The following is a 56857-nucleotide window of genomic DNA, read 5'->3' as shown; positions in this document are numbered from 1 at the left end:
CCCCGGCCGATCTCGCGTGGCTGCGCGGCATCGACGCGTACACCATGGGCGCCTACGTCCAGGCCGAGGAGGAGTTCAAGACCGCGGTCCGCATCGACCCCGGCATGGCCGACGCCTGGCTCGGGCTGCACGCGCTGCGGGCCGACACCGCGACCGCGCTGCTGCAGATGTACCGGCACCGCGACCGCTTCGGGGAGCAGCGCGCGGCGCACCGCCGCACCCTGAACTCCTGGTACTGGCTCGGCTGGTGGGTGCAGCCGGTGCTGGAGACCAGCAGGGACCTGCTGCTCGCGCACGCCTCGCACTGGCTGGACGGCCGCCATGTCGCCGAGCTGGACCGCGCGCTCGCCGACTGCCCGCCCGTCGACACCGACCCGCAGGTGCGCTTCCTGCACGCCTGCCGGGCGTATCTGGTCAAGGACTGGGAGCACCTGGTCCGGCATACGGAACCGCTGCTCGGCGACCCCCTGCTCGGCATCGAGGCGGGCCTGTTCGGCGGTATGGCCCGGGTGCGGCTCGAAATGTGCGGGCAGGCCGAGCCGTTGCTCGCCGCCGCCCTGATGCGGTGCCGCAGCGAGCAGCCGCAGCGCAAGGAGCTGCGCTACTGGCTGGCCCGGGCGTACGAGGGCACCGGGCGGACCGCCGCGGCCGTACCTCTGTACCGGGCGGTGCACCGGGTGGACCCGGCGTTCATGGACACCGCCGCGCGGCTGGCCGCGATCCACGAGACCGACGACGGCCTGGACGAGAGCGCGGGCCTGGCCACCGCCGTGTCGTTGGCGGGCGGCGGCGGGCAGGCGGTGCCCGAGGGCGCGGCCGACCTTGACCCGGGGATGTACCCGGACCCCGGCGACGGCCGCCCGCCGGGGAACCCCGACCTGGACGACGCGCTGCTGGCGTCGGCGGGCGCGCTGGACGACGACATACGCGACCGGGCCGTCGCCCCGCTGACCGGCTCGCTGCCCGCCCAGCTGCCGCTCGGCGGCTCCGATCCGGTGCTGCTCGCCCAGGCGCTCGCGGAGCTCGACGGCATGGTCGGCCTCGAACCGGTCAAGCGGCAGGTCAGGGCGCTGTCGGCACAGCTGCGGATGGCCAGGCTGCGGGCCGGCCAGGGGCTGCCGGTGCAGCCGCCGAAACGGCACTTCGTCTTCTCCGGTCCGTCCGGCACCGGCAAGACCACGGTGGCCCGCATATTGGGCCGGGTCTTCTACGCGCTCGGCCTGCTGGGCGGCGACCACCTGGTGGAGGCCCAGCGCTCCGACCTGGTCGGCGAGTTCCTCGGGCAGACCGCGGTGAAGGCCAACGAGCTGATCGACTCCGCGCTGGGCGGTGTGCTGTTCGTGGACGAGGCCTACGCACTGTCCAACTCCGGCTACAGCAAGGGCGACGCGTACGGCGACGAGGCCCTGCAGGTGCTGCTCAAGCGCGCCGAGGACAACCGTGACCGGCTGGTCGTCATCCTGGCCGGCTACCCCGAGGGCATGGACCGGCTGCTCGCCGCCAACCCGGGTCTCAGCTCGCGCTTCACCACCCGGGTGGACTTCCCCAGCTACCGCCCGCTCGAACTGACCAGGATCGGCCAGGTGCTGGCCGCGGAGAACGGCGACCAGTGGGACGACGAGGCGCTGGAGGAGCTGGGGGCGATCAGCGGCCACGTCGTCGACCAGGGCTGGATCGACGAGCTGGGCAACGGGCGGCTGCTGCGCACGCTGTACGAGAAGAGCTGCGCCTACCGCGACCTGCGGCTGTCGGAGTACCGGACGACGCCGAGCCGCGAGGAGCTGTCCACCCTGCGGCTGCCCGACCTGATGCAGGCCTACGGCGAGGTGCTGTCGGGCCGCGGCCCCGGCGTCCCGCCGCCCGACCCGGCCGAGTAGCCGGGGCGGGCGCGGGAGCCGCGGTCAGCCGACCAGTTCGCCGGGCGCCGAGCGGTGCGAGGGGTCGCGGACCTCGCCGACGAGCATTTCGAGCACGTCCTCCAGCGCGACCAGGCCCAGCACCCGCCCCGCGGGGTCCGCGACCGCCGCGAGGTGGGACGCGGCCCGCCGCATCGAGGTCAGCGCGTCGTCCAGCGGGAGGTCGGCGCGCAGCGTGGTGATCGGCCGCCACAGCCGCTGCGGCACCGGCCGGTCCTGGTCCTCCAGGTCCAGCACGTCCTTGACGTGCAGGTAGCCCAGGTAGCGGGCGCCGGCCTCCTCGGCGACCGGGAAGCGGGAGTAGCCGGTGCGTACGGTCAGCTCCTCGACCTCGCGGGCGGTCGCCGTGGGCGCCAGGGTGATCAGCTGGTCCGGGGTGAGCAGCACCTCGGTGACCGGGCGGGTGCCCAGCTCCAGCGCGTCCTCCAGGCGCTCCTGCTCGTCGGAGTCCAGCAGCCCGGCCCGCCGGGCGTCCTCCACCAGCACGGTCAGCTCGGCGCTGGTGAAGACCGCGTCGACCTCGTCCTTGGGCTCGACGCCACAGGCCCGCAGGATCACCCGGGCGCAGGCGCCGAGCACCACGATCACCGGCCGGAAGACCCGGGCGAAGCCGACGAGGCCCGGGCTGAGCCACAGCGCGGTCTTCTCCGGGTCGGCCATGGCCAGGTTCTTCGGCACCAGTTCGCCGATGACCAGGTGCAGGAAGACCACCAGGGCCAGCGCCAGCACGTAGCCGATCGCGTGCACCAGGTCGTCCGGCACGTGGGCGGCGACGAAGACCGGCTCCAGCAGGTGCGCCACGGTGGGTTCGGCGACCGCGCCGAGGGTCAGCGAGCAGACGGTGACGCCGAACTGCGCGGCGGCCATCATCTGCGGCAGGTGTTCGAGGCCGTAGAGCACGGTGCGCGCCCTGCGGTGGACGGCGGCCAGCGGTTCGATCTGGCTGCGGCGGACCGACACCAGGGCGAACTCGGCGCCGACGAAGAAGCCGTTGCCCAGCACCAGGAGCAGGGCGAAGAGCAGTTGCAGTGCGCTCATCGGTCGCTCTCCTCCCCCGCGGCCGGCGCCGTACGCACGATCCTGACCCGTTCGGCCCGGTGGTGGCCGACCTCGGCGACCCGCAGCTGCCAGCCGGGCAGTTCCGCGGTGTCGCCGATCTCGGGAATGCGGGCCAGCAGGTCGGCGACCAGTCCCGCGACCGTCTCGTACGGGCCTTCCGGCGCCTCCAGGCCGATACGGGCCAGGGTGTCGATGCGGCAGCTGCCGTCGGCGTCCCAGGCCGGCCTGCCGTTCTCCGGCGGGGCCTGCGCCAGGTCGGGCAGGTCGACGGCGTCGTGCTCGTCGCGCACCTCGCCGACCAGTTCCTCGACGATGTCCTCCAGGGTGACCACCCCCGCGGTGCCGCCGTACTCGTCCACGACGACCGCGATGGGCTGCTGGCTGCGGAGCAGTTCGAGCAGCGGCTGGGCGGCCAGCGTCTCGGGGACCAGCAGCGGGACGACCGCGATCCGGCCGACCGCGGTGCGGTCGCGCAGTTCCGCGGGGACGGCGAGGGCGTCCTTGAGGTGGACCATGCCGACGATGTCGTCGAGGCGGGCGCGGTAGACCGGGAAGCGGGACAGTCCTGTGGCGCGGGTGAGGTTGAGGACGTCGGCCGCGGTGGCGGTGTCCTCCAGGGCGCTGACCCTGACCCGGGGCGTCATCACGTTCTCCGCGGTGAGGTCGGCGAGCGAGAGGGTGCGGACGAACAGGTCGGCGGTGTCCTGCTCCAGCGTGCCGGCCAGTGCCGAGTGCCGGGCGAGCGAGACCAGCTCGGTGGGGGTGCGGGCTGAGGCCAGCTCGTCGGCGGGCTCCACGCCGAGCATCCGCACCAGGCGGTTGGCCGCGGTGTTGAGCACCTCGATGACCGGCCGGAAGGCGCGGGAGAAGGCCCGCTGCGGCCCCGCGACCACCCGGGCGACGGCCAGCGGCCTGGACACCGCCCAGTTCTTCGGGACCAGCTCGCCGATCACCATCTGGACGGCGGAGGCGGCCATCATGCCGACCACGACCGCGACGCCGGGGGCGGCGCCGTGCGGGATGCCGACGGCTCTGATCGGGCCGGTGAGCAGGTCGGCCAGCGCGGGTTCCGCGAGCATGCCGACGACCAGCGAGGTGATGGTGATGCCGAGCTGGGTGCCGGACAGCTGGAAGGACAGCCGGCGCAGGGCCGCGACGACGCCGGCCGCTCTGCGGTCGCCGGCGGCGGCGGCACGTTCGGCCGCCGGGCGTTCCACCGTCACCAGGCCGAATTCGGCGGCGACGAAGAAACCGTTGGCGAGGATCAGGACAAGGGCTGCCGCGAGCAGCAGCAGTGACGTGCTCATGAGGCCGCCGCTCCATGGGACTGGGCGGGAGGGGCGGCGCAGGTACTACCGGACGGTGCGTCCATCGGGGTGTGAGTGTCACTCCTCGGTCGGTCGGGCGGTTCAGCGGGCGGCGCCGTCACGGCACCGCCCGGAACAAGACTAGTCATTGCGGTCGCAGCAGCGAAGGACGGCGGGCGCCCCTTTCAGCGGGAGCCGCCCCGCTCGCCCGGGCCGTCGCCGCGGGCCTCGCCGAGCGCTTCGACCAGAGCTCGCAGCCGCCGGGCGTCGCCGATGGCCTGCCGCCTGGCGATGCCGGGCTGGATGCCCATCACGGCCAGCGTGGTGCCGTCCGCGAGGTCCAGATGGACCCAGGCGTCACCCTGCCGCAGCCGTACGGCCAGCACTTCCGCCCAGGCCAGCCGCCTTTTGACGGTCAGGTTCACCACGGTGAGGCCGTCGGCGTCGGCGACCGCCTTGGGGCGGCTGAGCAGCGCCAGCAGGGCCAGCGCCAGCACCCCGACGACGACCAGGGTGACCCGGTCGCCGGTGCTCCACGGGGACGCGCCCTCGTAGGGCATCACCACGGCCAGGGTGCTGAGCACGCCGAGCAGCAGGGTGCCCATGGTGAGCAGCACCACACGGGTGAGCAGCGGCCGGAAGGTGACGGGCAGCTGCGCGACGGCGGCCTCGGCGCGGTCGTCGTCGGCGGCGGTCACAGCCGGGCGGCGTGGATGCCGGTGGTCAGGATGGCCCGGGCGCCCAGGTCGTACAGCTCGTCCATGATGCGCTGGGCGTCGCTGGTGGGGACCATGGCGCGGACCGCGACCCAGCCCTCGTGGTGCAGCGGGGAGACCGTCGGCGACTCCAGGCCCGGGGTCAGGGCGACGGCCTTGTCGACGTGCTCGGCGCGGATGTCGTAGTCCATCATCACGTAGCGCCTGGCGACCAGGACGCCCTGCAGGCGGCGCAGGAACTTCTGCACCTCGGGCTCGTCGGCGGGGGCGCCGGTGGGGCGCACCACGACCGCCTCGGAGGCCATGATCGGCTCGCCGAAGGTGTCCAGGCCCGCGTTGCGCAGCGAGGTGCCCGTCTCCACGACGTCGGCGATGACCTGGGCGACGCCGAGCTGGATGGCGGTCTCGACGGCGCCGTCGAGGTGGACGACGGTGGCGGCCACGCCGTTGTCGGCGAGGTGCTTCTCGACGACGCCCTCGTACGAGGTCGCGACCGTCATGCCGCCGAGGTCGGCGACGCTCGCGGCAGTGCCGGGCCTGGCGGCGTAGTGGAAGGTCGAGCGGGCGAAGCCGAGCTGCAGGATCTCCTCGGCGCTCGCCCCGGAGTCCAGCAGCAGGTCGCGCCCGGTGATGCCGATGTCGAGCCGGCCCGAGCTGACGTAGATGGCGATGTCGCGCGGGCGCAGGTAGAAGAACTCCACGTCGTTGGCGCGGTCGAACAGCACCAGCTCCTTGGACTCCTTGCGCTGGCGGTAGCCGGCCTCATGGAGCATGGCCGCCGCGGGTCCGGACAGTGAGCCCTTGTTCGGGACGGCGATGCGCAGCATGGGGTCGGGTTCCTTCGCTGTGGGTGCGGTGCGGTGGACTGGGGTGGTGCGGGACCGGCGGACGTGCGGACGCGACTGTACGGCCCGTGCGGTGTGTCGCGCGGGCCGTACGGCTCACAGATGGGCGTAGACGTCGGCCAGGGAGATGCCCCGGGCCACCATCATCACCTGAACGTGGTACAGCAGTTGGGAGATCTCCTCGGCGGTGGCGTCGGCGCCCTCGTACTCGGCGGCCATCCACACCTCGGCGGCCTCCTCGACCACCTTCTTGCCGATCGCATGCACGCCCTTGCCGACCAGCTCGGCGGTGCGTGACGTGCTGGGGTCGCCGGTGGCGGCCTTGTGCTGCAGCTCGGTGAAGAGCTGCTCGAATGTCTTGTTGGCCATGGTGGTCCTAGCCTACGGGGAACAGCCCGCCCTTCAGCGCCACGGTTCGGATAGTGAGCGGATGACGGCCGCGGTCGCCACCGCCGCGGTGACCGCCTCGTGCCCCTTGTCCTCGTTCGACCCGGGAAGTCCGGCCCGGTCGAGGGCCTGCTCCTCGGTGTCGCAGGTGAGCACGCCGAAGCCGACCGGGACACCGCTGTCCACGGTGACCTGCGTCAGGCCCGCGGTGACCCCTTGCGAGACGTACTCGAAGTGCGGCGTGCCGCCGCGGATGATCACACCGAGCGCGACGACCGCGTCGTAGCCGCGACCGGCCACTGCCCGGGCGACGACCGGCAGTTCGAAGCTGCCCGGCACCCGCAGCAGGGTCGGCTCCTCGATCCCCAGGTCGTGCAGGGCGCGCATCGCGCCGTCGACGAGGCCGTCCATCACCTGCTGGTGCCACTGGGCCGCGATCACCGCGACCCGCAGGTCTCCGCAGTTCTTGACGGTCAGCTCGGGGGCGCCCTTACCGCTCACTTCTCTCCTCGTTGCTCGGTGACTGTGCTGCCGCCTGCGGTGCCGACGGCGGCGTGGCTGCGGCCGGCGCTCTCCAGCCAGGGCAGGTCGTGCCCCATCCGGTCGCGCTTGGTCTGCAGATACCGCAGATTGTGCTCCCCCGCCCCGACCGGCATCGGCTCGCGGCCCAGCACTTCGAGGCCGTGGCCGACCAGCGCACCGGTCTTGGCGGGGTTGTTCGTGATCAGCCGCAGCGAGCGCACGCCGAGGTCGGCGAGGATGCGCGCGGCGGCGCCGTAGTCGCGGGCGTCGGCGGGCAGGCCGAGTTCGAGGTTGGCGTCCAGGGTGTCCCGGCCGCGCTCCTGCAGCTCGTACGCCCGCAGCTTGGGCAGCAGGCCGATGCCGCGCCCCTCGTGGCCGCGCAGGTAGAGGACCACCCCGCGGCCCTCCTCCGCGACCCGGCGCAGCGCTCCTTGCAGCTGCGGGCCGCAGTCGCAGCGCTGCGAGCCGAAGACGTCGCCGGTCAGGCACTCGGAGTGCACCCGCACCAGCACGTCGGTGCCGTCGCCGAGGTCGCCCGCGACCAGCGCGATGTGCTCGACGCCGTCGGCGGTGCTGCGGTAGCCGTGGGCGCGGAAGTCGCCGAAGGCGGTCGGCAGCGTGGTCGACGCCTCCCGGCGGACGGTCGGCTCGGCGGAGCGGCGGTAGGCGATCAGGTCCTCGATGGAGATGATGGCCAGGCCGTGCTTGCGCGCGAAGGGCACCAGCTCGGGCAGCCGGGCCATCGTGCCGTCCTCGCGGGCGATCTCCACGATGGCCGCTGCGGGCCGCAGCCCGGCGAGCCTGGCCAGGTCCACGCCCGCCTCGGTGTGGCCGGCCCGGGTCAGCACCCCGCCGCTCCTGGCCCGCAGCGGGAAGACGTGCCCGGGGCGGACGAAGTCGGCGGCCACCGACGACGGCTGGGCCAGCAGCCGGATGGTCGCGGCGCGGTCGGCCGCGGAGATCCCGGTGGTCACCCCGTGCGCGGCACCGGCGTCCACCGAGACGGTGAAGGCGGTGCGCATCGACTCGGTGTTGGCGTCCACCATCTGCGGCAGTTCGAGGCGGTCGAGCTCCTGCGGCTCCATCGGTACGCAGATCAGCCCGCGGCACTCGGACATCATGAATGCCACGATCTCCGGGGTGATCTTCTCCGCGGCGACGATCAGGTCGCCCTCGTTCTCCCGGTCCTCGTCGTCCACCACCACGACCGGGCGGCCCGCGGCGATGTCGGCGACGGCCCGTTCCACCGGGTCGAGGACGAGGTCGGCCTCGTCGTACCAGTCGTCCTGCAGTGCGGTCACGGCGCTCATGCCGTCACTCCTTCCGCGACGGTGCTGCTCGGCTCGGCCCGGCGCAGGTCCCCGCCCCTGCGGGTCTGCTGCCACCAGGCGTACATCCCGGCGATGACCAGGACGAAGTAGACGATGTAGACCAGGCCGGAGAAGGGCAGGCCGCTGTGGAAGTTCAGCGGCACCCCGACCAGGTCGACGGCCAGCCAGGCGAACCAGAACTCGACCCAGCCGCGGGCCTGCGCGTACATCGCGGCCAGCGTGCCGACGAAGATGTACGCGTCCGGCCACGGGTTCCAGGACAGCTTCGGGTACGCCAGGAAGAGCGAGGCGACCGCGACGGTGCCGACCGCGGTGGCCGCCACCAGCACCGCCCGCTCACGCCAGGTGGCGAACCGGATGGCCAGCCGCCCGCTGCCGGCCCGGCCGCGCCGCCACTGGAACCAGCCCCACACGGCGACGGTGATCACCACGAACTGCTTGCCGACGCCGCCGCCCAGGTGCGCCGACCAGAACGCCGCCACCAGCACGACGCCGGACAGCAGCTGGACCGGCCAGGTCAGCATGGCCCGCCGCCAGCCCAGCGCGAGCGCGCCCAGGCCCAGCAGGTTGCCGATCATGTCCGACCACATGACGTGCTGGTCGAACGCGGTGAAGGCCTCGCTGTTCAGCCAGTGCAGTGCGCTCATCGCGCGTCCCGGGGTGTCGGATCGGACCCGGGTGCGGCCGTCGCGCCGAGCATGCGCTCGACGTACTTGGCGATGACGTCGACTTCGAGGTTCACCGGGTCGCCGGGCTCCTTGAGGCCGAGGGTGGTCAGCGCGAGGGTGGTCGGGATGAGGCTGACGGTGAAGTAGTCGGCGGCGGCCTCCACGACGGTCAGGCTGATGCCGTCGACGGTGATCGAGCCCTTCTCCACCACGTAGCGGGTCAGCTCCGCGGGCAGCGAGATCTTCACGATCTCCCAGTGCTCGGCCGGCGTGCGGTCCAGGACCGTGCCGGTGCCGTCCACGTGGCCCTGCACCAGGTGCCCGCCGAGCCGCCCGCCGAGCGCCATCGGGCGCTCCAGGTTGACCCGCGAGCCGGGGCGCAGCGCGCCGAGGCTGGACCGCTTCAGCGTCTCGGCCATCACGTCGGCGGTGAAGGCGCCGTCGCCGAACTCGACCACGGTCAGGCACACACCGTTCACCGCGATCGAGTCGCCGTGCTTGGCGCCCTCGGTCACGACCGGGCCGCGCACGGTGAAGCGCGAGGCCTCGGACTGCTCCTCGACAGCGGTGATCTCACCCAGTTCTTCGACGATTCCGGTGAACACGTCACTTCTCCTGTGCAGCAGTGGGGACGGCGGTGATACGCAGGTCGGGCCCGAGGCGGGCGACATCGGTCACGTCGAGCCGCAACGCCTGCGCGATGGTGCTGATTCCTGCGTCGCCGAGCGCGGTGGCTCCGGCGCCGAGCAGAGCCGGTGCCAGGTAGCCGACGACGGCGTCGACGGCCCCGGCGGCCACGAACGCGCCGGCGAGCGTCGGCCCGCCCTCCAGGAGGACGGAGCGGACCCCGCGGGCGTGCAGCTCCGCGAGGAGCGCGTGCACGTCGAGCCCGGCGCCGCTGCCGACGGCCGCGGGGGCCGGGGCGGGCACGGGGGCGGCGGGCGGCTCGGTGGGGGCGGTGATCTCGGCGATACCCGTCGCCGGGGGCGGTTCCACGGGGGCGGTCTCCTCGGCGATGCCGGCTGCCGGGAGCACTTCCTGGGCGTAAGGGAGGCGGATGACGTCCACCGCCGGGAGGTGGCCGGTGTCCGCGTCCTTGGACACCGCGATCAGGGTCGGGGCCGCGTCGTCCAGCACCCGGGCGGCCGTCGTGATCCGCGCCCGGGAGTCCACCACCACCCGGAGCGGCTGGACCGCGTCCGGGACGCCGCGGACCGCCAGGTGCGGGTCGTCGGCCAGCAGCGTGCCGGAGCCGACCACCACCGCGTCCGCCTCCGCCCGCAGCCGGTGCACGTCCGCGCGGGACTCCGCCGAGGTGATCCAGCGGCTGCTGCCGTCGGCCGCGGCGATCCGGCCGTCCAGCGTGGCCGCGTACTTCCAGCGCACGAAGGGGCGCCCGCGGCGGACCGACGTCAGCCACGCGACGTTGACCGCCGCGGCCTCGTCCGCCAGCAGCCCGCTCTCGACGTCCACGCCCGCCGCCCGCAGCGTCGCCGCCCCGCCGGACGCGGCCGGGCTCGGGTCGGACACCGCGTGCACCACCCGGGCGACCCCCGCCTCGATCAGCGCCTGGGCGCACGGGCCTGTCCTGCCGGTGTGGTTGCACGGCTCCAGCGTCACCACGGCGGTACCGCCGCGGGCCGCCTCGCCCGCGGCGCGCAGCGCGTGCACCTCGGCGTGCGGGCCGCCGGCCTTGCGGTGCCAGCCCTCGCCGACGACGGCGCCGGCCGTGTCGAGGATCACACAGCCGACGACGGGGTTGGGGGCGGTGGCGCCGAGGGCGCGCGCGGACAGCGCGATCGCTCGGCGCATCGCGTCGGTCTCATTGGTGGTGGCCACCGGGTCCTCCTGCCGCATCGGGCACGGACTCCGGGGCAAGCGGACGTCTCCCACGTCCGGCGCACCGCGTTCACGCGGGCCTGAGCGGCCCGTCCCATGGCGGCGCACCGTGGTGAACGTCCGCCGCGCACTGCCTCCCATCCGGACTTTCACCGTCGGTCCAGGAATTTCACCTGGTCAACCGGCCGCTGGATGCGGACGGGTCGCGGACTGTAACCGCCGGTTCGGAATTACACCGACCCCGGAGTGCGCAAACGTCACTGGTACGGGGTCCAGTCTGCCACGAGTTCCGCGCCGCGCTCCAGGGGGTTCTGCCTTCCCCGTCCCCGCCGCCGGGTCCAGGCACCCGGGAAGGAGGTCACCCCGCGGGGGCGAAGAGGGCGTTCTGGGCGGAGTCCATCGCGGTGATCACCGCACCGCGCAGGATCGGGCCGCCGGGTACGGCGGTGGGGCGCACCTCGGTGCGCAGCGGGGAGAGCCGGGAGAGGGTGGCGGCGACGCGCGAGGCGAGGTCGGACCCGCCGGCGGAGCCGACCTCGCCGGCGAGGACGACCTGCCCGGGGTCGAGCACGGCGCACACGGCCGCCGCCCCGACGGCGATCCTGGCGGCGAGCTCGTCGAGGAAGGCGGGGGTGCCGACCCGCACGGCCTCGGCCGCGGCGGCCGCGTCGCACCCGTCGACGGACAGGCCGTGCGCGCGGGCCAGGTCGCAGACGGCCCGGCTCCCGGCGAGCCCGTGGAAGCCGTCGTCGCAGTTGGTGGAGGTCGGCAGCCGCCCGGTCAGGGAGATCGGCAGGAAGCCGACCTCGCCGGCGCCGCCGGAGTTGCCGCGCCGCAGGCGCCCTTCGAGGACGAGGGCGGCGCCGACGCCGCCGCCGATCCAGAGCAGCACGAAGGTGTCGCCCGCGGCGGCGCCGCGGACCCGCTGCTCGGCGACGGCCGCGAGGTTGACCTCGTTCTCCAGCAGGACGGGCACCCCGAGCCGGTTGCGTACCTCGTCCACCAGGTCGCCGTGCCAGGCGGGGAGTTCGCCGGTGGTGCTCAGCCGGCCGGTGACCGGGTTGATCAGGCCGGGGGCGCCGAAGGCGACGGTGTGCAGCGGCCGGTCGCCGACCGCGCCGAGCAGCAGGCCGATGCCGCTCTCGATGGTGCGGGCCGGATCGGCGTCGGTGGAGACCGCCAGGTCGGCCCTGGCCACGGTGCGGCCGAGGAGGTCGGCGATCTCGACACCGATGCTGTCGACGCGTACGTCGAGCCCGGCGACGTGCGCACGGTCGGCGACGATGCCGTAGACCCGGGCGTTGGGACCGCGCCTGGCGGCTCCGGACTCGCCGACGACCTCGATCAGGCCGGAGTCCTGGAGGCGTTCGACGAGGTCGGCGACGCTGGGCCGGGACATGCCGGTGAGTTCCTTCAACTGCGCGGCGGTGAGCGGCCCTTCGTCCTGGAGCAGGCGCAGGGCGAGCCGGTCGTTGATGGCCCTGGCCGTACGCGGTGACGCGTTCCTGCCGGGCTGCGCGCGGGTGACGGTCATGCGGGCGATCCTCCCAGAAAGCCGGTGGCCCCAGATGCCTTAACTTTCAGGCAGGCTTCCTGATAGTTTACCCACCATGACGACGAACGCTCCCGGGGCACGGTGGTCTCCCGCCAGGGTCCGTACCGCCCATATGGCCATTGCCACGATCTTTGCCGTGCATGGTGCGGTGCAGGGCACGTTCGCCACCCGCATCCCCTGGATCAAGGACCATCTCGGGCTCAGCGCGGGCGCGTTGGGCATCGCGCTGGTGTGCCCAGCGATCGGCTCGATGGTGACGATGCCGCTGGCCGGGCGGCTGATGCACAAGCTCGGCTCGCGCACCGCGATGCGGCTGCTGCTCGCGCTGTGGTGCGCGGCGCTCTCGCTGCCCGCGCTCGCGCCGGGCCTGCCGTGGCTGTGCCTGTCGCTGCTGGTCTTCGGCGGCAGCGCCGGCATGGCGGACGTGGTGATGAACGCCATCGGTCTGGAGGTCGAGGAGCACAAGGGCAAGTCGATCATGTCCGGGCTGCACGGGATGTGGAGCGTGGGCACCCTGGTCGGCGCCGCGATCGGCGTGCCGGCCGCGCACGCCGGGCTCGACGGCCGCGTCCACCTCGGTGCGGTGGCCGCCTTCCTGGTGGTGTTCGGCTTCCTGGTGTGCGCCAAGGTGCCCGACCTGCACCCCGCGGCCGACGAGGACGCGCCGCCGCGCTTCGCGCTGCCGCCGCGTGCGGCGCTGGTGATCGGCGCGATCGGCTTCTGCGGGGTCTTCGCCGAGGGCGGCAGCGCCGACTGGTGCGCGGTCTACCTGCGGGACGTCGCCAACGCCTCGCCGGCCGTCGCGGCGCTGGCGTACACCGCCTTCTCCTGCACGATGGCGACCGCCCGGCTGCTGGGCGACCTCGCGGTACGCCGGCTGGGCGCGGTGAACGCGATCAGGACCGGCGGGGTGGTCGCGACCGCCGGCGGGCTGCTGGTGGTGCTCGCGCACGCGCCGGCTCCGGCGATCGCCGGCTTCGCGCTGATCGGCGTGGGTATATCCGTGGTGGTGCCGCTGTGCTTCGCTGCGGCCGGACGCAGCGGGCCCAATCCGAGCCAGGCCATCGCGGGCGTCGCGACCGTCACCTACACCTCGGGACTCGTCGCACCGGCGGCGATCGGCGGGATCGCCGGGGCGACGTCGCTCACGGCGTCCTTCTGCCTGGTCACGGTCCTGACGCTGGGGCTGGTGGTGGGAGCGGGCGTGGTCAGGCCGGCCCCCGTCAAGGTGGCGGGCTCGCCCGCGCCGGCCGGCGTCCCCGCCGAGTAGTCCCCCGAGCCCGCCGGGCGGCGGGTGGCCCCGACCGGAGTGGGAGCCGGTCCGGTGTCACCCGCCGCCCGGCGCCTTTTCGCGCAGGTGGGGCGGCGCCACCAGGTGCAGTGCGTGGTAGCCGGCCAGGACGAGGATCGCGCCGGGCGCGATGCCGCTCAGCGAGACGGGTGTCGGTGATCCGCAGCGTCACGTCGCCGATGCCCGCCACGACGCCGCCGGCGATCGGTTCGGGACGGACCACCGCCCCCGGCAGCGGGCAGCGGACGTCGCCGTGCACCGTCCAGCCCGTACCGCGCACCCTGTACCTGCTCCTCGCCGCCGCGGAATCGTGCGGTTCACGCTCAGGGCTGTCCCGCAATCCCCGGCGGGCGCGCGACGACAGCTACGGCACCTCGCTGCGTTGCCGGGCTCGCCCGAATACGACCCGGTATGAGGGCGACCCTTCGCCTTGCGATGCACCGCATCTGACGCCGCCCGCTGGTCCACCGCGGATTACGGGACAGCCCTGAGGGCCGTCGTGTGCGGGGCGGGCGCGCGCGGCCGGTGGGTCACACGGTCGGCGCAGGGGGTGAAGGTGCCGCGGGAGGTTCGCATCGCGGCAGGTGGGGGGAGTTCGGCGGACGCGCACGGGGGAATCGCGCCCGCCGAACCGAGAACTACGTTACCGGCGCGTCGGCCCTCCCGGGGAGCACGGAACGGGCAATTCATTCCGCGGGATTACGCCATGGCACGCGCGCGCCGTCATCTCTCGTGATCTTGGCAGGAGTTGACCGGTTTCGGCACCTCAACCGACCGTCAGGTCCTGCAGGCCGACCACGCGCAGGAGCTGCAGCCGCTCGTAGGCCTCGGTGCCGGGGCGGGCGGTGTACACGATCAGCCGCTGGTCGTGCCAGGTGCTGAGCAGCACCTCGCAGTCGAGCTCCATGTCTCCCACCACCGGGTGCCTGAAGCGCTTGGTGTCGGAGCGCCGGACGGCCACCTTGTGTTCGGACCACAGCCGTTCGAACGGTTCGCTGCGCGCCCGCAGCTCGGCGACCAGGCTCGCGGCGCGCGGGTCGTCGGGGCGGGCGGCGAGGACCGCGCGCAGGTGGGCGACATGGGTGCGCAGCAGCGTCTCGTGGTCCTCGGGCGGGAAGATGTCCATCGCCGAGGGCTCGGTGAAGGCGCGGCGTACGGAGTTGCGCATCTCGGGCGGGCGGGCCGAGACGTCGCCGAGCAGGGCGGACGCCATGGTGTTCTGCACGAGGATGTCGCCGATGTCGCTGACCACCTGGGCGGGCGTGTCGTGCAGCCGGTCCAGGACCAGCAGCAGCCCAGGACGTACGTGGCCGCTGCCGCCGGTCTCCCGCGGCGGCTCCTCGCCCGCCAGGTGGAAGACGTGGTCGCGCTCGTCGGAGGTCAGCCGCAGCGCGCGGGCGAGCGCGCCGAGCATCTGCCGGGAGGGGCGCGGGCCGCGGGCCTGTTCGAGGCGGGTGTAGTAGTCGACGGACATGCCGGCGAGCTGGGCCACCTCCTCGCGGCGCAGTCCCGGGGTGCGGCGCCGGGCGCCGCCGCCCAGCCCCACGTCTGCGGGGTTGAGCCGGTCGCGGCTGCGGCGGAGGAAGTCGGCGAGTTCTGGTCGGTCCACCCCTCCAGCATGCGGCCGCGGCGGCCGGCTATCCAGGCGGTGCCACTCCCCCGATAGCGCGGCGCGTCGGCGGGGAGGCCGGGGAACCGGTCGCATGGCGGGCGTGCCCGCCGGGTCCGGCGTGCCGCGTGGCGCGCAACCGGCGGGTGGGGACACTGGGGCGCATGGTGATCGATGTGGCCGGTGTCCTGGACCGGATGCGGCGCGTGGACGAGGTGCTGCCGTACGACGACGGCGTCGCGGTCTTCAACCGGGTCTATGCCGCGGTGACCGAGGAGGTGCGGCGGCGGCTGGCCGCCGGGGAGTTCGCGGACCGTGCGGCGGCCGGCGAGCTGGCCGTGCGGTTCGCGGGACGGTATCTGGCCGCGGTGGCGGACGACGCGGCGGGCCGCCGCCCGCCGGCCTGCTGGCGCCCGCTGTTCGTGATGCGCGCCCACCCGGGCATCAGGCCGCTGCAGTTCGCGCTGGCCGGCATCAACGCGCATGTGGGCCACGACCTGGCGCTCGCGGTGGTGGACACCTGCCGGGAGACCGGACGCGCGCTGCAGGACCTCGAAGCGGACTTCGACCGGGTCGGCGAGGCGTTGACCGCGATCGAGGGGGAGGTGCGGGAGCTGCTGATGCCCGGACCCGACCTGCTGGAGGCGGCCGACCCGCTGACGCACCTGGTCGGCTCGTGGTCGCTGGCCAGGGCCAGGGACGCCGCGTGGGCGGCGGCCCGGCTGCTGTGGGCGCTGCGCGGGACCGACGACGCCCGCGACGAGTGCGTGAGCCGGCTCGACGCGGGTGTCGGCCTGATCGGGCGGCTGCTGCTGACGCCGGTCGGCTGCGGGCGTCAGTCCTCGGGCAGCATGACGGGCGCGATCTCCTCGTAGCGGTCGCCGGGTCCCGGGTTCAGCGGGTCGGTGCTGCCGCCGAGGTGGTGCATGACGCCCCACACCGCGTTCAGCGCGGTCTGCACCGCGCCCTCGGCCCAGCCCGCGGTCCAGGAGATGTCGTCGCCCGCGAGGAAGAGCCCGCGCCGGTCGGCGGGCAGCGCGTCCTGCACGAAGTGGGTGAACAGCCGCCGCTGGTAGCGGTAGTGGCCGGGCAGGTTGGCCTTGAACGCGCCCATGAACCAGGGCTCGTTCTCCCACGAGACGGTCACCGGGTTGCCGATGACGTGCTTCCTGATGTCGACGCCCGGGTAGACCTCGCCGAGCGACTTGAGCATGACCTCCATCCGCTCGTGCGCGCTCAGCGGCAGCCATTTGAGGCTGTCGTCGCACCAGGTGTACGACAGGCAGATCGCGGCGGGCCGGTCCGGGCCGTCGTCGAGCAGGTAGGTGCCGCGGGTCATCCGGTCGGTGAGCGTCATCGACAGGGTGTCGCGGCCGGTGCGCGGGTCCTTGTCGAGCCAGAACGGCCGGTCGACGGGCACGAAGAGCTTGCTCGACTCCATGTAGTGCGTGCGCTCCATCGCCGTCCAGTGGTCGATCGGGAAGAGCGCGTCGTCGCAGGCGATCTTCGACAGCAGCAGCCAGGACTGGGCGGTGAAGACCGCCGCCTTGTAGGTGCGGATGTCGCCGGTGGCGTCGGTGACGGTGATCCGGTTGCCCGCGGTGCGGTGCAGCCCGGTGACGGCGGGGCGCGGCTCGCCGCCGTGCAGCGAGGAGAGCGAGGTGCCGCGCGGCCAGTGCACGGCCTTGTCCGGTGCGCGCTCCCACAGCCGCTGCGGGAGCTGCTGGCTGCCGCCGTCGATGCCGCGGTGGTCGTCGTCGGCGCCGGTGTAGACGACCCGCAGGATCTCCAGGATGGAGTTGGGGAAGTCGGTGTCCCAGCCGCCGGTACCGAAGCCGACCTGCCCGAAGATCTCCCGGTGCCGGAAGGACTTGAAGGCGGGCGAGTCGCACAGGAAGCCGTAGAAGGTCTGGTTGTCCAGCTTCTCGACCAGCGCCGACCAGATCCGCCGGATCTCGGGCACGTCCCGCTCGCGCAGCGCCCGCTGCATGGCGGAGAAGTCGGCGCCGTCCTCCAGGCAGGCGTTCCAGGCGTGCATGACCTGGTGGTAGACCTCGGGCAGGTCGTCCACCGAGGTGGCGTAGTGCGACTCGCCCTTGAGGTCGACGACCGTGGAGGGGGTGCAGGGCGCCAGCGGGTTGGGGAAGGGCGTGCTGTGCAGGCCCACCAGGTCCGCGTAGTGCCAGAAGGCCGTGGAGGACGGCGGGAAGCGCATCGCGCCCAGTTCCGCGGTCAGCTCGGGGTCGCATCCGTCGAAGCCGACGGTACGCAGCCGCCCGCCGATCCGGTCGGCCTCGTAGACGACCGGCCGCAGGCCCATCTTGAGCAGTTCGTACGCCGTGACGATGCCGGACAGCCCGCCGCCGATCACCGCGACCTCGGTGCCGTGCTCGGTGGGCGGCACCGAGCCGAGCCCGGCGGGGTGGGCGAGGAAGTCGTCGTAGGCGTAGGGGAAGTCGGGGCCGAACATGGTGATGGGCGGTTCGGTCTGCGCCTGGATGTGCTGCTCGTCGTGGACGGCGGTGGGCACGGACGTCATGGGCGGGGGCTCCTGGCGATGGTGCGGTAGAGGTCGGGTCGGCGGTCGGTCAGATACGGGGTGACCGCCCGCGCGGCTGCGTTGCGTTCGGGGTCGACGTCGGCGATGAGCAGCTCGGGGCCTGCGCCGGCCCTGGCGCGTACCTCGCCGTCGGGTCCCGCCAGGCAGCTCAGCCCGGCGAAGTCGAGGTCGCCCTCCGGGCCGCAGCGGTTGGCGTACGCGAGGTGCAGGCCGTTCTCGTACGCCCTGGCCGGTACCAGGACCCGCGGGACGAACTCGTAGGGCCGCATGAGGGCGGTGGGCACGGCCAGCAGGTCGGTGCCGGCCAGCGCGTGCGCTCTGACGGTCTCGGGGAACTCGACGTCGTAGCAGATCAGCAGCCCGATCCTGAGGCCGTCGAGGTCGGCCTGCACGACCTGCTGCGTGCCGGGGGTGAAGGCGGCACGCTCCTGGTCGCCGTACAGGTGGGTCTTGCGGTAGGCCGCGAGCAGGGTGCCGTCGGGGCCGACGAGGCCGGCGGTGTTGTGGACGGCGGCGCCGTCCCGTTCCGGGTGGCCGTAGACGACGGCGACGCCGTGCCGGGCGGCGATCCGCCGGACCTGGCGGGCGGCCGGGCCGTCCGCAGGTTCGGCCAGGGCCGCGGCCTGCGGGCCGAGCACGTACCCGGTCAGCGACAGCTCGGGGGTGATCAGCAGCCGGGCGCCGCGCTCGGCGGCCTGTGCCGCGGCGGCGTCCAGCGCGTCGAGCCCGGGTGCGCACCCTTGGGCTACCGCGATCCGCAAGGGGGCCTCTTTCACCTGGTCAGCGGGGTATCGGGGGGACTCCCCCGACGCTAATCGCCGCAGCCGACCGGCGGAAGAGCCGAACATTGCGCCTACCCGTGCGATTCGTTGCGTCTTGCCCGCTCCCCCCGGCGATCTGTTGCGCCGAGGGGAGCGGAGACGGTCAGTCGAACTGTCCCGGCTGGTAGTGGCCGCCTTGCTGCCGGGTGATGACGCACATCCGGTTGCTGGCGTTGATCAGGCCGATGAGCAGGGCGAGGCCGGTGAGCTGCTGCTCGTCGTAGTGCTTGGCGGCGTTCGCCCACACCTCGTCCGGGACACCCCCTGCCGCGTCGGCGATCCGGGTGCCCTCCTCGGCCAGGTCGAAGGCGGCGCGCTCGGCCTCGGTGAAGACGTCGGTCTCCCGCCAGGCGGCCACCAGGTGCAGGCGCTGCGCGGTCTCGCCGGCCTGGGCGGCGTCCTTGGTGTGCATGTCGGTGCAGAAGCCGCAGCCGTTGATCTGGCTGGCGCGCAGCACCACCAGGTCCTGCGTCGCCTTCGGCAGCGTCGATTCGGTGATCACCACCCGGCTCGCCGAGGCCAGGTACTTCATGGCCCGGCCTGCGAAGGGGATGTCGGCGAGGTTCACTCGGGGTTCCATGGGTGCGTCCCTTGTCTTGTTCGGCGGTGTCGTGACACCACCTGGGACGAGACAGCCCCGCGGCCTGTGACACGGGGCCGCGGGCCAAGGGCGGGGCCGGGCCGGGCGCACCGGCGCCCGGCGCTCCCGTTGCCGGGGGCCGGGCGTCGTACGGCGTGCGGTCTCAGCGTTCGGGGCGGCCGCCGCGGCTGGGGCTGTCGCCGGGAAGGGTGTCGCTCGGCCCTTCCATGTCGGCCTCGATCCGCTCCTTGCGGACCCGCCCGTGCACCTTCTTCTGCTCGACGTGCTCCTCGACGCGCATCCTGACCCGCTCCTTGGCGACGACCTCGGTCTCCACCACGGGGCTTTCCTCGTGCAGCGTCACGAAGCGCTCCGCCTCGCTGATCTGCGCTCCGGAGCGCAGCGCCTCGCGGTCGGCGGCGCTGAGCGGCTCGCGTTCGAGCTTGACCTCCTCGTGCCGCACCGGCACGGTCTGCTCGACCTCCTCGACCTCCACGTATTTGTGCAGCCTGGCCTTCCCCGAGGCATGGCGTTCGACCTTGACGTGCATCTCCTCCTCGGAGCGGGTCATCGACTCGCCCTCGGCCGCGACGTCTCCCGCAGCCATGCGCTCGGGGGAGCCGCTGCCGCCGGACGCGAAGGCGGCGCCCGAGCCCGCGCCCGCGGACTTGTCCATGCCGGTGCCGCCGCTGTCGCTGCCGCGGCTCATACCGGTGCCCGCGTCACCACCGGACTTGGCGGCCGCCGCGGTCCCGGCTCCGGCCCCGGCTGCAGCCCCTGCCGCGCCCGCCGCGCCCGCGGACTTGTCGGGCGACATGCCCTTGTCGCCGGTCCGCTCGATGCCGTAGTAACGGTAGAGGTGCTGCTCCTCCTCCACGGACAGGTGGCCGCCGGAGTCGACGTCCACGTTGGGTGCGCCCTTGATCTTCTCCTTCGGGTAGGGCACCTCCAGGTGGTCCTGGACCAGTCGCGCGGAACGGGTCGGTACGAAGGTCTCGTTGCTGCCGAAGAACCCGGTCTTGACCGTCACCCACTCGGGGTTTCCGGACTTGTCGTCCAGGTACATGTGCTTGGCATCACCGACCTTCTTGCCTTCGGTGTCATGGACCGGATGGCCCACCACCTGGGGTATCTGTTCGCGCGTGATCATGTTGCCTCCTCGGGGCTGCCGTGACCTGGGAACGGTCAATGAACGGATTACCCGGGAGATTCCGGCAAAACCTAGGAATCCCGACAAAATGCGCAAACAGTCGACCTGTCCGGTAAAGCCGCAGGTCGGATCAGCCGGGGCTGCCCGCGCCGTAGCGGCGCAGCAGCGGCGAGAGCACCAGCACCGACTTCGTGCGGGTCACGAACGGCTCGCCGGCGATCCGTTCCAGCACCTGCTCGAAGTGCCGCACGTCGGCGGCGAAGACCTGCACCACCGCGTCCGCCTCGCCGGTCACCGTCGAGGCGGACGCCACCTCGGGGTAGCGGGACAGGCCGCGCCTGATGTCGGCGGGCGAGGTGTTGTGGCGGCAGTACAGCTCCACCAGCGCCTCGGTCTGCCAGCCGAGCGCGGCCGGGTCGACCCGTACGGTGAAGCCGGTGATCGCGCCCGCCGCCAGCAGCCGGTCGACCCGGCGTTTGACGGCGGGCGCGGACAGTCCCACCTCGGCGCCGATGTCGGCGTAGGAGCGGCGGGCGTCGGCGGCCAGGGCGTGGACGATGCGTTCGTCGAGTTCGTTCAGCGGCACGAGCCCCGACGCTACCGCCGGCTACTGCCAGCTGGCGTGCAAGGGCTTGCCCTCGGCGTATCCCGCGGCGCTCTGGATGCCGACGATCGCGTTGCGCTCGAACTCGGCCAGCGAGGCGGCGCCGGCGTACGTGCACGAGCTGCGCACCCCGGCGATGATCGAGTCGATCAGGTCCTCCACCCCGGGCCGCGCCGGGTCGAGGAACATCCGTGAGGTCGAGATGCCCTCCTCGAACAGCGCCTTGCGCGCCCGGTCGTACGCCGACTCGTCGCTGGTGCGGTTGCGGACCGCGCGGGCCGAGGCCATCCCGAAGGACTCCTTGTACAGCCGCCCGTCCGCGGTCTGCTGGAGGTCGCCGGGCGACTCGTACGTACCGGCGAACCACGAGCCGATCATCACGTTGGACGCGCCGGCCGCCAGGGCCATCGCCACGTCCCGCGGGTGCCGCACCCCGCCGTCGGCCCAGACGTGCTTGCCGTACTTGCGGGCCTCCGCGGCGCACTCCAGGACGGCGGAGAACTGCGGCCTGCCCACCCCGGTCATCATCCGGGTGGTGCACATCGCGCCCGGGCCGACCCCGACCTTGACGATGTCGGCGCCCGCCTCTATCAGGTCGCGCACGCCCTCGGCCGCGACCACGTTGCCCGCGACCAGCGGCACCGCCGGGTCGAGCGAGCGGACCGCGCGGACCGCGGCGATCATCGACTCCTGGTGGCCGTGCGCGGTGTCCACCACCAGGGTGTCCACCCCGGCCTTGAGCAGCTGCGCGGCCTTACCCGCCACGTCGCCGTTGATGCCGACGGCGGCGGCGATCCGCAGCCGTCCCTCGGCGTCGACGGCCGGCTCGTAGAGAGTGGCGCGCAGCGCGGCCGTACGGGTCAGGATGCCGGCCAGCCGCCCGTCCGCGTCGACCGCGGGGGCGAGCTTGCGGTGCGCGTCGACCAGCCGGTTGAAGGCGTCCCGCGGGTCGATGTCCGCGTCCAGCACCAGCAGGTCGGCGGACATCACCTCGGAGACCTGGGTGAAGCGGTCCACCCCGGTCAGGTCCGACTCGACGACCACGCCGACCGGGCGGCCGTCCTCGACCACCACGGCGGCGCCGTGCGCCCGCTTGGGCAGCAGCGCCAGCGCGTCGGCGACGGTCTGGCCGGGGGCCAGCGTGATGGGGGTGTCGAGCACCAGATGGCGCTGCTTGACATAGCCGACGACGTCGGCGACGACATCGATCGGGATGTCCTGGGGGATGACGACCAGGCCGCCGCGGCGGGCCACGGTCTCGGCCATCCGGCGGCCGGCGATGGCGGTCATGTTGGCGACCACCAGCGGAATGGTGGTGCCCGTCCCGTCGGGGGACCTGAGGTCCACCCCCTGGCGGGAGCCCACCGCGCTGCGGGTCGGCACCATGAAGACGTCGTCGTACGTCAGGTCGTACGGAGGCTGAACATCATTGAGGAAACGCACGTACTTCATATTTGCACGGGTGGGCGTGCGCTGCCTACGGACGAACATCCGGCACTTCGGACGGGCGGCTGTCGGTTCCTCCAGACGCTCCCCCGGCGGACGCTCCCCCGGCCACCGCGGCCGCTCAGTCTTCCAGGACGACCCGCAGCTCGGTGTCGGTGTCCTGCCAGAACAGCTCGGCGTCCCGCAGGATGTCCTTCACGATCCGCCACTCGCGCGGCAGGAGCGCCGCGTACCCGTGCCATCCCCTGACGACCAGCCGCCGGCCGCCGGGCTCCGCCGGCCACCAGGACAGATCGGTGAGGCAGTCGGCGAGGGCGTCCCAGTTGCGGCCGAACCAGTCGGGCAGGCCCAGGTCGGCGGTGCACCGATCCATGAAACCCTGCCGGTCGCCGACGCCGGTCAGGTCGAGCACGCGCATGCGCCGATGCTGCCACAGCAGGTCACCGGCGGCACGGCAGCGCGCCCGGGTCCCGCGCGGCGATCAGGCGGGCCTCAGGACCCGTCGGGGTCGGCGCGGTCCAGGGCCGGGCGGCGGGCGGCCGCGGTGGAGCGCAGCATCTGGTCGGCGGCCGCGGTGTCGGTGACCAGGCTGGTGACCAGGCCGGAGCGCAGCACCGCGTCGATCGCGGCGGCCTTGCGCGTACCGCCGGCGATGGCCAGCACCTCGGGGATGCGGCGCAGCCGGTCCGCCTCGATGGTGATGCAGCGCTCCCCCAGGTCGCGGCCGACCCGGCGGCCCTGGGAGTCGAACAGGTGCGAGGACATCTCGGCGGCCACCCCGAGCCCGGCGTAGTGCTCGCGCTCGGCGTCGGTGAGCGCGTCGTGGACGGTGGACACGCCCGCCTCCCACGAACCGACCGACACCACGGCGACGGTCACCTTGTCGTAGTAGCCCATGGCCGCGGCGATACCGCTCTGCGCCCGCAGCGCCGCCGCGGTGGCCGGGTCGGCCAGCACCATCGGCGCGTACAGCGGGTGCGCCTCGCCGCCGGAGACCGCGGCCGCGGTGCGGACCGCCTCGACCGAGCCGCGCTCGGTGGTGCCGACGTCGTATACGCCGGTGAGCTGGACGACCGTGCAGGGGGCGAGCCGGTCCAGGGCGTTGGCCATGGTGATGATGGACCGGCCCCACGCCAGGCCCAGCACGTCGCCGTCGGATACCAGTTCGCCGAGCAGGCCCGCGGCGACCGCGCCCAGGTTCTCCGGGTCGGGCGCGTCGGCCTGGTCCGGCGGGGTCTGCACGACGACCGCGTGCCGCAGCCCGTAGTGCGCGCGCAGCGCGTCGGAGCGCTCGGCGTCCAGCTCGGCGGGCACCCGGATCTCGATCCTGACCAGATCGCGCTCCAGCGCCGTTTCCAGCACCCGGGCCACCTTGAAGCGGCTTACCCCGAACTCCTCGGCGATCTGGATCTTGGACTTGCCCTCCAGGTAGAAGCGACGCGCCATCGCCGCCGCCTGGACCATCTCTCCGGGGCCCATGCGCACGTGCGTGCGACCTGTGCTCACGTCGGTTCTCCCCAGTTGCCCAGCTGATCGGCTCCGCGTTCATCCTCGCAGACGCCGGGGGTTACGGGCGCGTAGCCCGGGGCCGCGGTCAGTGCCGGTGGACCGCGGCGGCCTGCTCGCGCAGCGCCCGTACCGCCGCCGCGGGGACGTCGGCGCCGTAGACCGCGGTGCCCGCGACGAAGTTGTCGGCGCCGGCCTCCGCGCAGCGCTCGATGGTCTCGGCCGACACCCCGCCGTCCACCTGCAGCCACAGGTCGAGGCCGTGCTTGTCGATCAGCGCCCGGGTGCGGCGGATCTTGGGCAGCATGATGTCCAGGAACGGCTGCCCGCCGAAGCCCGGTTCGATCGTCATGATCAGCAGCATGTCCAGCTCGGGCAGCAGGTCCTCGTACGGCTCGATCGGCGTCGCGGGCCGCAGCGCCATCGAGGCGCGGGCGCCCTTGGCACGGATCTCCCGGGCGATACGGACCGGGGCGGTGGCCGCCTCGGCGTGGAAGGTCACCGAGGACGCGCCCGCCTCGACGTAGGCCGGCGCCCAGCGGTCCGGGTTCTCGATCATCAGGTGGCAGTCCAGCGGCGTGTCGGTCGCCTTGCGCAGCGACTCCACCACCGGCAGACCCAGCGTCAGGTTGGGCACGAAGTGGTTGTCCATCACGTCGACATGGAGCCAGTCGGCGCCCTCGACGGCCTTCGCCTCCTCGGCGAGCCGGGCGAAGTCCGCGGAAAGGATGCTGGGGCTGATCTGCACGCTCATGCGCCCAGCAAACCAGATCACCGACCGGCGGGGAAAACCGCGTCCAAGGCGCAGATCGCGCTGCGTGACCGACCACTCGTGCTCCGCGGAACCACCGCGCGGGAACGGAACACCGGTGCGATGCTGTTGCCTGGCCGCTCTCCGCACGCCCATGGGAGAGCACGGGGGCCACCACCGAGCGGATCGGGGGATCGCGCAGATGGCGGGCGAAGCGGGACGGTTGGCGCACCTGGTGTGCGGGCGGCGCGGCAAATGGGTCGTGCTGGTGCTGTGGGTGGTCGTGCTGGTGGCGCTCGCGCCGCTGGCGCAGAAGCTGATGGACGCGGAGAAGAACGACGCGGCGAGCTGGCTGCCCGGACAGGCGGAGTCGACGAAAGTCCTGCAGATCCAGAAGGAGTTCGTCCCCGAGTCCGCACCCGCGGTGATCGTCTACACCCGGCCCGGCGGGCTCACCCCGGCCGACGTCGCCACGATCGGCCGCAACACCGCGGCCATGCGCACGATGACCGCCCACGGCATCATCGGCTCCCGCACCGCCGGCCCCCGGCTGGACCGCGAGCAGTCGCCGCGGGCCGCCCAGGTGATCGTGCCGATCGCGATCGAGGAGAGCGGCTGGACCTCGATCCAGGACGCGGTCGACGACCTGCGGACCACCGCGGAACAGGGCGGCGACGGGCTCCAGGTCCACATCACGGGACCCGGCGGCTACGCGGCCGACTCCAGCAAGGCCTTCGCCGGCATCGACGGCACCCTCCTCTACGCGGCACTCGCCGTCGTCGTCGTGATCCTGCTGATCACCTACCGCAGCCTCAGCCTGCTCGTGCTGCCGGTGCTCGCGGTGGTCGCCGCCCTCTTCACCGCGGAGGCGCTGATCTACCTGCTGGCCAGGCACGCGGGACTGGTGGTCAACGCGCAGAGCGCCGGCATCCTCACCGTGCTGGTCTTCGGCGCCGGTACGGACTACGCGCTGCTGCTCGTGGCCCGCTACCGGGAGGAGCTCCGCCGCCACGAGGACCGGCACGAGGCGATGGCGATGGCCCTGCACCGGGCCGGCCCCGCGGTCATCGCCAGCGCCGCGACCGTCGCCCTGAGCATGCTGTGCCTGCTGGCCGCCGACATGAACTCCACCTCGGGCCTCGGCCCGGTCGCCGCGATCGGCGTCGCGGTCGCCCTGATCTCGATGATCACGCTCTTCCCCGCGCTCCTGGTGATCGTCGGACGCTGGGTCTTCTGGCCGGTCGTCCCGCACGTCGGCACCCCCGAGCCGACCAGGACCGGGGTGTGGGCGCGGATCGGGCAGCGGATCAGCCGCCGCCCGCGCGCCGTGTGGGTGACCACGGTGGTCGTGCTCGGCGCGCTCTGCTTCGGCCTGTTCTCCCTCAACGCGGTCGGCCTCGCCAGTGCCGACACCTTCACCGACACCCCCGACTCGGTCGTCGGCCAGCGCCTCCAGGACCGCTACTTCCCGGCCGGCGGCGGCCAGCCGATGATCGTCGTCGCCGACGCGGGCTCCGCGACGCAGGTCACCGCGGCGCTCCGGACGATCCCCGGCGTCGTCCCCGGCTCCGTCGGCACCCCGCCGGGCGTCACCCCGCAGAAGAACGGCCGCGTCTACCTGGAGGCGACCCTCACCGACCGCCCCGACGGCAGCGCCGCACGCGCCACGGTCGACCGGGCGCGGACCACCCTGCACCAGCTGCCGGGCGCCGACGCGAAGGTCGGCGGCGGGACCGCGGTCCTCAAGGACACCGCGCAGGCGTCCGCGCGGGACAACAAGCTGCTCATCCCGGTGATCCTGCTGGTCGTGATGCTCATCCTGGCGGTGCTGCTGCGCGCCCTGGTCGCACCGCTGGTGCTCATCGCGACGGTGGTGCTGTCCTTCGCGGCGGCGCTGGGCGTCAGCTCGGTCGTCTTCCGCCACGTCTTCGGCTACGCCGGCGAGGACACCGCGTTCCCGCTGTTCGTCTTCGTCTTCCTGGTCGCGCTTGGCATCGACTACAACATCTTCCTGATGACCCGCATCCGGGAGGAGAGCGCCGCTCTGGGCACGCGGGAGGGGGTGCGCACCGGGCTTGCCGCCACGGGCGGCGTCATCACCTCGGCCGGCCTGGTGCTGGCCGGCACGTTCGCCGTCCTCGGCACGCTGCCGGTCGTCGCCTTCGCGGAGATCGGCTTCGCCGTGGCTTTCGGCGTGCTGCTCGACACGTTCGTCGTACGGTCGGTGCTCGTCTCTGCGATCGCCTTGGACCTGGGCGACCGCATCTGGCTCCCCTCCCACCTCCCCGAGCCACCGGCTTAGCAGCCGGCGCCCCCGAAAAACGCTCACCCTCTCCGCAGAGGGTGACCCCCTGCCAGGGGCGAGCGCTGTGCGTGGGAGGGCGCAGGCCAAAAGGGGCGCCGGGGGTACCCCCGGGCGAAGCTCCGGGGGCGGAACTGCGCGCGCGACCGGCCACCGGCGGAAAGCGGACCGCCCACCGCAAGGCGCAGCTCCTGACCCACCGTCAAGCAACGCGGCGCAAGAGCGCCAGATACATCGCGTCCGTGCCGTGCAGGTGCGGCCAGAGCTGGACGTCGGGGCCGTCGCCGAGGGACGGGACGTCGGGGAAGAAAGCGCGGGCGTCGAGGAGTTCCGCGCCCGGGACCTTGGCGAGGACGTCGTCCACGACCGCCCGCGTCTCGGCCGGGTGCGGCGAGCAGGTGGCGTAGCCGACGACGCCGCCGACCCGCACCGCCCGCAGCGCCTCGGTCAGCAGCCCGCGTTGCAGGGGCGCGAAGCCCGGTACGTCCTCCGCGCGCCGCCGCCACCGGGCTTCTGGCCGGCGGCGCAACGCGCCGAGACCGGTGCACGGCACGTCGACGAGCACCCGGTCGAAGGACCCCGGCGCCCACGCCGGATGCGTACCGTCGGCCACGACGACCTGGTACGGGCCGGGGTTGCCGGCCAGCGCGCGGGCCACCAGCCTCGCCCGGTGCGGCTGCTTCTCCGCGGCCACCAGCGTGGCACCGCGCCCGGCCGCGAGGCCGGCCAGCAGCGCGGCCTTGCCGCCGGGCCCCGCGCAGCCGTCGAGCCACCGCTCGTCGCGGCCCTCGACGGGCACCGCGGCCAGGGCGGCGGCCACCAGCTGGCTGCCCTCGTCCTGGACGCCCGCCCTGCCCTCTCGCACCGCCTCGACCGCGGCGGGGTCGCCGCCCTCGGCGAGGCGCACCGCGTAGGGGGACCAGCGGCCCGGCTCGGTGGCACCGTCGGGCAGCGACGCGGCGACCTCCGCCGCGCTGGACCTGCCCGGCCGGGCCACCAGGGTGACCTCGGGCCGTTCGTTGTCGGCGGCCAGCAGGTCCTCGATGCCGGCCCGACCGCCGCCGAGCGCGTCCCACAGCGCGGAGACGATCCACCGCGGGTGCGAGTGCACGACGGCGAGGTGCTGCTCGGCGTCCTCGTCGTAGGGCGGCGCCACCTGTTCGAGCCAGCCGTCCAGGTCCTGCGCGGCGACCCGGCGCAGCACGGCGTTGACGAAGCGCGCCCGGCCCTCCCCCAGCACCACCCGTGCCAGGTCGACGGTCGCGGAGACCGCCGCGTGCGGCGGGATCCTGGTCGCGAGGAGCTGGTGCGCGCCCAGCGCGAGGACGTCGAGCACCGGCGGGTCGACCTCGCGCAGCGGCCGGTCCACGCACGCGGCGAGCACCGCGTCGTACGTCCCCTGGTGCCGCAGCGTCCCGTAGACCAGTTCCGTCGCGAGTGCCGCGTCCCGCCGGTCGAACTCCCGGCCCTTGGCCGCCGCCTCGCGCTCGGCGGCCCGCAGCAGCCCGGGCAGGACCAGGTTCGCGTACGCGTCCCGCTCGTCGACGGCGCGCAGCGCCTCGAAAGCGAGCACCCGCACCGGGTCGCGCTGCGGGCGCCGGTACGGTGTGCCCTGCGGGCGTCGCTGCTGGTCTTTCGCGTTCAATGTGCTCCGCATCCTCGTCCTCGGCTCCCGCCAGCCTACGTCCCGGGCGCGGGGCGGGGACTAACGCCCCAGAACCGTCTCGGCGGGCAGGTGGGTGCCGCGGGACCAGGCGGCGGCGGGCATCCGCTTCTTGCCCTGCGGCTGGACCTCGCCCAGCAGCACCGCGTGGCTTCCGGTGCCGACGTGCACGGAGTTCTTGCCGACCGACAGCTCGCCGGGGCGCAGGTCGGTGCGCTCGGGGGCCAGGGACACCGGGCCGAGCTTGAGGCGCTCGCCGCCGATGAGGGTCCAGGCGCCGGGGGCCGGGGTGCAGCCCCTGATCAGCCGGTCGACCCGCAGCGCAGGGGCTGTCCAGTCCACGGCCGCGTCCTCGACGGCGATCTTGGGTGCGAGGGTGATCCCCTCCGCGGGCTGCGGCCTGGCGGACAGCCGGCCGTCCTCGATCCCGTCCATGGTCGCCACCAGCAGGCCGGCGCCGCTCACCGCCAGCCGCCCGAGCAGGTCGCCGCTGGTGTCGGTGCCGCGGATCTCCTCCGTGACGACGCCGTAGACCGGCCCCGAGTCGAGGCCCTGCTCGATCAGGAAGGTCGACGCGCCGGTGACCTCGTCGCCGGCCATCACCGCGTGCTGCACCGGCGCGGCACCCCGCCAGGCGGGCAGCAGCGAGAAGTGCAGGTTGACCCACCCGTGCACGGGCACGTCCAGCGCGACCTTCGGCAGCAGCGCGCCGTAGGCGACGACCGGGCAGCAGTCGGGGGCGATCTCCCGCAGCCGGTCGAGGAAGTCCTCGTCGCGCGGCCTGGCCGGCTTGAGCACCTCGATCCCGGCGGCCGCGGCCCGTTCGGCGACGGGGCTGGCGACGAGCTTGCGCCCGCGGCCCGCCGTCGCGTCCGGCCGGGTCACGACGGCGGCGACCTCGTGCCGCCCGGAGGCGATCAGGGCGTCGAGCGCGGGTACGGCGACCTCGGGGGTGCCGGCGAGGACGAGCTTCATCGTGCGGGGTGTGCCTCTCGGATCGACGGTGTCACAGTGCGCGGCCGGACGTGCCGTGCGGGGAGGTCCTGACCTGCGGCGCGGGCTCCCCCGCCCATTCGGCCTCCCGGACCGCCAGCAGCGCCGCGGCCCGCTGCTCGGGGTCGAGGCGGTCGACGAAGATGATGCCGTCCAGGTGGTCGGTCTCGTGCTGGATGCAGCGGGCCAGCCGCTGGGTGCCCTCCACCGTGACCGGGTCGCCCCACATGTTCACGCCCCGGGCGACGACGCCGTACGCCCGGCGGCAGTCGTACGTCAGCCCGGGCAGCGACAGGCAGCCCTCGGGGCCGTCCTGCTCCTCTGCGCTCAACGTCAGGTCCGGGTTGATCAGATGGCCCAGCTCGCCTTCCACGAAGTACGTGAACACCCGCAGCGACACCCCCAGTTGCGGGGCGGCCAGACCGGCGCCCGGGGCGGCCTGCATCGTCTCGGTCAAGTCCTCGACCAGAGTGCGCAGTTCCGCGTCGAACGTCGTGACCGGCTGGGCCGTCATGCGCAGCACGGGGTCGCCGAACATGCGGATGGGCTTGACGGTCACGGGTCGCTTCTCCTGCCGGACGGGGACGACTGCCGATTCTAGTTCGGGCCCGCCCCAGGGGTGCACACCCGGCCGCGCGCCCCTGGGGCGTGACTCCGAGGGTGGTGGCGCGTTGGTCATGAGAGTTCTGTAACCGTCGGTTGGAGAGGCCTGTAGATGCCCGACCACGCAACCCCTGACGCCCAGGCGCGGGCAAGCCTGCACCTGCTCGTGCGGGACATCGAAAGAGTCCGCCGGCAGGTGGATGCGCTGCGGACCCTCACCGCCCAGCTGGGCAACGTCTACCGTCCGCGGCGCAGCGGCCCCACGGCCGGCTTCGTGGTCTACGGGCGGGCGCCCGCCCCCACGGTGCGGCTCGCGCAGGAGCTTCGGGACAGCGTCGAGACGCTGGTCACCGCGGCGGTCGAGTTCGACCGCTCGCTCGGCTTCTCCTGGGACGCGGTGGGCTCCGCGCTCGGGGTGACCAAACAGGCGGTGCACCGCCGCTACGGCGGCCGGCGGCCGGCCGTGCCGCCCGCCTCCCCGGCGGAGGAGGAGGCCCTGCCCACCGTGCCTGCGGCCCGCTCCATGCCGACGGATCCCGTGCTTCCCAGTCCGCGCAACGGCTGACCCGGCGAGCCCGCGCGGGGGTGCCTGGAGCGGGTCCGCAAGGTCCCGTCCGGCCGACGGCGCCCGGCACGCGCGCTCTCCCCCTGCCTTCGGCGGGAGGAGCCCCCGGCGTTGTCGGGCTCGTCCGAGCAGTCCCGCTACGAGGACGACCCTCCGCCGTGCGATCGCACGCACCCGACGCCGTCGGCCCCGCCCCTCGGGCGGACGACGGGACCTTGCGGACCCGCCCTAGCGGGCCCTAGCCGATGTCCGTCGGGTCGAGGCGGACGGCGACCGGGTCGCCGCCGCCGCGGGTGGCCCGGGCCACCTGGCCCGACTTGAGCGCCGCGGCCAGCGCCGCACCGCTGCCCGGCGGCACCCGCAGGAGCAGGCGCTCGCCGCCGGCCGGCGTCGGCACGGGCCCGAGCTGATCGGTGTCCGGCGGCAGCCGCACCAGCGCCAGCAGCTCGGCCACCGCGGCGGCCGGCCCGCTGACCGACGCCATCCGCGACACCGGCGGGAACCGCAGCTCCGCCCGCTCGGCCAGCTCCCGCACGGCGTGCCCGGCCGGGTCCCACCGCACGAGCGCCTGCACCGGCCGCAGCGTCGGCTCGGCGAGCACCAGTACGGTGCCGCCCTCCCCCGCGGACCTGACCAGCGCCGACGCCGCCGCCCAGCGCCGCAGCGCCTCCTCACCGGCCCGCAGGTCGGGGCGGTTCAGCAGCGCCCAGCCGTCGAGCAGCAGCGCGGCCGCGTAACCAGGCCCTTCGGCGACCGGCTCCGCACCCGGCGTGGCGATCACGAGCGCGGGCGCGGCGCCGACCGACGGCAGCACGGTGTCGCGCCCCGAGGTCCGCACCGGCACCCGGGGGAAGGCCCGGCCCAGCTCCTCGGCGGTGCGCCGCGCCCCCACCACCTGTGCCCGCAGCCGGAACCCGCCGCACTCCTGGCAGTGCCAGTCCGCCGCGGGCCGCCCGCACCAGCCGCAGGACGGCGTACCGCCGCGCTCCCGCAGCTCCAGCGGCCCCGCGCAGGCCGCGCACCGCGCGGGATTGCGGCAGGAGTCGCAGGCGAGCCTGGGGACGTAGCCGCGCCTGGGCACCTGGACCAGGACCGGCCCGTGGGCGAGGGCGTCGCGGGTGACCTGCCAGGCGAGGGAGGGCAGCCGGGCGGCGCGGGCGGCGGCGTCCCTGGCCTGGTCGGCGTCGCCGACGGTACGGACCAGCGGCGCCGCGGCCCGCACCTGGTCGCGGGCGGCGGCCAGCGGCAGCGCCCAGCCGCTGTCGACGAGCTGCGCGCCCTCGACGGTGCCGGTGAGGCCGCCGAGAAGGAAGGCGGTGCGCTCCTCGGCGGCCCGCAGCAGCAGGACGTCCCTGGCGTGCGGCTGCGGGGCGTGCGGTTCCGCGTGGCTGGAGTCGCCGTCGTCCCACAGGGCGACGAGGCCGAGGTCGGCGACGGGGGCGAACATCGCCGCGCGGGTCCCGACGACCGCGCGGACCGCGCCGCGGCTGACCGCGAGCCAGCGGCGGTACCGCTCCTCGGGGCCTGCGTCGGCGGTGAGCATCACATGGCGGCCCTCGCCGAGCAGCTCGGTGAGGGCCGCGTCGGCGCGGGCGGCGGAGCGCCCGTCGGGCAGGACGGCCAGGGCGCCGCGCCCGGAGGCCAGCGTGGCGCCGATGGCGCGGGCCAGTTCCGCGGGCCAGTGCGGTCCCGGCAGCGCCAGCCAGACCGCCCGGGGGGTGTCACCACGGGCGAGGGCCTGCAGGTAGGCGGGGCCGGTGGCGTAACGCGACCAGCTGCCGGGCTCCGGCGCCGCGGGGGCGGGCAGCGGGTCGGGCGAGGGGTCCTTCTCCGCGCGGGCCATCCGCGGCGGTACGGCGAGCTGGACGACGTCGGCGAGCGCGCCGGCGTAGCGGTCGGCGACGTGCCGGCACAGGCTGAGCAGCGGCGGGGTCAGCACGACCTCGGCGGAGAGCACCTGGGCCAGCGGGGCGAGCGGGCCTGCGTAGTCGCTGTCGGCCCGGCGCTCGACGATGAAGCCGTCGTGCAGGGTGCCGCCCTCCCGGCGCCCCTTGACGACCCGGGCGCCGAAGCGCACCCGCACCCGCACGCCGGGCTGGGCGTCGGCGTCCATCGCGGCGGGTACGGCGTAGTCGAAGAACTGGTCCAGGTGCAGCAGCCCCTTGTCCACCAGCACCCGGGCCACCGGGAGCCCCTCGGCCAGTTGCGCTCCGCGCCAGGTACGGGGTTTGGCCTTGGCCTTGCGGGTGGTGGCGCGGATCAGAGCCAGCTGCTCGGCCGCAGGGGGTTCTTCTGGGCTCACCCCCTGAGTCTCGCAGACCGCTCCGACAACCCAGGTGGGTGCCACTTGCCGTGGACGGTCGGCTTCCCACCGGTGGCGGGTTGCGCGCGCGGTTCCGCCCCCAGAGCTTCGCCTGGGAGTACCCCCAGCGCCCCCGGGTGATTGCCCCTGGCCCCTTGCGCTGCGCGCTTGCCCTCCGCGCCGTCGCGGCCGAGCGCGCGGTTCCGCCCCAGAGCTTCGCCTGGGGGTACCCCCAGCGCCGCGAGAGAGTGCCACCTGCGGTGGGCGGTCGGCTTGTCCGCCGCCGGGGCCGAACGCGCAGTTCCCCGCGCCCCTGGCCTGGCCTCTGTGCAGAGGGTGGGCGTTTTCGGGGGCGCGGGGAACTGGGGGCCGGTGGCTAGAGGCCCGAGGCTGTGCGGAGTGCGTCGACGCGGTCGGTGCGCTCCCACGTGAAGTCGGGGAGCTCGCGGCCGAAGTGGCCGTAGGCCGCCGTCTGCGCGTAGATCGGGCGGAGCAGGTCGAGGTCGCGGATGATCGCGGCCGGGCGCAGGTCGAAGACCTGGGCGATGGCCTGCTCGATCTTCTCGACGTCGACGTTCTCCGTGCCGAACGTCTCGACGAAGAGCCCGACGGGCTCCGCCTTGCCGATGGCGTAGGCGACCTGGACCTCGCAGCGGGCGGCGAGGCCGGCCGCCACCACGTTCTTGGCGACCCAGCGCATCGCGTACGCGGCGGAGCGGTCGACCTTGGACGGGTCCTTGCCGGAGAAGGCACCGCCGCCGTGGCGGGCCATGCCGCCGTACGTGTCGATGATGATCTTCCGGCCGGTGAGGCCCGCGTCACCCATCGGGCCGCCGATCTCGAAGCGACCTGTCGGGTTGACGAGCAGCTTGTAGCCCTCGGTGTCGAGCTTGATGCCGTCGTCGAGGAGCGCCTTCAGCTCCACCTCGACCACGAACTCGCGGATGTCGGGGGCGAGCAGCGACTCCAGGTCGATGTCGGAGGCGTGCTGGGAGGAGACGACGACGGTGTCGAGGCGTACCGCCTTGTCGCCGTCGTACTCGATGGTGACCTGGGTCTTCCCGTCGGGGCGCAGGTACGGGATCGTGCCGTTCTTGCGGACCTCGGTGAGGCGCCGGGAGAGCCGGTGCGCCAGGGTGATCGGCAGCGGCATCAGCTCGGGCGTCTCGTCGGACGCGTAGCCGAACATCAGGCCCTGGTCGCCCGCGCCCTGCTTGTCCAGCTCGTCGTCCTCGCCCGCGCCCGCGGCGCCCTCGACCCGCTTCTCGTACGCGGTGTCGACGCCTTGCGCGATGTCGGGGGACTGCGCGCCGATGGACACCGACACGCCGCAGGAGGCGCCGTCGAAGCCCTTCTTGGACGAGTCGTACCCGATGTCGAGGATCTTGTTGCGTACCAGGGTGGCGATGTCCGCGTAGGCGGTCGTCGTCACCTCGCCCGCGATATGCACCTGGCCGGTCGTGATCATCGTCTCCACGGCCACCCGGGATGCGGGGTCGGCCGTCAGGAGTGCGTCGAGGATCGTGTCGCTGATCTGGTCAGCGATCTTGTCGGGGTGGCCCTCGGTGACAGATTCCGAGGTGAAGAGGCGGCGGGACACATCGCTCCCTGGGGTTGCAGCGGCTGCTGGCTATTTCTTGGTGGGGTGCACAGGGCTGCGCCCGGCACTCCGGCGGCCAGTTTATCGGGCGGACCGCTCGAACGGGCACGGCATCTCGTTCCTTGGATATGCCAACCCGGGCGCGGCGGCATCCCGCAGTAGGACGATCAGCCCTGCAGAGACACCGTAACGGATGATTTGTCCGTTTCGTTACCCCCGATCGGTGGAATTCCGTTCGGCACGCCCCGGCAGCCTGGCCGCGACCAGGTCCCACACCGTGTCGGCGAGAGCTTCCTTGGGGCCGAAGGGCACCGCCGTCTCGCTGCCGTCGGCGCCGAGCACCACCGCCTCGTTGTCCTCCCTGCCGAACGCTGTGTTCTCCCCCACCTCGTTGACCACCAGCAGGTCGCAGCCCTTGCGGGCGAGCTTGGCGCGGCCGTGGGCGAGGACGTCGTCGGTCTCGGCGGCGAAGCCGACGACCAGCTGCCCGGGACGCGGCCGGTCCGCCGACAGCTCGGCGAGGATGTCGGTGTTGCGGGCCAGCGCGAGCGGCGGCGGCTCCTCGTCGTCCTTCTTCTTGATCTTGGCGGCGGCGTAGGCGGCGGGCCGGAAGTCGGCGACCGCGGCGGCCATCACCACCACGTCGGCGTCGCCCGCGGCCTTGAGCACCGCCTCCCGCAGCTGCGCCGCGGTGCCGACCGGTACCACGTCGGCGCCGGCCGGGTCGGCCAGCGCGGTGTTGGCGGCGACCAGGGTCACCCGGGCGCCGCGGGCGACCGCGGTGCGGGCCAGCGCGTAGCCCTGCTTGCCGGAGGAGCGGTTGCCGAGGTAACGCACCGGGTCGAGGGGTTCCCTGGTGCCGCCCGCGCTGACCACCACGTGGCGGCCCTCCAGGTCCCGCGGCAGGGTGCCGCGGGCCATCACCCGGCGGCAGACCTCGAAGATCTCGGCCGGGTCGGGCAGCCGGCCCTTGCCGGTGTCGACGCCGGTGAGCCGGCCGACCGCGGGTTCGATGACGACGGCGCCGCGGCGGCGCAGGGTCGCGACGTTCTCCTGGGTGGCGGCGTGCTCCCACATCTCGGTGTGCATGGCCGGCGCGAAGACGACCGGGCAGCGGGCGGTGAGCAGGGTGTTGGTGAGCAGGTCGTCGGCCAGGCCGTGAGCGGCCCTGGCGAGCAGGTCGGCGGTGGCGGGGGCGACCACCACCAGGTCGGCGTGCTGGCCGATCCTGACGTGCGGCACCTCGTGGACGTCGTCCCAGACCCGGGTGGAGACCGGGTTGCCGGACAGCGCGGACCAGGTGGCCTCGCCGACGAAGTGCAGGGCCGAGTCGGTCGGCACCACGGTGACGTCGTGTCCGGACTCGGTGAGCCGGCGCAGCAGCTCGCAGGCCTTGTAGGCGGCGATGCCGCCGCTCACCCCGAGCACCACCCGTGGCGTGTCGCCCGCCGTGTGCCCGTTGCCAGCCTCGCGCGTCATCGTCTCTCCCGCGGGTGTCGAAGGAACCGCTCTCCCCCATGACACACCACAGGCCCGGCGGACGCGCCGCCGGGCCTGTGGTGTGCTGCCGTACGGGATGCCGTACGGGCGCGAGCGCTCAGTGCGCCGGGGCCTCCACGGCCTCCGAGGTCAGCAGACCCGCGTTGATCTCACGCAGCGCGATCGAGAGCGGCTTCTCGTGGACGTGGGTGTCCACCAGAGGGCCGACGTACTCCAGCAGGCCCTCGCCGAGCTGGGAGTAGTACGCGTTGATCTGGCGGGCGCGCTTGGCCGCGTAGATCACCAGGCTGTACTTGGAGTCGGTGGCTTCGAGCAGCTCGTCGATCGGCGGGTTGATGATGCCCTCGGGCGTGGTGATGGAAGAGGACACGCTCTACCTACCCCTACTGATTGGATGGTGCCGGCCGGGAAACGGCCGGCTGGGACAGACTCAAGACGTTCAGACAATCTCCATCAAGGCTAGCAGCTCATGCGCTACATCCTCGACGGAGGTGTTGACAAGGGTCTGGTCGAACTCGGACTCGGCGGCCAGTTCGATCCGGGCCGCGGCCAGCCGCCGCTCGATCACCTCGGCGGACTCGGTGCCGCGGCCGGTGAGCCGGCGGACCAGCTCGTCCCAGCTGGGCGGCGCCAGGAAGACCAGGTGAGCGTCCGGCATCGACTCGCGGACCAGCCGGGCGCCCTGGAGGTCGATCTCCAGCAGCACCGGCTCGCCCGCACTGAGCTTGTCGAGCACCGCCCTGCGGGGTGTGCCGTAGCGGTTGCCGGCGAATTCGGCCCACTCCAGCAGTTCGCCGTTCGCGACGAGTTTGTCGAACTCGTCGTCGTCGACGAAGAAGTACTGCACACCGTGCTGCTCGCCGGGTCGCGGCTTGCGGGTCGTCGCCGACACCGAGAGCCAGACCTCGGGATACACGGTGCGCAGATGTGCGACGACCGTGCTCTTGCCGACCCCCGAGGGGCCGGAGAGCACGGTCAGCCGCGGACGTCTGACCGGGGGGGTCGGCGCGACCCCCTGCGAAGCGAGGGGGCGCGTTGCCCCCCGGGAGACTGCATTGCTCATGGAGCGATTATCCCTGGTTCCCGGAGGTGCCGGGACCTCAGGCGGGGGCGCCGCCGAACTCGCGCTCCAGAGACGCGATCTGGTTCGAGCCAAGACCGCGCACTCGGCGGCTCTCGGAGATGCCGAGCCGTTCCATGATCTGCTTGGCGCGCACTTTCCCGACACCGGGGAGGGATTCGAGCAGGGCGGAGACCTTCATCTTGCCGATGACGTCGTTCTCCTGGCCCTGCTTGATGACCTCGTGAAGGGAGGCACCGGAGTGCTTGAGTCGGTTCTTGACCTCGGCGCGCTCCCGGCGAGCCGCGGCGGCCTTTTCGAGCGCGGCAGCGCGCTGTTCAGGGGTAAGGGGCGGAAGAGCCACGCCTACGTCACCTCGGATGTAGAGCAATCGGATATGGACCGTGTGAAACACACTCACCCCGCACCTGCGGGATGAAGAGCCGCGCGGGTGAACTGCGCGCTCCTGTCGGAGACTAGCGGTCCGGACGGCTCAAGTCAGCGAGAACAGACGAAAAGTCCTGGTCAGCCTTGATCCGAGGGGATATTTGGGACAAAGCGGAACACCTTGCGGCCTCAATCCCTCCGGTGGTTGAAACCGGCCCTTTTTCGGTCCGATATTCGACCGCATTACCGGACGGTATTACCGCACTATTGCCCCGCCCTTCGGGCCTCCCGGCGATCGGTTCAGACCCCTTCGAGGGCCGTACGCACCTCGTCGGCGTACCGCAGGGCCGCATCACGCAGTGCGCCGGCGTCGGGGCCGTGCCTGAGCACCCCGCGGCTCACACTCGGCAGCACATTGCCGAGGGCGGCGCCGAAGACACCCGGGAGGTCGGCAGGCGTCGCGCCCTGGGCGCCCACGCCGGGGGCCAGCAGGGGGCCGTTCACCGCCAGGTCCACGCCCGCCTCGCCCAGCGTCGCGCCGACCACCGCACCGACCGAGCCGAGCGGGGCCGCACCGGAGTTCTCCGCCGCGATCTCGTCGAGCATCAACTGCGCGACCGACCGCCCGTCGCCCGTCGCGGCCCGCTGCACCTGCGCGCCCTCCGGGTTCGAGGTCAGCGCCAGCACGAAGACGCCGGAGCCGGAGATCCGCGCCGCGTCCAGCGCCGGCCGCAGCGAGCCGAAGCCCAGGTAGGGGCTGACCGTGACCGCGTCGCTGAACAGCGGCGAGTCCTTGTCCAGATACGTGGCGGCGTACGCGGCCATCGTCGAGCCGATGTCGCCGCGCTTGGCGTCCATCAGCACCAGCGCGCCCGCCTGCCGCGCCTCGGCCACCGCCCGCTCCAGCACCGCGATGCCGCGCGAGCCGAAGCGCTCGAAGAACGCCGACTGCGGCTTGAAGACAGCGACCTGCTCCCCCAGCGCCTCCACCACGGTCATGGTGAAGCGCTCAAGGCCGGGGACACCGTCGTCCAGGCCCCAGCCGGCCAGCAGCGAGGCGTGCGGGTCGATGCCCACGCAGAGCTGCCCGCGGGTGTCCATGGCGCGGCGCAGCCGCGCGCCGAAGGCTTCCGGGTACTCGGTCGTCATGAGGTGGCCCTCCTGGTGTCGGCGCCGACCGCGTCGGCGAGGGTGGCGTACGGGCTCGCGGCAAGACGGGCGGCCAGCCCCTTGTGGACCGTGCGCATCCAGAAGGGGCCCTGGTAGATGAAGGCGCTGTATCCCTGTACGAGGGTGGCACCGGCGAGGATGCGCTGCCAGGCGTCCTCCGCGGTCGTCACGCCGCCGACGCCGACCAGGGTGATGCTGTCGCCGACCCTCGCGTACAGCCGCCGCAGCACCTCGAGCGAGCGGTCCGCCAGCGGGGCGCCGGACAGCCCGCCGGTCTGGGCGACCGCCGCCGGGTCGGAGGTCAGGCCGAGGCCCTCGCGGGCGATGGTGGTGTTGGTCGCGATGATGCCGTCGAGCCCCAGCTCCACGGCCAGGTCGGCGACCGCGTCCACGTCGTCGTCCGCGAGGTCGGGCGCGATCTTCACCAGCAGCGGCACCCGCCGCCCGGTGACCGAGCGGTCGGCGGCCTCGCGTACGGCCGCGAGCAGCGGCCGCAGGACCTCGGTCGCCTGCAGGTTCCGCAGCCCCGGGGTGTTCGGCGAGGACACGTTGACGACCAGGTAGTCGGCGTAGCGGGCCAGCCGCTCGGCCGAGGTGACGTAGTCCTGTACGGCCTCGCCCTCGGGGACGACCTTCGTCTTGCCGATGTTGACGCCGACGGTGGTCGGGAAGACCGGCCGCCGCGTGGCGAGCCGGGCGGCGACGGCGGCGGAGCCGTCGTTGTTGAACCCCATCCGGTTGATCAGCGCCCGGTCGCCCACCAGCCGGAACAGCCGCGGGGTCGGGTTGCCCGACTGCTGCTGAGCGGTGACGGTGCCGATCTCGACGTGGTCGAACCCCAGCATCGACATGCCGTCGATGGCGACGGCGTTCTTGTCGAACCCGGCGGCCAGCCCGAACGGCCCGCTCATCTCGCGCCCCAGCGCGGTCGTCGCCAGGCCGGCATGCCGCGGGGCCAGCACGGCGGCCACGAGCGCCCGCACCCCCGGGACGCGGGCGGCGGCCCTGATCCACCGGAACGCCAGGTGATGCGCCTTCTCGGCGTCCATCCTGCGGAAGACCAGCCGAAAGAACAGGTGGTACATGGCTTCGCCTTGTCTCGTACGGTACGCCCGTCCGGGCGCGCGATATCTGTTCCCCCCACGACCGGGGGGTGCGCTTCCGCCGGCTGCGGTGGGCGTGCGCTGCCCCTTGCGTAGGAGGGCATCTCAGGGGCGCGTGGGGGTACCTCCAGGCGCAGCTCCTGGGGGAGAACGGAGCGACCAGCCACCCGGTCGGCCGGTGCGACAAGCCCCTTCGGGTCGGTGCCGGCCCGCGCCCCTCAGCCACCGCGGCCGGCGGAGGGGCGCCCGGGGGAGCTACTCCCCCCGGCCGGCCATGAGGCGAGCCGCATGCTCCTGCAAGGAGCACACCCCGATACCGCCGGAGGTCAGCGCGTCGATGCCCTGGACCGCTGCGGCGAGTGCCTGGACGGTGGTCAGGCAGGGGATGCCGCGGGAGACCGCGGCGGTGCGGATGTCGTAGCCGTCCAGGCGGCCCCCGGTCCCGAAGGGGGTGTTGACGATCAGGTCGATCTCCCCCTCGTGGATGAGGGTCACCACGGTCGGCTCACCGGCAGGCCCGGTGCCTTCTGACTGCTTGCGCACCACCCGGGCGGTGATGCCGTTGCGGCGCAGGACCTCTGCCGTCCCTGAGGTCGCCAGGAGTTCGAAGCCGTGCTCGATCAGCGCCCGGGCCGGGAAGATCAACGCCCGCTTGTCCCGGTTGGCGACCGAGATGAACGCCCGCCCCTTGGTCGGCAGCGCACCGTACGCACCGGCCTGGGACTTGGCATACGCCGTCCCGAAGACCGTGTCGATGCCCATGACCTCGCCGGTCGAGCGCATCTCCGGCCCGAGGATCGTGTCGACCCCGCGACCCTGCGGGTCACGGAACCTCGACCAGGGCAGGACGGCTTCCTTGACCGAGATCGGCGCGTCCAGCGGCAGCGTGCCGCCGTCGCCGGTGGCGGGCAGCATGCCCTCGGCCCGCAGCTCTGCCACCGTCGCGCCCAGCGAGATACGCGCGGCGGCCTTGGCCAGCGGCACCGCCGTCGCCTTCGAGGTGAAGGGGACGGTGCGCGACGCCCGCGGGTTGGCTTCCAGGACGTAGAGGATGTCCCCGGCCAGCGCGAACTGGATGTTGATCAGCCCCCGCACCCCGACACCGGCGGCGATGGCCTCGGTGGAGGCGCGCAGGCGCTTGATGTCGTGGCCGCCCAGGGTGATCGGCGGCAGCGCGCACGCGGAGTCACCGGAGTGGATACCGGCCTCCTCGATGTGCTCCATGACGCCGCCGAGGTAGAGCTCGTGGCCGTCGTAGAGGGCGTCGACGTCGATCTCGATGGCGTCGTCGAGGAACCGGTCGACCAGCACCGGGCGGTCCGCGCTGATCTCGGTGGACTCCGCGATGTAGGAGGCAAGGCGGTTCTCGTCGTAGACGATCTCCATCCCCCGCCCACCCAGGACGTAGGAGGGCCGGACCAGGACCGGGTAGCCGATCTCGTCCGCAATCGCCTTCGCCCCGGGGAACGACGTCGCCGTGCCGTGCTTCGGCGCGGGCAGCCCCGCCTCGGCCAGCACCCGCCCGAACGCCCCGCGGTCCTCCGCCAGGTGGATCGCCTCGGGCGAGGTGCCCACCACCGGGACGCCGTTGTCCTTCAGCGCCTGCGCAAGACCCAGCGGCGTCTGCCCGCCCAGCTGCACGATCACACCGGCGACCGGCCCGGCAGTGGTCTCGGCGTGCACGATCTCCAGCACGTCCTCCAACGTCAGCGGCTCGAAGTAGAGCCGGTCGGAGGTGTCGTAGTCGGTGGAGACGGTCTCGGGGTTGCAGTTGACCATCACCGTCTCGTACCCGGCGTCGTGCAGCGCGAAGGAGGCGTGCACGCAGGAGTAGTCGAACTCGATGCCCTGCCCGATCCGGTTCGGCCCCGACCCCAGGATGATCACCGCGGGCTTCGTACGCGGCGCGACCTCGGACTCCTCGTCGTAGGAGGAGTAGAAGTACGGGGTGTCCGCGGCGAACTCGGCAGCACAGGTGTCGACGGTCTTGTAGACCGGGCGGATCCCCAGCGCATGCCGCACCTCACGGACGACATCCTCCCGCAGCCCCCGGATACCGGCGATCTGCGTATCGGAGAAGCCGTGCCGCTTGGCGTCCGCCAGCAGCTCCGGGTCCAGCCGGCCGGCGCCCGCCAGCGCCTGGGCGTGCTCGTGGATGAGGAACAGCTGGTCCACGAACCACGGATCGATCCGGGTCGCCTCGAACACCTCGACCGGACTCGCACCGGCGCGGATGGCGTCCATGACGGTGTTGATCCGCCCGTCGGTCGGCACCCCCGCCAGCGCCAGCAGCTCGTCCTTGTCCCCGACCGGGGACACGAAGTCGAACTGCGAGCCCTTCTTCTCCAGCGACCGCAACGCCTTGTTCAGCGCCTCGGTGAAGTTCCGGCCGATCGCCATCGCCTCACCCACCGACTTCATCGTCGTGGTCAGCGCAGCATCCGCAGCCGGGAACTTCTCGAACGCGAACCGCGGCACCTTCACCACCACGTAGTCCAGCGTCGGCTCGAACGACGCAGGAGTCTTCAACGTGATGTCGTTCGGGATCTCGTCGAGGGTGTAGCCCACCGCGAGCCGCGCGGCGATCTTCGCGATCGGGAACCCCGTCGCCTTGGAGGCGAGCGCGGAGGAGCGGGAGACGCGCGGGTTCATCTCGATGACGATGACCCGCCCGTCATCGGGGTTCACCGCGAACTGGATGTTGCAGCCGCCGGTGTCGACGCCGACCTCGCGGATCACCGCGATACCGATGTCCCGCAGCACCTGGTACTCCCGGTCGGTCAGCGTCATCGCCGGCGCCACCGTGATCGAGTCCCCGGTGTGCACACCCATCGGGTCGAAGTTCTCGATGGAGCACACGACCACGACGTTGTCGTGCTTGTCGCGCATCAACTCCAGCTCGTACTCCTTCCACCCGAGGATCGACTCCTCAAGGAGCACCTCGGTGGTCGGCGAGAGCGTCAGGCCCTGCCCGGCGATCCGGCGCAGCTCCTCCTCGTCGTGCGCGAAACCCGAACCCGCGCCACCCATCGTGAAGGAGGGGCGGACCACGACGGGGTATCCGCCGAGGGTCTCCACACCGGACAGGACGTCGTCCATGGAGTGGCAGATCACCGAACGGGCGGACTCGCCGTAGCCGATCTTCGCGTTGACCGCCTCGACGACGCCCTTGAACAGCTCGCGGTCCTCGCCCTTGTTGATCGCCTCGACGTTCGCGCCGATCAGCTCGACGCCGTACTCGGCCAGGGTGCCGTCCTCGTGCAGCGAGATCGCGGTGTTCAGCGCGGTCTGGCCGCCCAGGGTGGGCAGCAGCGCGTCGGGGCGCTCCTTCGCGATGATCTTCGCGACGTACTCCGGGGTGATCGGCTCGACGTACGTGGCGTCGGCGATCTCCGGGTCGGTCATGATCGTGGCCGGGTTGGAGTTGACCAGGATCACCCGCAGACCCTCGGACTTCAGCACCCGGCACGCCTGCGTACCCGAGTAGTCGAATTCCGCGGCCTGGCCGATGACGATCGGACCCGAGCCGATGACCAGAACGGACCGGATGTCGGTGCGCTTAGGCACGCTGGGCCTCCATGAGCTGAGTGAAGCGGTCGAACAGATACGCGGCGTCGTGCGGGCCTGCGGCGGCCTCGGGGTGGTACTGCACGCTGAACGCGGGCCGGTCGAGCAGCCGCAGCCCCTCCACCACCTGGTCGTTGAGGCAGACGTGGCTGACCTCGGCGCGGCCGTAGGGGGTGTCGCTGACCCTGTCGAGCGGGGCGTCCACGGCGAAGCCGTGGTTGTGCGCGGTGACCTCGACCTTGCCCGTGGTGCGGTCCTGCACGGGCTGGTTGATGCCGCGGTGGCCGTACTTGAGCTTGTAGGTGCCGAAGCCGAGCGCGCGGCCGAGCAGCTGGTTGCCGAAGCAGATGCCGAACAGCGGGGTTCCGCGCTCCAGTACCGCCTGGATGACGGTGAGGTCGGCGGTGGCGGGGTCGCCGGGGCCGTTGGACAGGAAGACGCCGTCGGGGGCGATGGCGTAGACGTCCTCGACGGTCGCGGTCGCCGGCAGCACGTGGACCTCGATGCCGCGTTCCGCCATCCGGCGCGGGGTCATGCCCTTGATGCCGAGGTCGAGCGCGGCGACGGTGAAGCGCTTCTCGCCGATGGCCGGGACGACGTAGGCCTGCTCGGTGGCGACCTCGGAGGACAGGTCGGCGCCGGTCATCTCGGGGGCCTGCCGGACCCGGGCGATCAGGGTGCCCTCGTCGGCGAGTGCGTTGCCGGAGAAGATGCCGACCCGCATCGCGCCGCGCTCGCGCAGGTGCCGGGTCAGGGCGCGGGTGTCGATGCCGCTGATGCCGACGACGCCCTGCGCCGTCAGCTCGTCGTCCAGCGAGCGCTGCGAGCGCCAGTTGGACGGGACGCGCGCGGGGTCGCGTACGACGTAGCCCGCGACCCAGATGCGCGAGGACTCGGAGTCCTCGTCGTTGACGCCGGTGTTGCCGACGTGCGGGGCGGTCATGACGACCACCTGGCGGTGGTAGGAGGGGTCGGTGAGGGTCTCCTGGTAGCCGGTCATGCCGGTGGAGAAGACCGCCTCGCCGAAGGTCTCCCCCACCGCTCCGTAGGCGCGGCCGCCAAAGGTGCGGCCGTCCTCCAGGACGAGTACGGCGGGCGTCGTGGCCGCCCGGGTGGAGGTCGTCATTGTGCGCCTTCCTTCTCGTGTTGCCTGCTGCCCGGCCTGGTGTCGGTGAAGACGACGACGCTGTCGCCACTGAGCCGGTTGATGTGCTCGACCCACGCCGGGTGGTCCGCGGCGCGGTCGGAGCGGAAGCCCGAGTCGATGAGGGTGCCGCCGTGCTCCCAGGTGACGACCAGCAGGCCGCCCTCGGTGAGCACCTTGCCCGCGATGCCCTTGTCGAGCCGGGCGCCGCGCAGGGCGGCCGCGGGGACGAAGAAGCCGGGGGCGCCGGTGCGGTCCACGTCGAGGCCCTGCTCGGTGAGGGTCAGTGCGGCCCTGCTGCGTACGCCGAGGCCGTGGGCGACGATCCGGTCGAGCCACTGCCCCGCGGTGGTGCTGCCGTGGTAGCGGCCCTGGAATGTCAGCAGCGGCGGCTTGCCGCCTCCGTTGAGGGTGGTGGTGGGCGACGGGTCGGTACGGAGGGGTTCGCCGGTGGTCTCAGGGGCCTGCGGGAGGGCGGGCAGGCCGCCCTGGAGGGTGCGGCGCCACTGCCAGCCCTGCCGCATCAGCCAGTAGACCAGGCCGACGAACAGGAGCAGGCCGACGATCCAGCCGATCCTGTCGGTCCAGTCGGTGACCTTCGCCGAGTGCTTGCCCTCGCCCTGTGCGGTGGCGAGCGCGGCGGCGAGCTGCGTAACAGGTGTCATGTGAGCTTCCCGTCCATGACCGTGGCGCGGCCCCGCAGGAAGGTGGCGACGACGCGGCCCGGCAGCTCGCGGCCCTCGTAGGGGGTGTTGCGGCTGCGGGAGGCGAAGCCCGCGGGATTGACCACACCACGGTATGCGGGATCGAGCAGCACCAGGTTCGCGGGCTCGCCGGCGGCGATCGGGCGGCCGTGGCCTTCGAGCCGGCCGATGGCGGCCGGGCGGGCCGACATCCGGTCGGCGACGCCGGCCCAGTCCAGCAGGCCGGTGTCGACCATGGTGTGCTGGACCACCGACAGCGCGGTCTCCAGCCCGACCATGCCCATGGCGGCCGCGGCCCACTCGCAGTCCTTGTCCTCGTGCGGGTGCGGGGCGTGGTCGGTGGCGACGCAGTCGATGGTGCCGTCGGCGAGGGCCTCGCGCAGCGCCATGACGTCGGCCTCGGTGCGCAGCGGCGGGTTGACCTTGTAGACCGGGTCGTAGGAGCGGACCAGCTCGTCGGTGAGCAGCAGGTGGTGCGGGGTGACCTCGGCGGTGACGTCCCAGCCCTTGGACTTGGCCCAGCGGACGATCTCGACGGAGCCGGCGGTGGACAGGTGGCAGATGTGCACCCGGGAGCCGACGTGCGCGGCCAGCAGGACGTCGCGGGCGATGATCGACTCCTCGGCCACCGCGGGCCAGCCGGTCAGGCCCAGCTCGCCGGAGACGGTGCCCTCGTTCATCTGCGCGCCCTCGGTGAGCCGCGGCTCCTGGGCGTGCTGGGCGACGACGCCGCCGAAGGCCTTCACGTACTCCAGCGCCCTGCGCATGATGACGGCGTCGTCCACGCACTTGCCGTCGTCGGAGAAGACCCGCACCTGGGCGGCGGAGTCGGCCATCGCGCCCAGCTCGGCGAGCTGCCTGCCTTCGAGGCCCACGGTGACGGCGCCGACCGGCTGGACGTCGCAGTAGCCGGACTCCCTGCCGAGCCGCCAGACCTGCTCGACGACGCCCGCGGTGTCGGCGACCGGGAAGGTGTTGGCCATGGCGTGCACGGCGGTGTAGCCGCCGGACGCGGCGGCGCGGGTGCCGGTCAGTACGGTCTCGGAGTCCTCGCGGCCGGGCTCGCGCAGGTGGGTGTGCAGGTCGACCAGGCCGGGCAGCAGGATGTGGCCGCCGGCCTCGACGACGGTGGCGCCGGGCGCTTCGAGGTCGGCGCCCACCGCGGTGACGGTCTCGCCGCTGATCAGGACGTCCTGGGCCGCGCCGCCGAGAACCCGCGCCCCGCGGATCAGGATGGTCTCGCTCATGGTCACTTGCTCTCCTCGGTGCGGGCGCTGTCGGATCGGTCGGTGCTGATGGCCGGCTCTGAGCCGCCGAGCAGCAGGTAGAGCACCGCCATGCGGGTGCTGACGCCGTTGGCGACCTGCTCGACCGCGGTGCAGCGGGGCGAGTCGGCGACCTCGGCGGTGATCTCCATGCCGCGGTTCATCGGCCCGGGGTGCATGACGATGGCGTGCTCGGGCAGCGCCGCCATCCGCTGGCCGTCCAGGCCGTAGCGGCGGGCGTACTCGCGCTCGGTGGGGAAGTAGGCGGCGTTCATCCGCTCGCGCTGCACCCGCAGCATCATGACGGCGTCGGACTTCGCCAGCACCGCGTCGAGGTCGTAGGAGACCTCGCAGGGCCACTTCTCGACGCCGATCGGCAGCAGGGTGGGCGGGGCCACCAGGGTGACCCTGGCGCCCAGCGTGGTCAGCAGCAGGACGTTGGAGCGGGCGACCCGGCTGTGCAGGATGTCGCCGACGACGGTGACCCTGCGGCCCTCCAGGTCGCGGCCGACGCCGGACAGGTGGCGGCGCATGGTGAAGGCGTCCAGCAGCGCCTGGGTGGGGTGCTCGTGGGTGCCGTCGCCGGCGTTGACGACGGAGGCGTTGATCCACTCCGAGGTGGCCAGCCGGTGCGGGGCGCCGGAGGAGTGGTGCCGGATGACGACGGCGTCGGCGCCCATCGCCTCCAGGGTCAGTGCGGTGTCCTTGAGGGATTCGCCCTTGGACACCGAGGAGCCCTTGGCGGAGAAGTTGATCACGTCGGCGGACAGCCGCTTTGCGGCCGCCTCGAAGGAGATACGGGTCCGCGTCGAGTCCTCGAAGAACAGGTTGACGACGGTCCGGCCGCGCAGGGTGGGCAGCTTCTTGATCGGCCGGTCGGCGACGCGGGCCATCTCCTCCGCGGTGTCGAGGATCAGCAGGGCGTCGTCACGGGTGAGGTCGGCGGCCGAGATCAGGTGGCGCTTCATCGGGGTCTCCGGGGGTGCTGGGGCCTGGCGGGGCGGGCGAGAGCGGGCATGCGGCGGCGCAGGACCCCTGGCCGGGGTCCTGGCGTGGCGGCGCTATTCGTCCGCGGCCCTGCCGTTGCGTGCGCCGGGCTCGCGCTCGCCGAGCAGGACGCTGTCGCGCCCGTCCTGCTCCGCGAGCAGGACCCTGACGGTCTCGCGCTGCGAGGTCGGGAGGTTCTTGCCGACGTAGTCGGCCCTGATCGGCAGCTCGCGGTGGCCGCGGTCGACCAGGACGGCGAGCTGCACCGCGCGGGGGCGGCCGATGTCGTTCAGCGCGTCCAGGGCGGCGCGGATGGTGCGGCCGGAGAAGAGCACGTCGTCGACGAGGACGACGAGGCGGCCGTCGATGCCGTCGCCGGGGATGTCGGTGGTCGCCAGCGCCCGCGGCGGGTGCAGCCGCAGGTCGTCGCGGTACATGGTGGTGTCGAGCGAGCCGACGGCGGTCTCCCGGCCGGTGATCTCGGCGAGCTTGCCGGCCAGCCGGCGGGCCAGGAACACCCCTCGGGTGGGGATGCCCAGCAGCACCACGTCGTCCGCGCCCTTGGCGCGCTCGACGATCTCGTGGGCGATACGGGTCAGGACGCGGGCGATGTCGGGTGCCTCGAGCACCGGGCGGTCCTGCGGTCCTGCTGTCGTGCGGTCTTCGACCATGGGTCGGGGACCTCCTTCCCCGCCTCACGGGACGGGCATTAAAGGACGTCGGGGGTACGACATCACGGTATCAGGTGACACAGACCGCGCAGGTCAGAGACCGGTCGGACCCTTTCGGCTTGACGAGCATGGATTACGCTGCGTAACCTCACAGTGAGTCACCGAGTTTCCGTCCGGGGAGCCATATGTCCAGCGATTACGCCAAACAGCTCGGAGCGAAGCTCCGCGCCATCCGCACGCAGCAGGGCCTTTCTCTGCACGGCGTCGAGGAGAAGTCCCAGGGCCGCTGGAAGGCAGTGGTCGTGGGGTCGTACGAGCGCGGCGACCGTGCCGTGACCGTGCAGCGCCTCGCCGAACTGGCCGACTTCTACGGCGTGCCCGTTCAGGAACTGCTGCCGGGTACGACCCCCGGCGGGGCCGCGGAGCCGCCGCCGAAGCTCGTGCTCGACCTCGAGCGCCTCTCCCAGGTACCGCCGGAGAAGGCCGGGCCGCTGCAGCGCTACGCGGCCACGATCCAGAGCCAGCGCGGCGACTACAACGGCAAGGTGCTGTCGATCCGGCAGGACGATCTTCGTACGCTCGCCGTGATCTACGACCAGTCGCCGTCGGTCCTCACCGAGCAGCTCATCGGGTGGGGCGTCCTCGACGCGGACGCCCGGCGGGCCGTTCAGCACGAAGAGGGCTAGCGCCCGGCTTTATCCGCAAACCTGCAGAAACGTCCCGCCGCCCGGGGCGGCACCCCCTCACGCCGGGGCGCCGCCCCGGGCGGCCCTTTTCCGCCGGGCCTCGGCGAGTGCCCCGGGGGTCCCCGGGTGATCGCCCCTTGCGGTGGGCTGCCCGCCTGCCGCCGGTGGTGGTGGTGGTGGTGGGATGGTCGCGCAGTTCCGCTCCCAGAGCTTCACCTGGGGTACCCCCAGCGCCCCTGATAAAACGCGTGCCTTTCTGCGGCAGACGGCAAGGCCGCTGGCAGGGGCGAACGCTTGGCGTAGGAGGGCGCAGGCCAAAAGGGGCGCGGGGAACTGCGCGACCGGCCACGACGGACCGCAGGCGGGCAGCCCACCGCAAGGGGCACCCCCGCACCGGGGCCGGGGGCTCGCCGCGTCAGCGGGGGGCGGGGCGCGCCGGACGCGGCGAGGTGCAGGCCGACAGGCCACCGGGGGGAGGGGCACCCCCTCCCCCCTGGGGGCCGGGGGGGAGGGGGCTCGCCGCATCAGCGGGGCGGGGCGGGGGCGTAACCCGTGGGCCGGGTGGTGAAGGCACCGCGGCCCTGCGTGCGGCTGCGGAGGGACCCGGCGTAGCCGAAGAGCTCGGCCAGCGGCACGGTCGCCGTGACGACCGAGCTGCCGGCCAGGGCGAGGGAACCCGAGACCCGCCCGCGGCGTGCCGCAAGATCGCCCAGCACTCCCCCGACGCAGTCGTCCGGCACCGTGGCGGTCACCTCGACCACCGGTTCCAGCAGCTGCATCGCGCACGCCCGCAGCGCCTCCCGGAGGGCGAAGCGGCCCGCCGTGCGGAAGGCCATCTCCGAGGAGTCCTTCGGGTGCGTCGCCCCGTCGGTGAGGGTCACCCGCAGCCCGGTCACCGGGTGGCCGCCGAGCGGACCCTCGACGAGCGCGTCGCGGCAGCCGTCCTCGACCGCCCGCACGTACTCGCGCGGCACCCGCCCGCCGGTCACGGTGGACGCGAACACGAACTCCTCCTCTCCCGGCTGCACGTCGATCACGACATGTGCGAACTGCCCGGCGCCGCCGTCCTGCTTGATGTGCCGGTGGACGTGGCCGGTCACCCCGCGCAGCACGGTCTCCCGGTAGGCGACCTGCGGGCGGCCGACCGCGACCTCCAGGCCGTGGGCGCGGCGGATCTTCTCCACCGCGACCTCCAGGTGGAGTTCGCCCATGCCGGCGAGCACCAGCTGGCCGGTCTCCCGGTCGGTGCGCACCGCGAGCGAGGGGTCCTCCTCGACCAGCCGGGCCAGCGCGGCGACCAGCCGCTCGGTGTCGGCGTTGCGGCCGGCCTCGACCGCCATGGCGACCACGGGCGCGGCCACCACCGGCGGTTCCAGCACCAGCGGGGCGCCCGGCGTGCAGAGCGTCGCGCCGGCCCGCGCGGCCTTGGGTCCGACGACGGCGACGATGTCGCCGGCGACGGCGTTGTCCATTTCCGCGTGCCGGTCGGCCTGGACCCGCAGGATGCGGCCGATCCGTTCGTTCCTGCCTGTTCCCGCGTCCAGCACCGTGTCCCCCTTCCGCAGCGTTCCCGAGTAGATCCGCAGGTACGTCAGCCGCCCGGTGGCGGTCGCGCTGACCTTGAACACCAGCCCGGCGAAGGGCGCCGCCGGGTCGGCGGGCCGTTCCACGGGCAGGTCGCCGTCCGTGCCGCGTACCGCCGGGACGTCAAGCGGCGACGGCAGGTAGGCGGTGACGGCGTCGAGCAGCGGCTCGACACCGCGGTTGCGGTAGGCGGAGCCGCACAGCACCACCACGGCCTCACCGCTGCGGGTGAGGTCGCGCAGTGCCGCGGCCAGCGTCGCCGCGCCCACCGGGGCGCCGGTGCAGAACTCCTCCAGCACGGCAGGGTGCAGCTCCGCCACCGCCTCCTCCAGCAGCCGGCGGCGGCGCCGCGCCTCGGCCAGCAGGTCGCCGGGCACGTCGCTCTCGGCGTACGTGTCGGCGCCGTCGGCCCAGACCAGCGCGCGCATCGCGAGCAGGTCGACCACGCCGGTGAAGCCGTCCTCGCGCCCGATCGGCAGCTGCACCACCAGCGGTACGGTGTGCAGCCGCCGCCGGATGGAGTCGACCGCGGTGTCGAGGTCGGCGCCTGCCCGGTCCAGCTTGTTGACGAAGGCGATCCGCGGGACGCCGTGGCGGTCGGCCTGGCGCCACACCGACTCGCTCTGCGGTTCGACGCCCGCGACGGCGTCGAAGACGGCGACGGCGCCGTCGAGGACCCGCAGCGAGCGCTCGACCTCGTCGGCGAAGTCGATGTGCCCGGGTGTGTCGATCAGGTTGATGCGGTGGCCGTCCCAGTCGCAGCTGACGGCTGCCGCGAAGATGGTGATGCCACGGTCGCGCTCCTGCGGGTCGAAGTCGGTGACGGTCGTGCCGTCGTGGACCTCACCGCGCTTGTGGGTGGCGCCGGTGAGGTAGAGGACCCGCTCGGTGACGGTGGTCTTGCCCGCGTCCACATGGGCGAGGATGCCGAGGTTGCGGACGGCGGCGAGCGGGTTGGCGGTCTGGCGGTCGTGGGTGCTGCGCACGGCCCTGAGCCTTTCGGGTGATCAGGGAAAAGGGCGGGCGCGATTCCCCGGGCGCACCGGGCTCCTGGCACCGGCAGCGGGCCGGCGGTCGGGACAGGGGTGCGTCAGGGGGTCCGGGGCCGGCCGCGCAGCCGGCGCCGGAGGCGCGAAGACACCAGAATCACCTTGTGCCGTGACGGGGGGACGACAACAGCGGTGCGCTCGCGCACGGCCGGCTCCCCTCACTCGTCAACGCGCGCGCCACACGGTGTCGTCGGCGCGCGATTCCACGGGGAGCGTATCGGAGGGGCGCGGGCGGCGGCACCCGGTTTTCGGTTGCGGCCCGTGCGGCTCAGCCGGCGTAGAGCCGGGAGATCACCTCGGGCAGCAGCCGTTCGGTCAGCGGCGCCGGAAGCGCCTGGAGCACCGCGAGCACCGGCGCCATCCGCTGCGGCAGGCTGCCGTCGGCGCCCACCCCGGCGACCTCGAGGGCGAGTGCGACCTCCGCGGGGCCGAGGGTGGCGGGGTCGAGGGCGGCGGCCACCTCCGCGATGCCCGGGTCGACGGTGGCGGGGCCGAGCGCGCGCGCCCGCTGCACGGCGGCGGCGAGTTCGGCCAGCAGTTCGGCGATACGGGCCGGGTCCGCGACCGCCGCGGTCACCGTCAGGTGCAGGTTCGCCGGCGACCCGGCGAAGGCGGGCTGCGGCTGGAGGTACCAGCCGCGCAGCCGCATCTCGTCGGCGACCACGAAGGGGTCGGGCCCCGGGTCGTCGGCGGCGACCGCGACCAGGGACGCGTCGGGGGCGCCGAGCACCCGCAGGCCGTCGATCCGCCCGATGCCGTCCACCAGCAGCGCGGTCGCCTCGTGCACCCGGCGGGCCAGCTCGGCGTATCCGGCGGTGCCGACGCGCTGCAGCACCGCCCAGGCCGCGGCGAGCGGCCCGGCGGACTTGGTGCCCTGGAGCGTCGCGTTGACCACCGGGTAGCCGGGCCAGGAGGCGTGCGCGAACCAGCCGTGGCGGCGCAGCTCGGCGTCCCGGAAGAGCAGCACGGAGGCGCCCTTGGGGGTGTAGCCGTATTTGTGCAGGTCGACGGAGAGCGAGCTGACGCCGGGTACCGCCAGGTCGAAGGGCGGCGGCGGTGCGATGCCGTCGGCGAGCCTGCGGTGCCCCAGGTACCAGCCGCCGATGCAGGCGTCGACGTGGCACAGCACGTCCCGCTCGGCGGCGGCCGCGGCGACCTCCGGGACCGGGTCGACGACGCCGTGCGCGTAGGAGGGCGCGGAGGCCACCACGAGGGCGGTGCGCGGGGTGAGGGCGGCGGCGACGTCCTGCGGCCGTACCCGGAAGGTGCCGGGGTCGACGGGGACGGTGACGGGGGTGAGCCCGAAGAGCGCGGCGGCCTTGTGGAAGGCGGCGTGCGCGGTCTGCGGCAGGACGATCTCGGGTGCGGTGACCCCGCGGGTCCTGGCGGCGTGCTCGCGGGCGGTCAGGACGGCCAGCAGGCAGCTCTCGGTGCCGCCGCTGGTGAAGGTGCCCGCGGTGGCGGGGCCGCCGCCGAGCAGATCGGCGGCCTGCCGCACGACGTCGTTCTCGAGGGTGACGACGCTGGGGAAGGCGGTCATGTCCAGGCCGTTGACGCCCGCGAAGGCGGCCTGCGCCCTGGCGGCGAGATCGTCGAGGCCGGCGAGCCCGGAGTCGTAGACGTACGCCATCGTGCGGCCGCCGTGCACCGGCAGGTCGGCGGCCCGCAGCCGGTCGAGGCGGGCCAGGATCGTGTCGTCGGCGCCGGGGCCTGCCGCTTCTTCCATGCGGCGGAATCTAGGCCAGGACCCGCGGCAGGCACCAGGCCCGAAGCAGAATATTGTTCACCTTCTGCTGTCGGGCCTGGTCAGGGCAGTGTGCCTAGCGCGGCAGCGTCGGCTTCAGCTCCATGAGCCGGCCGAGCAGGCCGTTGACGAACGACGGGGACTCGTCGGTGGAGAACTCCTTGGCGAGCTGCACCGCCTCGTCCAGCACGACGGCGTCCGGGACGTCGTCCTCCCAGATCAGCTCGTACGCGCCGAGCCGCAGCACGTTGCGGTCCACGACCGGCATGCGGTCCAGCGTCCAGCCCACCGCGTGCGCGGACAGCAGGTCGTCGATCGGCTCGGCGTGTGCCGCGTACCCCTCGACCAGCTGCATCGTGTACTCGGTGACCGGCGGCTGCCGGTCGTCGGTCCGGGCGAGCCGGATCCAGTCCGCCATGACGGTCACCGGGTCTGCACCCCGCTGATCCGCCTCGAAGAGGATCTGGAAGGCGCGCTTTCGGGCCTTGTTCCGGGCAGCCACGGTTAGCTGTTCACCCGGCCGAGGTAGTCGCCCGTACGGGTGTCGACCTTCACCTTTTCACCCGTGGTGATGAACAGCGGGACGCCGATCTCGTAGCCGGTCTCCAGGCGGGCCGGCTTGGAGCCGCCGGTGGAGCGGTCGCCCTGCACGCCGGGCTCGGTGTACTCGATGACCAGCTCGACGGAGGCAGGCAGCTCGATGTACAGCGGCGAGCCCTCGTACATCGCGACGACCGCCTCGAAGCCCTCGAGCAGGTAGTTCGCAGCGTCACCGACGACCTCGGGGGTGACCGTGATCTGGTCGTAGGTCTCGGTGTCCATGAAGACGAAGTCGCTGCCGTCCTTGTAGGAGAACTGCATGCCGCGCTTGTCGACGTTGGCGGTCTCGACCTTCACACCCGCGTTGAAGGTCTTGTCGACGACCTTCCCGGAGAGCACGTGCTTCAGCTTGGTGCGCACGAAGGCGGGGCCCTTGCCGGGCTTGACGTGCTGGAACTCGACTACGGTCCAGAGCTGGCCGCTGTCGAGCTTGAGCACGAGGCCGTTCTTGAGGTCGTTCGTGGTGGCCACGGTTGCGGAATCTCCTGAAAGTGCTGCTTCGGGGACCGCGGAGACCCGCGCCCGTCACAGGGCGAGGAGTTCCTTGGTCGTGATGGTGAGTAGCTCGGGCCCGCCGTCCGCCAGGGGGCGTACGACGAGTGTGTCGTCGATGCGGACGCCGCCGCGGCCCGGAAGGTGGACCCCCGGTTCGACGGTGACCGGCACGCAAGCGTCCAGTTTACCCATGGCCGCAGGTGACAACTGAGGGTCCTCGTCGATTTCCAGGCCCACACCGTGCCCCGACCACTGCGCGACACCGTCCGCATGCCCCGCGGCGACCAGCGGCTGGCGGGTCACCCGGTCGACGTCGCGGCAGGCCACACCGGGTGCCAGGGCCTCGCGGCCGGCCCGCTGGGCGTTGAAGACCAGGTCGTACAGATCGATCTGCCAGCCGGCCGGAGCCGTACCGATCACGAAGGTGCGGCCCACCTCGCAGCGGTAACCGCGGTAGCACGCGCCGAGACGGACAGTGAGGAAGTCGCCCTCCTCGACCCGCCGGTCGGTCGGCACATGGCGTGCGGTGCCGGAGTGCGGCCCGGTGCCCACCGAGGTGGGGAAGGCCGCGCTGTCGGCGCCGTGGTCGACCAGCCGCCGCTCCAGCTCCAGCGCGAGGTGCCGCTCGGTGCGGCCGACCAGGATCGACTCCAGCAACTCGCCGAGCGCCTGGTCGGCGATCTCCGCGGCTATCCGCAGGGCGGCGATCTCGTGCTCGTCCTTGACCAGCCGCAGCTGCTCGACGGCTCCGCCGAGGTCGGACAGCGGCAGGGCGTCGGCGACCGAGCCGATGGCACGGTGCCGCGCCACGGTCAGGTGGTGCTCCTCGACGGCGAGGGACCCCGCGTGCCGCTCCCGCGCCAGGCTCGCCGCCGCCACGGCCGCGTCGCCGTCGGGCGACGGCAGCACCGTCGAGCGCAGGTCGTCGGGGCCGCTCTCGCCCTGGTCGTCAGGCGGCGTGCGCAGATGCACCAGGATGTCCTCGGAGCCGGGGCCGACCAGCAGCGCGGAGCCCGGCGGCGCGCAGCCCGCCAGATAGCGGACGTTCGCCGGCCGCGTCACCAGCGCGGCACCCAGCCCTGCCGCCGCGCACCGCTCGCGCAGCCGGTCCCTGCGAGTCGCATGCACCTCGGCCATGTCGCGAGCTTATGGCGGACGCCCTCACGCCGCCCCTTTTCGCCCTCCGAAGGGGGTTCTGCCCACGGGGACCGGCCACGGGCCGCCCTACCAGACGGGCGGACCCTGGATGCTGCGGGCCACGACGCGGTCCAGGGCCGCGGCGGCGGAGACGACGTCCAGCTGGGAGTTGTCGATGATCGGCAGGCCCGAGCCGTACCAGCCGGCCATCCGGCCGTGGATACGGGCGACCTCCTCGTCCGACAGCCGCCGGTTGCCGCTGCGCTCGGCATTGCGGGTGAGCACGACGTCCAGGCCCGGCAGCAGGACCACCGGGAGCAGCCCGGGGCCGACGTGCCGCTTCCAGCCGCCGAGGCCGACCGCGGGGCGGTCGGGGAAGACCGCGTCGTCGATGATGCAGGACACCCCGTTGGCCAGGAAGTTGCGGGCGGCGAAGCCGCAGGTGCGGCGGGCGAGGCGGTACTGCGCCTCGGAGTGCTCGTTCCACCCGGCCTGCGGGTCGGCGAAGCCGGCGCGGACCCATTCGCGTACGTCGTCGAGGCTGATGTGCGCGGTCGGGGCGCCGCGGTTGTCCGCCCAGTGCCGGGCGATCGTGGTCTTGCCCGCGCCCGCCGCGCCGATCAGCAGGACGGCCACCGGGCCGTGCGCGCCGCCCGACAACGAGCCGTTGCCGTCCGGCGCGGGCACCTGCACGGGCGCCGCGGCGGGCAGCGGGAAGTGCCCGGTGACGCTTACGACGGGCGGCGTCGGCCCGCCGCCGGGCTGCGGTGCGCCCACAGCGTGCTGCATGTCGGCCGGCTCCATCTCGGTGCGGTGTGCGCTGCCGCGCGGGTTGACATGGAACGGTACCGTCCCCGGCCGTTCTTTGGTGAACGCCCTGGAATCCTCCCGGGTGCCCCTGCCCTCCCCCGGGCGCGGGGATCGCGGTTCCGCTGCCCGCGGGCGGTGCTCTTCCGCGGGGCGCGGCCTCACGGGGGTGCCCTTGCGGCGGGCGGTGCCGGCCCGCCACCGGCCGCTGGTCCGGCACGGACCGAACAGCCCCTTCCGGACAGTGGCGACCCGCGCCCCGGTCGGGGCTGAGCGCGCAGTTCCCCGCGCCCCTGGGAGCACACCCCTGCCGAGGGGAACCCCCCAGCCACCGCGGCCTGCGGAAGCGCGTCCCCTTACGAAGGGGGGTCCGCCAGGGCGTGCAAGGCGAGGCGGTACGAGTTGAGGCCGAAGCCGGCGATCGTGCCGGAGGCGACCGCCGCGATGACCGAGGTGTGGCGGAAGGCCTCGCGGGCGTAGGGGTTGGAGATGTGCACCTCGATCAACGGCGCCGTGCGCTGCGCCGCGGCGTCGCGCAGACCGTACGAGTAGTGCGTGAAGGCACCCGGGTTGAGGACCACGGGGATGCGGCCGTCGGCCGCCTCGTGGAGCCAGCCGATCAGCTCGGCCTCGTCGTTGGTCTCGCGGACCTCGACGTCGAAGCCGAGGTCCGCGCCGGCCTTGCGGCACTCCTCCACGAGACCGG

At 73.2% G+C, this 56857-nt stretch carries 51 protein-coding genes and 1 riboswitch (2 of these 52 cut by a window edge); of the genes, 6 read left to right on the top strand and 45 right to left on the bottom strand.

The window, feature by feature from the left end; translation table 11 throughout:
- On the top strand, nt 1-1877 hold the 3' portion of the coding sequence (locus NFU81_RS18090) for an AAA family ATPase (protein ID WP_251491078.1). Its footprint begins 28 nt before the window's first position; 1877 of the gene's 1905 nt are visible here — the last part of the coding sequence; its start codon lies beyond the left edge, outside the window; the stop codon is at nt 1875-1877.
- Nucleotides 1878-1901: 24 nt separating this feature from the next.
- On the opposite strand, the gene NFU81_RS18085 is transcribed toward NFU81_RS18090, so the two are convergent.
- From NFU81_RS18085 to NFU81_RS18035, 11 genes are all read right to left on the bottom strand, one after another.
- Entirely contained in the window at nt 1902-2954 is a 1053-nt protein-coding gene (locus NFU81_RS18085; protein ID WP_251491076.1) for a hemolysin family protein, read from the bottom strand.
- Nucleotides 2951-4282 carry a hemolysin family protein gene (locus tag NFU81_RS18080; RefSeq protein WP_251491073.1) on the bottom strand — a complete coding sequence of 444 codons (1332 nt, stop codon included), beginning with the start codon at nt 4280-4282 and terminating at the stop codon, nt 2951-2953. Before NFU81_RS18080 ends, NFU81_RS18085 begins: the two co-directional genes overlap by 4 nt.
- A gap of 185 nt (nt 4283-4467) precedes the next feature.
- Nucleotides 4468-4980, bottom strand: a complete 513-nt coding sequence (locus NFU81_RS18075) for a PH domain-containing protein (RefSeq protein ID WP_251491071.1) — start codon at nt 4978-4980, stop codon at nt 4468-4470.
- Nucleotides 4977-5825, bottom strand: a complete 849-nt coding sequence (hisG, locus tag NFU81_RS18070; protein WP_251491069.1) for an ATP phosphoribosyltransferase — start codon at nt 5823-5825, stop codon at nt 4977-4979. The genes NFU81_RS18075 and hisG overlap by 4 nt, the downstream gene beginning before the upstream one ends.
- A 114-nt stretch (nt 5826-5939) precedes the next feature.
- A complete protein-coding gene (locus NFU81_RS18065) occupies nt 5940-6212 on the bottom strand; it encodes a phosphoribosyl-ATP diphosphatase (protein ID WP_251491067.1) in 273 nt (90 codons plus the stop codon).
- Between the two features lie 33 nt (nt 6213-6245).
- Nucleotides 6246-6731 (bottom strand): 6,7-dimethyl-8-ribityllumazine synthase, encoded by a 486-nt coding sequence (gene ribH / locus NFU81_RS18060; protein WP_205047490.1) that lies wholly within the window; start codon nt 6729-6731, stop codon nt 6246-6248.
- Nucleotides 6728-8062 carry a bifunctional 3,4-dihydroxy-2-butanone-4-phosphate synthase/GTP cyclohydrolase II gene (locus NFU81_RS18055; protein ID WP_251491065.1) on the bottom strand — a complete coding sequence of 445 codons (1335 nt, stop codon included), beginning with the start codon at nt 8060-8062 and terminating at the stop codon, nt 6728-6730. The genes ribH and NFU81_RS18055 overlap by 4 nt, the downstream gene beginning before the upstream one ends.
- Nucleotides 8059-8730: a nicotinamide mononucleotide transporter family protein gene (locus NFU81_RS18050; protein WP_251491063.1), complete on the bottom strand. Its 672-nt coding sequence runs from the start codon at nt 8728-8730 to the stop codon at nt 8059-8061. Before NFU81_RS18050 ends, NFU81_RS18055 begins: the two co-directional genes overlap by 4 nt.
- Entirely contained in the window at nt 8727-9356 is a 630-nt protein-coding gene (locus NFU81_RS18045; RefSeq protein ID WP_251491061.1) for a riboflavin synthase, read from the bottom strand. Before NFU81_RS18045 ends, NFU81_RS18050 begins: the two co-directional genes overlap by 4 nt.
- A 1-nt stretch (nt 9357) precedes the next feature.
- Nucleotides 9358-10563: a bifunctional diaminohydroxyphosphoribosylaminopyrimidine deaminase/5-amino-6-(5-phosphoribosylamino)uracil reductase RibD gene (ribD, locus tag NFU81_RS18040; protein WP_422665228.1), complete on the bottom strand. Its 1206-nt coding sequence runs from the start codon at nt 10561-10563 to the stop codon at nt 9358-9360.
- Nucleotides 10564-10713: 150 nt separating this feature from the next.
- Nucleotides 10714-10844: riboswitch (FMN riboswitch) on the bottom strand.
- 104 nt (nt 10845-10948) lie between these two features.
- Entirely contained in the window at nt 10949-12124 is a 1176-nt protein-coding gene (locus NFU81_RS18035) for an ROK family transcriptional regulator (protein ID WP_251491056.1), read from the bottom strand.
- 76 nt (nt 12125-12200) lie between these two features.
- Between NFU81_RS18035 and NFU81_RS18030 the strand changes: the two genes are divergently transcribed.
- Entirely contained in the window at nt 12201-13415 is a 1215-nt protein-coding gene (locus NFU81_RS18030) for an MFS transporter (protein WP_251491053.1), read from the top strand.
- A 787-nt stretch (nt 13416-14202) separates the two neighbouring features.
- Here NFU81_RS18030 and NFU81_RS18025 read toward each other — a convergent pair.
- Nucleotides 14203-15045 (bottom strand): helix-turn-helix transcriptional regulator, encoded by an 843-nt coding sequence (locus NFU81_RS18025; protein WP_251491050.1) that lies wholly within the window; start codon nt 15043-15045, stop codon nt 14203-14205.
- 164 nt (nt 15046-15209) lie between these two features.
- Here NFU81_RS18025 and NFU81_RS18020 point away from each other — a divergent pair, with 164 nt between their 5' ends.
- Complete coding sequence (locus NFU81_RS18020) at nt 15210-15920, top strand: DUF5995 family protein (RefSeq protein WP_251491047.1); 711 nt, start codon at nt 15210-15212, stop codon at nt 15918-15920.
- On the opposite strand, the gene NFU81_RS18015 is transcribed toward NFU81_RS18020, so the two are convergent.
- The 9 genes from NFU81_RS18015 to rpe all read right to left on the bottom strand — a co-directional run bounded on the left by NFU81_RS18015 (nt 15881) and on the right by rpe (nt 24466).
- Nucleotides 15881-17584, bottom strand: coding sequence for a flavin monoamine oxidase family protein (locus NFU81_RS18015; protein ID WP_251491044.1), 1704 nt, complete (start codon nt 17582-17584; stop codon nt 15881-15883). The two genes, NFU81_RS18020 and NFU81_RS18015, sit on opposite strands and share 40 nt — an antisense overlap.
- Nucleotides 17581-18366, bottom strand: coding sequence for a carbon-nitrogen hydrolase family protein (locus tag NFU81_RS18010; protein WP_251491041.1), 786 nt, complete (start codon nt 18364-18366; stop codon nt 17581-17583). The genes NFU81_RS18015 and NFU81_RS18010 overlap by 4 nt, the downstream gene beginning before the upstream one ends.
- A gap of 163 nt (nt 18367-18529) precedes the next feature.
- Nucleotides 18530-19006: a carboxymuconolactone decarboxylase family protein gene (locus NFU81_RS18005; RefSeq protein ID WP_251491038.1), complete on the bottom strand. Its 477-nt coding sequence runs from the start codon at nt 19004-19006 to the stop codon at nt 18530-18532.
- 163 nt (nt 19007-19169) lie between these two features.
- Nucleotides 19170-20156 carry a PRC and DUF2382 domain-containing protein gene (locus NFU81_RS18000; RefSeq protein WP_251491035.1) on the bottom strand — a complete coding sequence of 329 codons (987 nt, stop codon included), beginning with the start codon at nt 20154-20156 and terminating at the stop codon, nt 19170-19172.
- A gap of 130 nt (nt 20157-20286) precedes the next feature.
- Nucleotides 20287-20742, bottom strand: coding sequence for an Lrp/AsnC family transcriptional regulator (locus tag NFU81_RS17995; protein WP_205047478.1), 456 nt, complete (start codon nt 20740-20742; stop codon nt 20287-20289).
- 21 nt (nt 20743-20763) lie between these two features.
- Entirely contained in the window at nt 20764-22212 is a 1449-nt protein-coding gene (locus tag NFU81_RS17990; RefSeq protein WP_251491032.1) for a GuaB1 family IMP dehydrogenase-related protein, read from the bottom strand.
- A 115-nt stretch (nt 22213-22327) separates the two neighbouring features.
- Nucleotides 22328-22624 (bottom strand): barstar family protein, encoded by a 297-nt coding sequence (locus tag NFU81_RS17985; RefSeq protein WP_251491029.1) that lies wholly within the window; start codon nt 22622-22624, stop codon nt 22328-22330.
- Between the two features lie 74 nt (nt 22625-22698).
- Nucleotides 22699-23685 carry a sugar-binding transcriptional regulator gene (locus tag NFU81_RS17980; protein WP_251491107.1) on the bottom strand — a complete coding sequence of 329 codons (987 nt, stop codon included), beginning with the start codon at nt 23683-23685 and terminating at the stop codon, nt 22699-22701.
- A 115-nt stretch (nt 23686-23800) separates the two neighbouring features.
- Nucleotides 23801-24466, bottom strand: coding sequence for a ribulose-phosphate 3-epimerase (gene rpe, locus NFU81_RS17975; RefSeq protein ID WP_251491026.1), 666 nt, complete (start codon nt 24464-24466; stop codon nt 23801-23803).
- Nucleotides 24467-24665: 199 nt separating this feature from the next.
- Here rpe and NFU81_RS17970 point away from each other — a divergent pair, with 199 nt between their 5' ends.
- Complete coding sequence (locus tag NFU81_RS17970) at nt 24666-26765, top strand: MMPL family transporter (protein WP_251491024.1); 2100 nt, start codon at nt 24666-24668, stop codon at nt 26763-26765.
- 202 nt (nt 26766-26967) lie between these two features.
- Here the strand turns inward: NFU81_RS17970 and NFU81_RS17965 are convergent, their stop codons facing one another.
- From NFU81_RS17965 to def, 3 genes are read right to left on the bottom strand one after another with little or no spacing between them, the layout of a single operon-like run.
- Nucleotides 26968-28422, bottom strand: coding sequence for an RsmB/NOP family class I SAM-dependent RNA methyltransferase (locus tag NFU81_RS17965; protein WP_422665226.1), 1455 nt, complete (start codon nt 28420-28422; stop codon nt 26968-26970).
- A 48-nt stretch (nt 28423-28470) separates the two neighbouring features.
- The gene (gene fmt, locus NFU81_RS17960) at nt 28471-29403 is read right to left on the bottom strand and encodes a methionyl-tRNA formyltransferase (protein WP_251491020.1); all 933 of its coding nucleotides are present in this window, start codon (nt 29401-29403) and stop codon (nt 28471-28473) included.
- A 31-nt stretch (nt 29404-29434) separates the two neighbouring features.
- Nucleotides 29435-29980: a peptide deformylase gene (gene def, locus NFU81_RS17955; protein WP_251491018.1), complete on the bottom strand. Its 546-nt coding sequence runs from the start codon at nt 29978-29980 to the stop codon at nt 29435-29437.
- A 156-nt stretch (nt 29981-30136) separates the two neighbouring features.
- Between def and NFU81_RS17950 the strand changes: the two genes are divergently transcribed.
- Nucleotides 30137-30589, top strand: a complete 453-nt coding sequence (locus NFU81_RS17950) for a hypothetical protein (RefSeq protein ID WP_251491016.1) — start codon at nt 30137-30139, stop codon at nt 30587-30589.
- Nucleotides 30590-30827: 238 nt separating this feature from the next.
- Here the strand turns inward: NFU81_RS17950 and NFU81_RS17945 are convergent, their stop codons facing one another.
- The 14 genes from NFU81_RS17945 to pyrR form a co-directional block, all read right to left on the bottom strand.
- A complete protein-coding gene (locus NFU81_RS17945; RefSeq protein ID WP_251491013.1) occupies nt 30828-32891 on the bottom strand; it encodes a primosomal protein N' in 2064 nt (687 codons plus the stop codon).
- 376 nt (nt 32892-33267) lie between these two features.
- Entirely contained in the window at nt 33268-34491 is a 1224-nt protein-coding gene (gene metK, locus NFU81_RS17940) for a methionine adenosyltransferase (RefSeq protein ID WP_251491010.1), read from the bottom strand.
- 210 nt (nt 34492-34701) lie between these two features.
- Nucleotides 34702-35970 carry a bifunctional phosphopantothenoylcysteine decarboxylase/phosphopantothenate--cysteine ligase CoaBC gene (gene coaBC, locus NFU81_RS17935; protein ID WP_251491007.1) on the bottom strand — a complete coding sequence of 423 codons (1269 nt, stop codon included), beginning with the start codon at nt 35968-35970 and terminating at the stop codon, nt 34702-34704.
- A gap of 118 nt (nt 35971-36088) precedes the next feature.
- Nucleotides 36089-36361 carry a DNA-directed RNA polymerase subunit omega gene (gene rpoZ, locus NFU81_RS17930; RefSeq protein WP_033174507.1) on the bottom strand — a complete coding sequence of 91 codons (273 nt, stop codon included), beginning with the start codon at nt 36359-36361 and terminating at the stop codon, nt 36089-36091.
- Nucleotides 36362-36430: 69 nt separating this feature from the next.
- Nucleotides 36431-37054: a guanylate kinase gene (gene gmk / locus NFU81_RS17925; RefSeq protein WP_251491004.1), complete on the bottom strand. Its 624-nt coding sequence runs from the start codon at nt 37052-37054 to the stop codon at nt 36431-36433.
- A gap of 37 nt (nt 37055-37091) precedes the next feature.
- Entirely contained in the window at nt 37092-37415 is a 324-nt protein-coding gene (locus tag NFU81_RS17920) for an integration host factor, actinobacterial type (RefSeq protein ID WP_202232479.1), read from the bottom strand.
- 323 nt (nt 37416-37738) lie between these two features.
- Nucleotides 37739-38587, bottom strand: a complete 849-nt coding sequence (pyrF, locus tag NFU81_RS17915) for an orotidine-5'-phosphate decarboxylase (protein ID WP_251491001.1) — start codon at nt 38585-38587, stop codon at nt 37739-37741.
- On the bottom strand, nt 38584-39693 hold the full coding sequence (locus NFU81_RS17910; RefSeq protein WP_251490998.1) for a quinone-dependent dihydroorotate dehydrogenase: 1110 nt from the start codon (nt 39691-39693) through the stop codon (nt 38584-38586). Before NFU81_RS17910 ends, pyrF begins: the two co-directional genes overlap by 4 nt.
- Before the next feature lie 273 nt (nt 39694-39966).
- Nucleotides 39967-43278: a carbamoyl-phosphate synthase large subunit gene (gene carB / locus NFU81_RS17905; protein WP_251490995.1), complete on the bottom strand. Its 3312-nt coding sequence runs from the start codon at nt 43276-43278 to the stop codon at nt 39967-39969.
- On the bottom strand, nt 43271-44404 hold the full coding sequence (gene carA, locus NFU81_RS17900; RefSeq protein WP_251490992.1) for a glutamine-hydrolyzing carbamoyl-phosphate synthase small subunit: 1134 nt from the start codon (nt 44402-44404) through the stop codon (nt 43271-43273). Before carA ends, carB begins: the two co-directional genes overlap by 8 nt.
- Complete coding sequence (locus NFU81_RS17895) at nt 44401-45087, bottom strand: PH-like domain-containing protein (protein ID WP_251490989.1); 687 nt, start codon at nt 45085-45087, stop codon at nt 44401-44403. The genes carA and NFU81_RS17895 overlap by 4 nt, the downstream gene beginning before the upstream one ends.
- The gene (locus NFU81_RS17890) at nt 45084-46373 is read right to left on the bottom strand and encodes a dihydroorotase (protein ID WP_251490986.1); all 1290 of its coding nucleotides are present in this window, start codon (nt 46371-46373) and stop codon (nt 45084-45086) included. The genes NFU81_RS17895 and NFU81_RS17890 overlap by 4 nt, the downstream gene beginning before the upstream one ends.
- A gap of 2 nt (nt 46374-46375) precedes the next feature.
- Nucleotides 46376-47359, bottom strand: coding sequence for an aspartate carbamoyltransferase catalytic subunit (locus tag NFU81_RS17885; protein WP_251490983.1), 984 nt, complete (start codon nt 47357-47359; stop codon nt 46376-46378).
- Between the two features lie 93 nt (nt 47360-47452).
- Complete coding sequence (gene pyrR / locus NFU81_RS17880) at nt 47453-48049, bottom strand: bifunctional pyr operon transcriptional regulator/uracil phosphoribosyltransferase PyrR (protein WP_251490981.1); 597 nt, start codon at nt 48047-48049, stop codon at nt 47453-47455.
- Between the two features lie 185 nt (nt 48050-48234).
- On the opposite strand from pyrR, the gene bldD reads away from it, so the two are divergent.
- On the top strand, nt 48235-48735 hold the full coding sequence (gene bldD, locus NFU81_RS17875; RefSeq protein WP_033174517.1) for a transcriptional regulator BldD: 501 nt from the start codon (nt 48235-48237) through the stop codon (nt 48733-48735).
- A 524-nt stretch (nt 48736-49259) separates the two neighbouring features.
- Here bldD and fusA read toward each other — a convergent pair.
- The 7 genes from fusA to aroQ all read right to left on the bottom strand — a co-directional run.
- On the bottom strand, nt 49260-51305 hold the full coding sequence (gene fusA / locus NFU81_RS17870; RefSeq protein ID WP_251490979.1) for an elongation factor G: 2046 nt from the start codon (nt 51303-51305) through the stop codon (nt 49260-49262).
- A gap of 331 nt (nt 51306-51636) precedes the next feature.
- Complete coding sequence (locus tag NFU81_RS17865) at nt 51637-53094, bottom strand: pyridoxal phosphate-dependent decarboxylase family protein (protein WP_251490977.1); 1458 nt, start codon at nt 53092-53094, stop codon at nt 51637-51639.
- A 94-nt stretch (nt 53095-53188) separates the two neighbouring features.
- The gene (gene nusB, locus NFU81_RS17860; RefSeq protein ID WP_251490975.1) at nt 53189-53614 is read right to left on the bottom strand and encodes a transcription antitermination factor NusB; all 426 of its coding nucleotides are present in this window, start codon (nt 53612-53614) and stop codon (nt 53189-53191) included.
- 2 nt (nt 53615-53616) lie between these two features.
- Nucleotides 53617-54183: an elongation factor P gene (efp, locus tag NFU81_RS17855; RefSeq protein ID WP_251490973.1), complete on the bottom strand. Its 567-nt coding sequence runs from the start codon at nt 54181-54183 to the stop codon at nt 53617-53619.
- 54 nt (nt 54184-54237) lie between these two features.
- The gene (locus NFU81_RS17850; RefSeq protein WP_251490971.1) at nt 54238-55344 is read right to left on the bottom strand and encodes a M24 family metallopeptidase; all 1107 of its coding nucleotides are present in this window, start codon (nt 55342-55344) and stop codon (nt 54238-54240) included.
- Between the two features lie 87 nt (nt 55345-55431).
- Nucleotides 55432-56382, bottom strand: coding sequence for a P-loop nucleotide/nucleoside kinase family protein (locus tag NFU81_RS17845; RefSeq protein ID WP_422665227.1), 951 nt, complete (start codon nt 56380-56382; stop codon nt 55432-55434).
- Between the two features lie 125 nt (nt 56383-56507).
- Nucleotides 56508-56857: the 3' portion of a type II 3-dehydroquinate dehydratase gene (gene aroQ, locus NFU81_RS17840; RefSeq protein ID WP_251490966.1), read on the bottom strand. The gene runs 88 nt beyond the window's last position; 350 of the gene's 438 nt are visible here — the last part of the coding sequence; its start codon lies off the right edge, out of view; it ends in the stop codon at nt 56508-56510.

The organism is Actinacidiphila cocklensis, from assembly GCF_907177275.1.
GTDB lineage: Bacteria > Actinomycetota > Actinomycetes > Streptomycetales > Streptomycetaceae > Actinacidiphila > Actinacidiphila cocklensis.
This window is presented reverse-complemented; position numbering and strand designations above follow the sequence as displayed.

Bases quoted from the DNA above. Each gene is read 5' to 3' on its own strand.
- NFU81_RS18085 (WP_251491076.1), bottom strand. From the start codon at position 2,954: ATGAGCGCACTGCAACTGCTCTTCGCCCTGCTCCTGGTGCTGGGCAAC.
- NFU81_RS18080 (WP_251491073.1), bottom strand. From the start codon at position 4,282: ATGAGCACGTCACTGCTGCTGCTCGCGGCAGCCCTTGTCCTGATCCTC.
- hisG (WP_251491069.1), bottom strand. From the start codon at position 5,825: ATGCTGCGCATCGCCGTCCCGAACAAGGGCTCACTGTCCGGACCCGCG.
- NFU81_RS18065 (WP_251491067.1), bottom strand. From the start codon at position 6,212: ATGGCCAACAAGACATTCGAGCAGCTCTTCACCGAGCTGCAGCACAAG.
- NFU81_RS18055 (WP_251491065.1), bottom strand. From the start codon at position 8,062: ATGAGCGCCGTGACCGCACTGCAGGACGACTGGTACGACGAGGCCGAC.
- NFU81_RS18050 (WP_251491063.1), bottom strand. From the start codon at position 8,730: ATGAGCGCACTGCACTGGCTGAACAGCGAGGCCTTCACCGCGTTCGAC.
- ribD (WP_422665228.1), bottom strand. From the start codon at position 10,563: ATGCGCCGAGCGATCGCGCTGTCCGCGCGCGCCCTCGGCGCCACCGCC.
- NFU81_RS18035 (WP_251491056.1), bottom strand. From the start codon at position 12,124: ATGACCGTCACCCGCGCGCAGCCCGGCAGGAACGCGTCACCGCGTACG.
- NFU81_RS18030 (WP_251491053.1), top strand. From the start codon at position 12,201: ATGACGACGAACGCTCCCGGGGCACGGTGGTCTCCCGCCAGGGTCCGT.
- NFU81_RS18020 (WP_251491047.1), top strand. From the start codon at position 15,210: ATGGTGATCGATGTGGCCGGTGTCCTGGACCGGATGCGGCGCGTGGAC.
- NFU81_RS18015 (WP_251491044.1), bottom strand. From the start codon at position 17,584: ATGACGTCCGTGCCCACCGCCGTCCACGACGAGCAGCACATCCAGGCG.
- NFU81_RS18005 (WP_251491038.1), bottom strand. From the start codon at position 19,006: ATGGAACCCCGAGTGAACCTCGCCGACATCCCCTTCGCAGGCCGGGCC.
- NFU81_RS18000 (WP_251491035.1), bottom strand. From the start codon at position 20,156: ATGATCACGCGCGAACAGATACCCCAGGTGGTGGGCCATCCGGTCCAT.
- NFU81_RS17990 (WP_251491032.1), bottom strand. From the start codon at position 22,212: ATGAAGTACGTGCGTTTCCTCAATGATGTTCAGCCTCCGTACGACCTG.
- NFU81_RS17985 (WP_251491029.1), bottom strand. From the start codon at position 22,624: ATGCGCGTGCTCGACCTGACCGGCGTCGGCGACCGGCAGGGTTTCATG.
- NFU81_RS17980 (WP_251491107.1), bottom strand. From the start codon at position 23,685: ATGGGCCCCGGAGAGATGGTCCAGGCGGCGGCGATGGCGCGTCGCTTC.
- rpe (WP_251491026.1), bottom strand. From the start codon at position 24,466: ATGAGCGTGCAGATCAGCCCCAGCATCCTTTCCGCGGACTTCGCCCGG.
- NFU81_RS17970 (WP_251491024.1), top strand. From the start codon at position 24,666: ATGGCGGGCGAAGCGGGACGGTTGGCGCACCTGGTGTGCGGGCGGCGC.
- NFU81_RS17965 (WP_422665226.1), bottom strand. From the start codon at position 28,422: ATGCGGAGCACATTGAACGCGAAAGACCAGCAGCGACGCCCGCAGGGC.
- fmt (WP_251491020.1), bottom strand. From the start codon at position 29,403: ATGAAGCTCGTCCTCGCCGGCACCCCCGAGGTCGCCGTACCCGCGCTC.
- NFU81_RS17950 (WP_251491016.1), top strand. From the start codon at position 30,137: ATGCCCGACCACGCAACCCCTGACGCCCAGGCGCGGGCAAGCCTGCAC.
- coaBC (WP_251491007.1), bottom strand. From the start codon at position 35,970: ATGACGCGCGAGGCTGGCAACGGGCACACGGCGGGCGACACGCCACGG.
- gmk (WP_251491004.1), bottom strand. From the start codon at position 37,054: ATGAGCAATGCAGTCTCCCGGGGGGCAACGCGCCCCCTCGCTTCGCAG.
- pyrF (WP_251491001.1), bottom strand. From the start codon at position 38,587: ATGACGACCGAGTACCCGGAAGCCTTCGGCGCGCGGCTGCGCCGCGCC.
- NFU81_RS17910 (WP_251490998.1), bottom strand. From the start codon at position 39,693: ATGTACCACCTGTTCTTTCGGCTGGTCTTCCGCAGGATGGACGCCGAG.
- carA (WP_251490992.1), bottom strand. From the start codon at position 44,404: ATGACGACCTCCACCCGGGCGGCCACGACGCCCGCCGTACTCGTCCTG.
- NFU81_RS17895 (WP_251490989.1), bottom strand. From the start codon at position 45,087: ATGACACCTGTTACGCAGCTCGCCGCCGCGCTCGCCACCGCACAGGGC.
- NFU81_RS17890 (WP_251490986.1), bottom strand. From the start codon at position 46,373: ATGAGCGAGACCATCCTGATCCGCGGGGCGCGGGTTCTCGGCGGCGCG.
- NFU81_RS17885 (WP_251490983.1), bottom strand. From the start codon at position 47,359: ATGAAGCGCCACCTGATCTCGGCCGCCGACCTCACCCGTGACGACGCC.
- pyrR (WP_251490981.1), bottom strand. From the start codon at position 48,049: ATGGTCGAAGACCGCACGACAGCAGGACCGCAGGACCGCCCGGTGCTC.
- bldD (WP_033174517.1), top strand. From the start codon at position 48,235: ATGTCCAGCGATTACGCCAAACAGCTCGGAGCGAAGCTCCGCGCCATC.
- NFU81_RS17865 (WP_251490977.1), bottom strand. From the start codon at position 53,094: ATGGAAGAAGCGGCAGGCCCCGGCGCCGACGACACGATCCTGGCCCGC.
- NFU81_RS17850 (WP_251490971.1), bottom strand. From the start codon at position 55,344: ATGGCCGAGGTGCATGCGACTCGCAGGGACCGGCTGCGCGAGCGGTGC.